This is a genomic window from Chryseobacterium jejuense, assembly GCF_900100075.1.
GTDB lineage: Bacteria > Bacteroidota > Bacteroidia > Flavobacteriales > Weeksellaceae > Chryseobacterium > Chryseobacterium jejuense.
This window is the reverse complement of sequence record NZ_FNEG01000002.1, coordinates 461,372-519,042: the sequence shown is the minus strand read 5'-3', so window position 1 is coordinate 519,042 and position 57,671 is coordinate 461,372. Positions and strand designations below refer to the sequence as shown.

Sequence of the window (57,671 nt, the reverse complement as noted above, 5' to 3'; positions counted from 1 at the left end):
ACCCTGAAAGAAGGACAACAATACTGGTGTACACATGAGTGTAGAAAAAGTAGAGATATTCCGGCCTGTGTTCCACTTCAGTCTGTTTAATCATCAGGAAACTGATGTTGGGGTTTAAGGGAATATACTCCAGCGTTATTTTCAACATCAGCCAAAAGAAATATACAAATCCTATAATGAGAAGGATTTTGAAAAATGTGATATTTCTTTTGGCTGATAGCATTTTGTTAATTAAAGTTGACAACCACAGGAACTCTATACCATGTTTCTACAGGAGTACCATTTTGTTCTCCGGGAATCCATTTGGTTTTCATAGATTTCAGTACTCTTTCCACTTCACTATTTAGATCTTGATTGTCACCAGTTACTTCCACCTTTGCTATTTTACCATCAAGGTCTACTATGAATTTAGCATTGGACCGTATTTGTCCACTTCTCGCTCCTCTTATACGGCCTGTTTTAATTTCTTTGGAAATATCTTTTATTAACGTTCCAATTCCTCCAGGATATTCTGCTGCTTTACGTTCTTTCTTTTCCTGGAAAATACCGTGGGTAGGGAGAGGATCTTTTATCTTTATCTGAGAAAAAGCATAGGAGGATCCTAAAAGTAAGACTAATAATGATAATTTTTTCATGGATTATAGTTTTTTATATTCTACAAGTTATTCAAATCCTGTGCAATCAGCCAGCCTTCACTCCAGCATGCCTGGAAGTTGAAACCTCCGGTTACTGCATCTATATTTAAGACCTCTCCGGCAATATAAAAATTAGGAAGAACTTTTGAGGACATGTTTTTGAAGTTAATTTCCTTTAAATCAATACCTCCTGCTGTTACAAATTCATCTTTAAATGTAGATTTTCCTGTAACCTGAAATTTCTTTTTGCAAAGATTTTCCAGGATTTTCTGCATCTCTTTGCCTGAAATATTGGCAACCTGTTTGTTGAGATCCACTTTTGAAATGTCCAGAATTTTCTGCCAGAATCTGTTCGTAATATCAAAGATTTTCGATTGGCCGATGGTCTTTTTGGGATTGCTTTGTTTGAAGTTGTTGAAAATTTCTTCTGCATCTTCCATGTCTATGGAAATAAAATTCACTTCAATTTCAAAATTATATTTAAGTTTTGCAAGACTGATGGCTTCCCATGCTGAAATTTTCAGAACAGCAGGTCCGGAAAGTCCCCAATGGGTAATCAAGAGTGGTCCGCTTTCCTCAGTTTTTAATTTAGGAATTGAAATCCCGGCATTTTCAAAACTGGTTCCCGGAAGATCTTTTAAAAGGTCATCTTTAATATTAAAAGTAAAAAGAGAAGGAACAAGGTCTATAATCTTATGTCCTAGATTTTCAACAATTTTCAACGATTTTGGAGAACTTCCGGTAGTATACACAATATAATCAGCCTCAAAGTCTCCGGAATTGGTTTTTACAAGATATTTTTCATCCTGTTTTTCAATCTCTTTTACACTGCATTTTGTTTGTACCACCACATTTTTCTTTTGAACTTCATTCAAAAAAGTATTGATGATGGTTTGTGAAGAATTACTTTCAGGGAAAGTCCTGTTGTCATTTTCTACTTTCAATGGAACATTTCGCTGATCGAACCATTCCATAGTATCTCCCGGTTGAAATTTGGTAAAGACACTCAGTAATTCCTTGTTTCCACGGGGATAGAATTGTACCAGCTCTCTTGGATCAAAGCAGGCGTGGGTAACATTACATCGTCCACCTCCGGAAATCTTAACTTTCTGAAGGACATCTGAGTTCTGTTCTAAAATCGTAATTTTGTATTTCTTTTCGTCAAGGTTGGATGCGCAGAAAAAGCCTGCAGCACCGCCTCCGATAATAATGATCTGTTTCATGTATGTGTAATCCTATGCTGAAGATTATTTTTTCAAAAGTACAATTTTTATAAACCATCTTATTTGAGTATTTTTGAAGATTATAATTTTAATTATACCAAAAACGATTTCAGTATGATTTTCTACCATAAATTTGAAGTGCGTTGGAGCGATCTTGATGCCAACAAACACTTAGCCAATTCATCATATGTACAATATTGTGCGCAAGCCAGAATGGCTTTTATGACCAAGGAAAAAATGGGGGTTACCCAATTAAGCAGATGGGGAATAGGCCCTGTTATTCTGCACGAAAGATATTCTTTCTTTAAAGAGATCTATGCGGATCAGATTGTGATTGTAAGTGTAGAAATAGACGGATGTTCTGATGATTCTTCCATCTACCGTTTCGTTCACAAGTTCTATACTCCGGATGGTGTGCATTGTGCTACTTCCGAAGCTACAGGAGTTTGGATCGATATGATGCTAAGAAAAATGACCACTCCACCAGATGATGTAGTGGAAGCTATGAATAAATACAAAAGCCCGGAAACAGTGGTGTTATCAAAAGAAGACTTTAAAAAACTTCCTTTCCACCCACACAATATTGATCCGGCAGAAATTAATCTATAAATGATGAATGATAATTGATACATGATGTTCCTAGAGGAGCTGAAAGTAAGATTATCAATTATCGCTTATCAGTTATCATTGATAAATAAAATTTTATGTTTGAAGATAAATCACAGGAGCTGACGCCCATTTCAAAATTAGGAGAGTTCGGTCTTATTAAGCATTTGACTGAGCATTTTCCATTATCCAATGAATCTTCGGAACTTGGGGTAGGAGATGATGCGGCAGTAATTAACCCTGGTAATAAAAAAGTAGTTCTTACCACAGATGTGTTGGCGGAAGGAGTACACTTTAATTTAGGTTACGTTCCGTTAAAACATTTAGGCTATAAAGCGGTAGTTGTAAACCTAAGTGATATTGCTGCTATGAACGCTATTCCTACACAGATTTTAGTTTCTTTGGCTGTTTCCAACCGTTTTCCGGTAGAAGCTTTAGAAGAAATTTATGCGGGAATTCAGGCGGCATGTACAAGATATAAAGTAGATTTGATTGGTGGTGATACTACAAGTTCCAACTCAGGATTAGTAATGAGTATTACGGCTGTAGGAATTGAAACTGACGAAAATATTGTTAAAAGAAGTGGGGCAAAATCAAATGATCTTCTTGTAGTAACAGGCGATTTAGGAGGTGCATACATGGGACTGCAGGTTCTTGAAAGAGAGCATGCCGTTTATCTTGCGGATCCGAATATGCAGCCGGAAATGGAAGGTTACGATTATATCCTGGAAAGACAGTTGAAACCTGAAGCAAGAACAGACGTTAAAAAGATTTTGGAGGAGCTGGATATTAAACCAACTTCCATGATTGATATTTCAGACGGCTTGGCTTCTGAGATTCTTCACCTTTCCGATCAATCTAAGGTAGGATTCAGATTGTATGAAGAAAAGGTACCTATGGACAGCCTTACCATCTCTACAGCAGATGAAATGAATCTAAACCCGGTAATGACAGCCTTAAGTGGTGGTGAAGATTATGAATTGCTGTTCACAATTTCACCAAATGATTTTGATAAAATTAAAAATCATCCTGACTTTACCATTATAGGTCATGCGGTTGAAAAAGAAGAAGGAAACTTTATGGTAGCAAGAGGTTCTAACCAGTTAGTGGCTCTTACTGCTCAGGGATGGGATGCCTTTTTAGGAAGCCAGAACGGATAAGATTTAATTTAATTTTAAATATTGTAGAAAACCGCAGCACTTTTTTTGCTGTGGTTTTTGTTTATTGATAACCTTTTTTAAAATACAGTGATGAATATACCAGAAAAAGAAATCCCGGTTCACCATCTTACTTCTGAAAAATTTCAGATGAGCACATTAAGTGCAGCTGGCCCGGAGAACTTCCATGATGTGCACCGGCACAATTTTTTTGAAATTATCTGGTTCAGAGAAGTGTACGAAAAAAGCCGTCTTGAACTGGATTTTGAAAGCTACAAACTAGAAAATAATCAAATCTGTATTATAGCACCAGGACAGGCTTTCAATATGAAAATAGAAGGCGAGGAGGGATATGCAATGGCGATAAGCCGGGAAATTTTCAACGAAGCCTGTGATATAGAATCAGTACTCACGGGAGGAGAGCTGCCGTTTTTTTTAGATCCTAAAAACGAAAAGACATGCAGTACCATCCTGTCATTGATTGAGCAGGAATATAAAGCAACAGCAAGAACTGAACTCTTAAAGGCATATCTGAAAGCATTTTGTATTATCATTGGAGAGCAAATAAAACCTCAGGAGCCTTTGTTGAATGACCGTCAACGTATTCATGAGCTGGTGGTACTTATTGAGAAGCATTATATAGTAGAGAAAGAAACAAGCTTCTACGCTGAAAAATTAAAGATAAGCACTCACCATCTTAATGATATTGTACGTCTTTTGAGAGGAACAACAGTAAAGAAAATGATTTCTCAACGTTTAATTCTGGAAGCGAAAAGAGAACTAAGTTTTGGTGCTCTTACGGTAAAGGAGATTGCTTTTAAGCTCGGTTTTAACGATGCTTCATATTTTTCAAGGTTTTTCAAGAAACATACAGGGCAAAACCCTGACAATTTTAAGAATAATGAAAAAAGGTAATCTTCAATATTTACAATTAAGGTAGATGTAAATTGGCTTTTTTTATTTGTTTTTTTATTTAAATCTTCACTTTGTCCTATACTTCCTTCAGTTCTTGTATTGTAATCTGCTGCTTTTTAAGGCAATTTTGCACACTGAAAAAAATCGCCTGTGAAGGCTTACAATTTATGAAGAAGTTAGGTATTGTAGTGTTTATTTTAGCGCTACTCAACACGTTGGAATCTCTAAGTATAGATCTTTATCTTCCTGCTTTCCCAAGCATGGCCGATATTTTTAAAACCGATATCGGGCACATCCAGATCTCTATCTCAGTTTTCTTTGCCGGATTTGCTTTCGGACAATTATTATGGGGACCTCTATCAGACAAAACAGGTCGTAAACCGATGCTGTATTGCGGGCTGCTCTTTTTTATCATAGGGACAACAGCTATCTATTTTACCTCAGATATTTATGTTTTATGGGCGATGCGTTTCTTACAGGCATTTGGAGGAAGTGCAGGAATTGTGATTGGAAGAGCCATTATTATTGATCTTTATGATAAGCAGAAATCCGTAACCATTTTCGCACAGCAATCACAGATCAGTGGTATTGCGCCTATTGTAGCGCCTTTGATGGGAAGCGTATTTCTGAAATATTGGGGCTGGAATAGTTCATTTGCTTTTTTGTGTATTATGGGACTGATTACATTCTTCATGGTATACAAATACGTTCCGGAAACAAACGTAAGAATCAGCCAGCCTGATAATGTAACAACAGAAGAAAAAGGCTTAAAAGAGCAACTGAAAATGATTATTTCCAACAAAGAATTCATCAACAGTACAATGGTTGGAAGTATTGCATTTGCCTCTTTGATTATTTACATTTCAAATGCTCCGTTCTTATTTATGGAAATTCATGGATTTTCCAGTGAGACTTTCAGTTTTATATTTGCATTCAATTCATTAGCTTTAATTACGGCGGCTTATCTTACGCCTAGATTAATCAAGAGAATCAGTAATTCAACGCTTTTATTTGCAGCAACTTTAATGTTATTGATAGTATGTACTCTTCACATTTTTATAGCAGCAGAAAACCTTTCTATGGTATTAGAAATAGGGATGTTGTATCTATCACTTCTGGCTATTGGAATTCTGTTTCCTCTTACTTCAGCGCATGCTCTATCTCCTTTTAAAGAGGGAAGAGGTACTGCTGCAGCACTATTAGGATTTATGCAATTAATGGTAACTTTTTTAATATCAGGATTACTAGGCTTTTTAGAAGCAGACTCTATTTTACCGATGGTGGTAACCCGCGCAGGTATGGCATTAGTTGCTGTATGGTTTGGATATCAGATCTTTAAGGATAAAAAAGCTGTAATGCAGGAATCTGTTGCTTAAGTGGTAGAGAAGTTAGAAGAGTAAATTTATTGAAAGCCGAAAAACTAATCCGGTATTTCTGATTTTTCTGGATTGTAGTACTCTATTTATGGTAACTTTAAGTAATCCAAAAGGCTAATAGTAACTTCCAGATTCCCTCTTCGGGCTTCCAGCTCGTTGAACTTTATCCTTCCATTATTTCTATTGGTCATACCATTCGGACACTTAATCAAGTAATTTTTGTAAAAAATAGTCAAAAGGTTCTCTTTGCATAAAATTTAGAATATGAAAAGAAACCTTTTGACGGCTTTTTGCTGTCTGCTGCCGTTAGGATATTGGGTAAATGCCCAGTCGGGAATCTCTGCTGAACTTAAAACAGAGTATATTCCGGCCTCCAATTATATCCGTCCGGAAGACAGCACAAAAACCAATTCCAAAAGTGATTTTAAAAGAGTAGACCTTACGCTGAGTATTCCATTATCTGTAAAAAAAGACAAAGAAGGTAAGGTAAAGGCTTGGTCTATGCTACTGAGTGGCTCCTATGCAAAAATGTCGCACAAGAATTATGAAACTCCGTTATTTCCGGATCAGATGCTGAACGCTCAGGTTGGATTGCAGCATGTAAGACCTTTAGGAAAGAAATGGAGTATGATGATGATGGCTTCAGTTGGAGTATATACTGATATGGAAAAAGTAAGCTTTGATGATGTTCTGGGGCAAGGTGGAGTCGTATTTATCAGACATTTTAATCCTAATCTTGCTTTGGGGGTCGGGCCGGTGCTTACCACTGCGTTTGGGGCTCCAATGGTTCTGCCATGGATCTATTTCGATTGGAAAACCAGCGGAAGAGTTAAGTTCAGAATTAATTTCCCGGAAGGAGCAGAAGCCGGATATCAAGTCTCAGATGCTTTTACTTTAAAAGCTGTGGTTAATCTTAGTGGAATGACTGTAGAAAGGAACAAGGACGGGAAATCTATTATGTTTGGTTATCAGCAGATCACAGCAGGTCTAAAACCGGAAATCAAGATCAATGATAAGTTGAGTATAGGAATAACGGGAGGTTCAACCCTGGTGAGAAGCTTCACGGAAAGTGAGCGAAAGATCAAAAGCATTTTTAAAGAGAAAAAAATTGCAGATCCTAAGTTTTCCAGTACATTCTATGCGGCTGTATCCCTACGCTGGAATCTACCTTAAAATATGAGAAAAGAGGCCGGAATGTATTTATTTGATCTATTTTTTAACTTGAATAATTCCCCCAACACCTTCTGGCCTCCTTCTTTTATTTACTAATTAACTTCTTGTAAACTACCTGATTAAGTAATTCCTCTTTTCGGGTACGGGAAATAGGAAGCTCTGTTTTATTGATAAACAAACGACCTCCGGAAATCATATCAATATGAATGATGTTGATTAAAAATGATTTATGAATCCTGAAAAAATGTTCTGAAGGCAAAGACTCTTCAATCGCTTTCATTGTCTGATGAATAACCAGCGATTTATCCTTAAAATGCAGCTTGGTGTAGTTCTGCATACTCTCAATATATAAAATATCCACCCAGGAAACCTTGATAAAGGTATCGGATTGTCTTACATACAGAAAAGGATCATCCAAAGGAGTGTTTTTCTTTAATTTTTCATTGATGATAAACTGTTGCTGTGCTTTATTTACAGCCTGATAAAAGCGGTTAAAGGCAATAGGCTTTACAATATAATCCACCACCTGAAGCCGGAATCCTTCCAGCGCATACTCAGAATAAGCGGTTGTAAAAATACATAATGGAGGGTTTTCAAGTTGTTCCAAAAAATCAATACCATTCAGGTAAGGCATATTAATATCAAGAAAGATAAGATCTATTTCGCTTTCCTTTACCTTGGCATCAGCTTCCAGAGCAGTAGCACAGGTTCCAACTACAGATACAAAATCGATCTGATCTGCCAGTTCTTTAAGATGGAATCTTGCCAGAGGTTCATCATCTACGATCAGGCATTTCATTTTGGGGATATTATTGCTCATTTTCAGATAGTTTTAAGGTTAAAGTTACTTTATAGACAAGATTATCAGACTCAATTTTAAGATCATAAGCATCAGGATACTGTAATTTCAGACGTTTCTGTACATTTTGCAGACCAATACCGCCATCTTTCTTTTTGTGAACAGCCATTTCCGAATATGAATTTTCAACATAAAAGGAAAGGATATTATTTTCCTCTTTACAAAAGATTTTCACATAGCCCGTTTGCCCGGGAAGTCTGCAGACATACTTAAAAGCGTTTTCTATAAAAGGAATCAATAGCAGAGGAGCAATGAAAGCCTTTGTATTATTGATTTTTAAATTAGCATCTACATTCAGTTCATTTCCCCATCTTAGTTTTTCTACTTCAACCAGATTTTGGAGATATTCAATTTCTTTGTCGAGAGGGACAAGGTTTTGATTGCAATGATAGAGCTGGTATCGTAAAATATCTGAAAATTTCATTAGTAAAAAATCAGCAAGTGCTGTATCTGTTTTCATGAGAATATGAATGTGGTTCAGAATATTAAATACCACATGTGGATTAATCTGATCCTGAAGCAGCTTAAGTTGATTTTCCAAATGAGCTTGCTGAAGGAGAATATGGTCCCGTTCTATTTTTTTGTGCTCAAGATAGAATTTAATACCACATGTAGCTACACTGATCATAAATGCAGCAGGAAGAGCCATATAAAAGCCCTGCCATAAAATGGGTAAATGATCATAGAAATTAGGAGGCAGGTTAACTGTAGGGGCCACCTGAAGATAAGTGAATGTGAAAGAATAAGCAATGCTCAGAATTAAAATGTTCACTACTGCCTGTATCAGGAAGACCTTCATCCTTTTTGCCCTTAAGGCTTTGGGAAGAAGGTTATAAGTTAGATGATAGGTGAATATAAAAGAACTTATTACAATGGCTATCGTTTGAAGCAGAGCAATAAATCGATCCGTATTTGCCTGAAAATTGATCCATATGGCAACAGCAAAAACACACCAGAAACAGAGAGAGAAAATATATTCTTTGAAAACAATGGGTTTAGTCATGGGTTGGTCTGAAGAGAGTTTACAAAAAATTAGAAACTGCAGATTTACAGTTTCTAATCAGTCAAAGATAATTCAAGTTTTTAGAATAAGAAATAACCGATTCCAAGACTAAAGCTGTGAGGTTTCGATTTATACTCCTTACTGATGTTGGATAACCCATGTTCATACCTAAGATCTACCGTGAAGTTTTTATAATCTAATCCTATTCCTCCGGTAATTCCGATATTGGATTTATCAAACTTATTAAAACCTTCCTGCAGGGATTCCGAAATCGATAACTTATTGTTAAAAGCATAGCTGTACACGCCACCAGCAAATGCTCTTATATTGAAATCATCGGTTTTAATGAATTTGTATCCTATCACTACAGGAATATCAATAGAATTCCATGTTAGTTTTGCAGCATTTCCTCCATTGGCTTCGTAGGAAGTTTTTCTTTTGTTGAATAATGTTTCGCCTTGTACATACAGGCTTCCGATATCCAGTCTTGCCATTACCCCTGCCTGATAGCCGAAGCCGTATTTCCCTTCCAAGGAAGAAGACTCCGTTGAGGTTTTTGTAAAATTTGCGCCACCCTTAATTCCAAAGTGTAAAGATGGCGTTTGCTGAGCCTGTGTCTCCATAGAGCATGTGATGCATAGTAATAATGAGCAGAATGCTAAAAATTGTTGTTTCATAAATTGATTACTGTTATAAATTTGATGCAAAACAACAGATCTGCAAGCTGAGCGGGAATTTTATTTGATGAATGGCAGAAATCCTTTGACGAGAATCCTGTTTTGAATGAAAAAAAATCGGAAGCCATTATAGCTTCCGATAGATTGTTGTTTGATTTAATTTTAATAAGGCTGTTCTGTGCAGTCGTTCGGGGGAATACATCCGCCTCCGCCGCCAGTACCTCCACCGCCTCCGCCAACAGAAATACATTGTCCCGGGGTTCCGTCTTCATACATTTCACAGGCTTTTCCCCAGGCACATTGGCAGTCGTTCTGGCAATTATAAGAATCTCCTCCCATATGGCAGCTGTCTATTCCGTTACCAAGAATCGTTGAAAGATCCTTTCTCAAAAGTTTTTTCATTTGTTTCATAGTTTAATTTGGTATTAAATGTTATCGTTTAGGATTGTGCATCCTTTGTAAATATAACGAAATAGTCTTAAACAATTGTAAATGAGTAGGGTCTGTGGGTTTTTATTAAGTACAAAAAGCCACTCATACAGTGGCTTTCTTACAATTATCATTTTTTCTTTAAAAAATAAAGTCCTTTTGATACAGCAAGTATTCTTTTTTTAATAAAGGAATAGTACCCTCATATCTGAATGGAGCAATTCCAAAACCATAAAACATATCCGCCTGTATTCTGCCTTTTACAGAAAAAATACCTTTTCTTTCAGGGATAACTGTTAATCCTAAAGAAGAAAGGGCAGATGCTCTTCCCCTTAATCCTGAATTGGCAATAGGTATAGTGACAAACATGAGCCCTACAGCTCCTTTTGCTTCCAGGCCTACCTCTGCAGACAGATTTCCTTCCAATCCGGTGATGGCAGGGTCAGATTTCTTCTGTAAATTGATATTCAGGGCCGGAGCTTTGCTCACTAGGAAGTTGGCATTTCCTTCAAGGTCCAGAAGCTTTCCCTGTACTTTTCCTGTTGCCTGTACTCCAACAAATGGACCCGCAGAAACGGTAGGGCTTAAAATGAGCCCAGTAGGTCCAAGTACAATGGGAACAATTGGAATATTCAGGTAATCTGTAGTGCTTGCCGTATATCCAAGACTTCCTACAATGCTTGCCGTACTCTGAAGTTTGATATCATCCATGATAAAGTTTACGTAATAATCAGATAAATGACCCCATGAAAAGGAAATATGATAATCAATTTTAGGGGTAAATCCTCCTTTTACATTCACACTGGATGTACCGGCCGAAGATAATGGAAATGAGAAAGTTTTGTCAAAATTGAAACGATTAAACTCAACTATTTTTTGATTTTGAAAGTTTTTAGCTTCTATAGAAAGGATTTTATTATTGATTTCTTTAGAAACCAATCCTTCTACGGGAATATAATTAACCATTTTTCCATTGATGCTAACCGGCGATTTATCTGAAGGGTCATAGACTCCGCTTAAAGTTCCGCTGTAGATAAATTCCTCAAGCTTAGCACTGGAGGTTTGTACAATAAATCCATTATTTATTTTAGAAACGGAAGTTACTTTTGATAGAATCGTATTCACCTGGTCACCATCTATTTTTGTACCTACAATAACAGTTCCCGTCGAAATACTGTCTGTTTGGGGAGTCGTACGGTTAAAAGTAATAGTTCTTTCATCCTGGGAAGAAATTGCGTTCACAGATTCATCATTCAGGATCATCACATTTTTTTGTAAAGTCAGATTTCCCAAGGTTTTCAGTGCAGTGGATTCTGTTGTTTTTTCAACAGGAGTATCCGCCGGATCATCCTGAGAACAAGACGTTAAAAGAAACACGCAGAAAATAGCAAAAAGAATAGAGAAATAAAACTTTCTGCTGATTTTGAATAAGTTAGATTTTATTTTCATAAACAGAAATTTGAAGGTTTCATCTAAATTAGGTGAATTATTTAAAGCCTACAAAACAATTAGGTTAAATTATTGTTTCTAACATAGTGATTTTCAGTACTGTTTATGTTGTATGTTTTTGACTTATCCTTGATATTAATGGAGCTATAAAAGAAAACCCGCTATGACAGCGGGTTGTTTGTATTATTTTTTAAAACTTAATGCTAACGGGATGGAAACTGTAGAAGATACCGGTTTTCCGTTGACTTCAGCGGGTTTCCATTTTCCTTTATCTTTTATGCGATAAAAAGCAGCCTCAATAAATGCATTTACATCTTCATTATTTCCTTTCACCTGAGCATCAAGAGCATTTCCCTTAGAGTCTACTACAAAGCTTAATGTCGCTTTATAAGTATCTGAAGCATAGTTTAAGAAAACAAGATCTACAGCATCATATAATGACTTTTGAAAAGCCGTTTTTCCAGCTTCATATTCCGCTTCTTTCGTCAATTTAGTCTTAACGGGTGGATCGTTGGCTAATACTTTCTTATCGTCTTCAGAAATTTTCTCAAGTGCATTTTTATAAGATGTTATTTTGTCTTCCGTAAGAAGCCACTCTAGCTTAGTTCTCAGATCATTAGGCTTAGGGTATTTGTTGTACAATGCGGCCTTTTTTCTTTCATATTTTGAGTCAGCCTTCTGAAATGCAGAGATCTGAGCATTTCCGAAAGCAAAAGATACGATGAAGGCTAATGCTAAGAGTTTTTTCATCTTATTAAGCTTTTACGATATTAATAATCACTCCTGTAGCTTTCTCCATACTTTCCAATGCTACATATTCATAGGGTCCGTGGAAGTTGATTCCTCCAGCGAAGATATTAGGACAAGGAAGTCCCATATAAGAAAGTTGAGCACCATCAGTACCTCCTCTGATCGCTTTGATCTTAGGTTCAATACCAGCTTCTGTCATTGCTTTTGCTGCAAGATCTACGATGTGCATTTTGCCTTCAAACTGCTGCTTCATGTTTCTGTATTGTTCCTTAATTTCCACTTCAGCGGTTCCTGCGCCATGTTTTTGGTTGAATTCAGCCACTTTTCCTTCCATGAATTTTTTTCTTGCTTCAAATTTATCAGCATCATGATCACGGATGATGTATTGAAGTTTCGCTTCAGAAATATCAGCTGTAATGTCCATTAAATGATAGAACCCATCAAAACCTTTAGTGGTTGCAGGGGTTTCATTAGCAGGCAGGGTTTGAGCGAACTCTGCAGCCAGTAAAGCTGCATTAATCATTTTACCATAAGCATATCCAGGGTGTACACTTAATCCGTGGATTTTTACAACAGCTCCGGCAGCGTTAAAGTTCTCATATTCAAGCTCTCCCACTTCTCCGCCGTCCATTGTATAGGCCCATTCAGCACCGAATTTAGCAACATCAAATTTGTGTGCACCTCTTCCGATTTCTTCATCAGGAGTAAACCCTACCGCAATTCTTCCATGCTTAATTTCAGGGTGAGCAATAAGATATTCAGCAGCCGTTACAATTTCTGCACAACCCGCTTTATCATCAGCTCCAAGAAGGGTAGTCCCGTCAGTAGTAATTAAAGTTTGCCCGATATATTTTTTTAAGCTTTCAAATCTTGAAGGAGATAAAGTGAATCCTGTAGCCTGGTTCAACAAAAGATCACTTCCGTCATAATTTTCCCAAACCTGAGGTTTTACATTCTCTCCGCTAAAATCAGGTGATGTATCATAATGTGAAATGAATCCGATCGTTGGTCTGTCATCATTTTCAAGGTTAGAAGGAACATAGCCCATAATATAACCGTGTTCATCAATTGAAACATTTTCTAAACCGATAGTCTTCAATTCTTCAGTAATGTAGTTGGCAATATCCCACTGGCGTTCAGTAGAAGGAGTTGCTTCACTCTCTGCATCACTTGTTGAATATATTTTTACATAACTAAGAAAACGGTTCAGTAATTTCTCTTTCCATAAAGGATTGAATTCTATTGTACTCATCAGATTTATCATAAATTTTAACAAAGTTAGCAAATTTGATGCTCAGAATACATTATTTGCGACTGAATATCAGTTATTGAAATTATAAATCGAATATAAAACTTTGAAAATCAAAATAATGTTAGATTTGTATGTACAGTATACTAAGTAGTTTAGTTTTATTATATTTGAGAAAATCAAAAAGTAAAAATGTTTCTTACCGAATGTCCTAGAGATGCAATGCAGGGATGGGGAGAGTTTATCCCTACTGATAAAAAGATAGATTATATCAACTCCTTAATGGATGTTGGCTTTGATGTGTTGGATTGTCTGAGCTTTGTTTCTCCAAAAGCAATTCCACAGATGGCTGACTCTGATGAGGTGGCTGAAAATATCGATAAATCCCGCTCCAAAACTAAGGTTTCTGCTATTATCGGAAATTATAGAGGTGCTGAAAAAGCATTAAAACATCAGGCTGTAGATATTTTAGGGTTTCCTTTCTCTATTTCTGAAACCTTTCAGCATAGGAATACCAATAAAAGCCAGGAAGAAGCTTTTGATGAGATCATTAAAATGCTTGAACTGGTAAAAAGTGAAGGGAAGCAGCTGAATATTTATTTTTCTATGGCTTTTGGAAATCCGTATGGTGAAATGTGGAAATGGGAAGATGTAGACCAATGGGCACAAAGATTCTCAGATATTGGGGTGAAAGATATTCTGCTTTCTGATACAACAGGAGTGGCAACACCGGAAAGTATTGCGCTTTTATTTGAGAAAATTCCATCAAAATATCCTGAAATTAATTTTGGAGGACACTTTCATAACCGTTATGAAGAGTCTTATTCAAAACTGAAAGCAGCTTATGATCAAGGTTGTAGAAGATTCGATAGTGCTATCAAAGGAATTGGTGGATGTCCTATGGCGAAAGATGATTTGGTAGGGAATATGCCTACAGAACAGGTTATCAACTTCATGAGTGTTGAAAAAGCAGAGCACAAGCTGAATCTTTTAAACTTTGAAAGCTCTTACAATAAAGCAAAGGATATTTTTCATTTTTAAAATGATTTAAAATGTCTCGCAGATTTAGCAAATTACGCAGATAAGAAACTGGAAATTAGGATTTACAAAATCTGTGTGAAATCAAAAATATATAAAGAAGAGCGGACTAAAGTCCGCTTTACTATATCCATCAATCCATTGACTTTAGTCAAAACCTAATTAGAATACCCTAAAATTCAACAATATGTCTCCAATAATTTCACCTTCCGAATTAAAGAATCTTCCAACGGAAAACCTCATCATTCTTGATGCAAGAACAGGGAAAGATGTAAAGCAAAACTACCGTGAAAAGCATATCATAGGAGCAGGATTCATTGATCTGGATAAAGATCTTGCTGAGATAAGTGAAAATGCAGCCTTTGGAGGAAGACATCCACTTCCAGGCCTGGAAAAATTTTCAGAAACACTGTCCAATTTAGGGATTACTGAAAATTCTCATATTGTTGTTTATGACGATAAAAACGGATCAAATGCAGCTGCCAGAGCATGGTGGATGCTGAGATCTTTTGGGTTTGATAACGTTCGGGTTCTTGATGGTGGGATACAGGCTGCGGAAAAGAATAATATAGAATTTTCATCAGGAGAAGAGACCTTTGAAAAAGCTCCATTAATTAAAAAAGAGAACTGGAATCTACCTGTTTCAAGTCTGGAAGAAGTTGAAAATGAATTAGAAAATAATTCGTCTACCGTAATTGATGTTAGAGATGCTTACCGATACAGAGGAGAATCTGAGCCGATTGATCTGGTTGCCGGACATATTCCAGGAGCAATCAATATTCCTTTTTCTGAAAACCTGGATGAAAACGGATTGTTCCTGAGTCCTGAAATTCTAAAAGAAAAATATACCCAATTATTACAAAATAAACCTGAAAACCTCATTATTCACTGTGGTTCAGGGGTTACGGCATGTCATACCATTTTAGCATTAGCCCATGCAGGGTTTAAGATCCCTGATCTTTATGTAGGATCGTGGAGTGAATGGAGCAGGAGAGAAGGAAAAGAAGTTGCAAAAGAACTGTAAAAGTAATTTTAGATTGAGGTTTCAACGATAGAAAAAAGGATGTCATACTGTGACATCCTTTTATATTTTCAATTCTATATTACTTTTTACTCAGTTGCAGCAATGAGATAATTATAAATCCTATTCCGGTTATAAAAGGAGGGTGAGCCTGCATTTTAGACCCTAAATAAAGCATATATACTCCTAAGAAAGCAAGTAGTATTGCTCCTATCTTTTTTATCATGATTACTAAGTAAAAGTGGTAATATTAATTTTATCTGTTTAGAAAATGCTTAAGATTTATAGCATTCCAAGTTCAAATTTTGCTTCTTCGCTCATCATGTCCTTATTCCAGCTCGGTTCAAAGGTAAGCTCTAAGTCAACACTATTTACATGTTCTACTTCTGCTACTTTATCCTTTACTTCCTGAGGTAGTGTTTCTGCTACCGGACAGTTGGGAGTGGTAAGGGTCATTATAATTTTTACGTCAGCATCATCGGAGATCTGTACATCATAAATTAGCCCTAATTCGTAAATATCTACCGGAATTTCGGGATCATATACGGTTTTTAGCACGCTGATGATTTCTTCACCAATGTCTGCAATTTGATCGTCTGTAAATTTCATTTTTTAATCTAAATTGATATTCCTTTTCAACAAATCTTCCTGACGCATACGTCGGAAAATATTTGCCAAAGTTAAGACATCTTTTTCACAATAGTCAACAATTCGCTGCAAGTCTTTTTCTATGTAGTAAATTGATGAAACCATTGAGCCATCGATATCATCCTTTGGAGTGGGAATACCAAAGACGTGAGCTAATAATTCCAATGATACAAAACTTTTATAATCCCCGAATTTCCACAGTTCCATTGTATCTATGTGAGGAATTTCCCAAGGCTTTTTTCCAAACATCTGGAATGGGGCAGGAGGCTGCATACCGTTGATGAGATATCTCCTTGCAATCCATGGGAAATCAAACTCTTTTCCGTTGTGGGCGCAGAGAATAACATTATACAACCTTGGACTGTTGAAAATTTCTCCAAATTCCTGAAGCATCTTCTTCTCATCATGTCCGGAGAAGCTTTTGATCTTTAAGGTTTCATTCTTTTCCACCATTCCGATCGTGATGCAGATAATCCTTCCGAACTCAGCCATAATTCCGGCTCTGTCATAAAACTCAGCCGCGGAAACATCTTCTTTTCTCTGGAATCTTGTTTTCTTATCCCAAAGATGTTGATCGGTTTCTGATAAATCGTCCCAGGATCCTGCCTGTGGAACGGTTTCAATATCAAGGAATAAGACCTTTTCTAGTGGTATGTTCTGTATCATCGTGTTTTTTATTTGCTATCCTACCTGCATTCCGTTTTTGGTGGGTAATGAAGGAGCTAAAAGAGTTACATCATTTTTGTCTTCTCCATATAATCCTAAGACTAAACATTCGCTGAAGAAGTTGGCAATCTGTTTTTTAGGAAAGTTAACTACGGCCAAAATCTGTTTTCCTACCAGTTCTTCTTTCTGATACAATGAAGTAATTTGTGCAGATGATTTTCTGATTCCTAAGTCACCAAAGTCAATTTCCAATTGATAAGATGGATTTCTGGCTTTTTCAAAATCATTTACTGAAATAATTGTTCCGCATCTGATGTCTATTTTTTCAAAATCTGCCCAAGTTATGTCTGGTTTTACGTTCATGGTAATGTGTTAATAAAATGTTCTACTTCTGTTTTCTGTTCTGCATATTTTTGTTGTAATTCTGAACCTTCACCCATTCTTTTATAATATTCTAAAGCTTTTCCGCCAAAGAATTTTTTATGAAAGTCTGAAACTTCGGGAACCTGTGGGAAAACCTTGTGAAAGAGCATTTCATAATAAGCCTGAAACTCTCTTTCATTTTTGTCTTCTATCACCTGTCCTGGAGCCTTTTGCCTTACATGAAGCATTTCGTGGGCTACCATATTTAAGACAAGGTTCAGGTCAAAATCAAATAAATTTCTGGGAATCATTACGGTTTGTGGTCCTCCCAATTCCCCTTCTGCGGTAAGAAGCATCGAAGTAGGAGAAAGCTCTTCCCTGAATCCAAAACCTGCAAAATTTTCATGTTCCAGATCAAAAGAATGAATCAGATATTTGGCAGCATCCAGGATCTGGTTATGTTCTTTATAGGCCTCAAGGTGTAGATTAACCTGCTCAAAATTCATTTGAAGTATGTTTTATAACAAATGTATTAAAATATTGAGAATTAGAATATATTTTGAAGAGTAACACTATCAAAAAAACTGAGATTTTGTATTGATTAAATTCTTTTCTTTAATTGTATCCCTCCAAATAAAAAAATCTGTGTCTAAGTTGATCCATCCATTCTTCGCAACTTTACTATAAGATAAAATCATAATAACAGAAGCATGAAAATCACTGTAGTAGGCTATAAAAAAGAAGCGAGACTTTCACAAGGAGTGGCGAATGATGAAGATACAGACCTCATCAGCTTTTTAAAAGATAAAAGGTTGGATGTAGTCTCAACCATTTGGAATGATGAAAAGGTAGATTGGAGCAGTTTTGACGTAGCCATTATCAAGTCTCCCTGGGATTATCATAATCACCTGAATGAATTCCTGAATTGGCTGGATCATCTTGAACAACTAAGTATCAAAGTTTTAAATCCTGTAGAAATTATCAAATGGAATTCCGATAAGCATTACCTGAAAGATATTGCAGATAAACAGCTTCCGGTTATTGCATCAGAATACCTGGAAAAAGGATCTTCCTTTAAAAAAGATGTATTTGATCTTTTGAATGCGGATAAGCTGGTAGTAAAACCATGTGTAAGTGCCGGGGCACAAAATACACTCACCATCAACAGAGATAATACTGAAGAGCGGTCTAAAGAAATAGATAAGCTTTTGAAAGAGCAGGACTATATTGTACAGCCTTTCGTAGAAGAAATTAAAAATGGGGAATGGTCATTCCTGTTTTTCAACGGAAAATATAGTCACTGTTCATTAAAAACACCTAAAGAAGGAGATTTCAGAGTACAGCATTATCATGGTGGAAGTATTAGTTATCCAACACCGGATCCTTTGCATATAGAACAGGCAGGAGCTTATCTGAAAAGCTTACCTCAATCCACATTATATGCAAGAGTAGACGGAGTGCTGATTGATAATACGTTCAATCTTATGGAATTAGAGCTGATAGAGCCTTATTTGTTCCTGAATGGAGACAAAGCTTTATTGGAGAATTATTATCAGGCTCTAGCGGCCTTAATCTCATAAAATAGACCAATCCACCTCAGCTCTGAGGTGGATTTTTACTTATAGCTTTTCAAACTTAGTAATCGGAATAATAGCTTTATCCTGAGGCGGATCAATTGTATTGGAGAAGAACAGACCTCGTTTTGTGGCTTCCAGAAGAAATTCGCCAGAGGAAAATGAACCATCCGGATTATTGCTTGCTACTGAATAAATGACTCTTCCGAAAGTAAAATTATCATTCACTGTACAATTCATATTTTTAATCTGATATATCCGTTCAGATGGAACCTTCTGACCAGGTTCCTGCAATATTGTTTTGATAGTAGAGCTTAGAGGATCAATAATAATATCCACTTTAACGGGTTTTTCCTGACGATTTTGTGTGAACATCATTTTATCAGATATCAATTTAAGCTTCTGCGTACATTGAGCAGGACTTCCTTCCTGATTTTGGGATAGCTGGGCAAAGGATTGTGTATATCCAAAAAATAATAAACACATCAAATACCATCGGGAATGAAAAAAAATAGACTTCATAATTATTTGTTTTTGGTGCTTAGATAAAAGTACAAATTATATAAAAACAAAAAAGAAAGTTTAAAAAAAACAGGACCGGAAATTGCTCTCCGGTCCTGTTAAACAAGATTAAGTGTAAAATTTAACCTTTAAAAAGGCAAAAAAGGATAATTCAAATGTGTGATTTTTATTGATTGAGCCTTAATCTATGTTTAGGGGGATTGATAGTAATGGAACTTTATTTTTATACGCCATAATAGCTGTTTTGCTTCTATGGAAAAGAGATTCCACGAGGTTATATTGGTAAGGAACCATTGTCAAAAGATCCACATTGGTCAGTTTTACTTCCTCTTCAATAGCTTTGATGATTTCAATAGACTGAATCATTTTAAAACTGTATTTAATATCATCAAGATCATAACCGGAGTTCAGATCAATATCATGAATAACTTCCGTAAAATCTTCTACGCTTTCACCTACATTAAATACCTCAATTTCTGCATTAAACTCATGAATGAAAGAATAAATGTCATTCATCGCAGACCAGGTGATAGATTTATGGGTATCATAGGCAAAGAGAACCTTTCGGATTCCTGTAAATTCTATATGCCCGGGAATAATTAATATCGGTTTTTTAATTCTGTGAATAGCCTTGATCACATTGTTTCCCAAAAGCCTCTGTTCAAGAGTCTTTTCTGCCATTCCCATCACAATAAGATCACTGTTTGTGGCTTGTATGCAGTGGTTCAGTTCCTCAATAAAACTTCCGGAAGCCAGATGAAACTCTGTTTTAACTGCATATAAGCTGCTTATTTCAATAGATTTATCAGTAAGCTTTTGTTGGTTTTTAAGCGTCTGCTCATAGAAAAAATCAGCAGAAGCCTGAGCATTCAGGGCATGGATAGAAACGCTTTGCAAGTTGAACAAAATGATATTATAATGGTTTTCCTTAGCCATAGAAGCTGTATAATGAATCGCATTTTCAGCTTCCTGGGAAAAATCTGTGCAGACAATTATTGTTTTCATTGTACCGATTTTGATACTGCAAAACTAGGATAGAGGAAGGGGCTATTGCATTAAAAATAGGGTGATGTTGCATAAAATGATGATGAAATGTATTTTTCAGGTGATGAAACGTTCGCCTTCATTTGAACTCGTCTATTTTACGTTTCAGATGCGCTTTTAGTCGTCTCGTTGAAAATAGCGGAGACTCTTCTAAAATCTATTTCTATATTTACATTCACAAAGTCCCGGATATGAATAGGATTTCTACCATTAGGAAAAATTTAATACGAAGTAAAAAGATCCTTTCCGCAATGAAAAGGAGGCTGGTAATCTGGGCGGTAGCAGTAATTACCTTCTGTGGGTTTTCTTATCTCATTGACCCTTTTGATCCGGTTTGGCAGAGCTATTGGGAGAGCCCATTGAAAATGTTCATCGAAGATGCTTTATGGATCTTCTTTTTTTCAATCATCATTTCAGAGGTGAGTATTTTTATTGATTCTACTCTCAATAAGTTACTTCCATGGAAAGACAGAACGGTTAAACGATTACTCATTCAGGGATTTCTTCAAATTGTAGGAAGTGTTTTGATTGTAATGATTATCAATGCCATTGTAGAATGCACTTCAGACAATTTGCCGGAAATGGATTCCCGAAAAGAATATACTTTATTAGGACAATGGGTGGCCACCAATATCGTGATATCACTTATTATAAGCGGTTTTAATACCGTAGATTATTTACTTCAAAACTGGAAAAGAACGGCTGTAGAAGCCGCTCAGCATAAAATCAGAGCTTCCAAGCATAAGCAGGCAGCTATGGTTGCCGAACTTCAGGCTCTCAAATTACAAATAGACCCTCATTTTATCTTTAATAACCTGAGTGTGCTTTCTGAACTTATTCTCGAAGATCAGCAACTAGGATATGAATACTCCGAAAAATTTGCAAGGGTATACCGGTATTTGCTGGTTAATTCTAAGAAGGACATTATTGCAGTAGAAGAAGAGCTGAAATTTTTAGACTCTTATATTTTCCTGATTGAAAACAGAATTGGGGAAGGAGTAGTATTTAAAATAGATATTCAGGAAGAATACAGGTCTATGTACACGCTTCCCTTATCACTGCAATTATTAGTGGAAAATGCCATCAAACATAATCAAACTTCAAAAGCAAACCCGCTGGAGATCCACGTCTATACAAATTCTGAAGGTGAATTGGTGGTTTCTAATACCTTTTTACCTTTGATTAATAAACCTGATTCCTCAGGAGTTGGCCTTACCAATATCATTGCCAGATATGAGATCCTGGGATACACAAAACCGATTATAGAAAAAACTGAAGATAAATTTATTGTAAAACTTCCATTGATATGAAGATTAATAAAATTTTAATAGTTGAGGATGAAAGACCCAATGCAGACAGGCTAAAAAGACTATTGCAAAAGCTCAGACCTCATATTGAAATCCTTTCCGTAGAAGATTCAATAACCTCCACAGTGAACTGGCTGGAAAATAATGTCGTTCCGGATATCATTATGATGGATGTTCGTCTGGCAGACGGATTAAGCTTTGAGATTTTTAATAAGCATGAAATTAAAAGTGCAGTAATTTTTACAACTGCGTACGACGAATATGCAGTACAGGCCTTTAAATACAACAGTATAGATTATCTTTTAAAACCAATAGAAGAAGATGAACTGGATGCTGCTCTGAAGCGCTATGAAACCTTTATGGAAGCCGTTCCGGTTGTTGGATCTGCTATTGAAGGGCTCCTGAACTATATTCAGCCTAAAGATTACAGAAAACGTTTCCTGATTGCACATCGTGATGGTTATAAAACAGTATTGGCAGAAGATATTTTATACTTTTATACAGAGCTTGGAATCAGTAAGGCTATGCTGAATACCGGTACTGTAGAAAATATTCCTCAAACTCTGGAAGAACTGGAAAAACAATTGGATCCGAAATTCTTCTTCCGTGCCAACAGACAATTTATTATTCATATTGATTCTGTAAAGCAGATCTTTAATCATTTTAATGGAAAACTGAAACTGGAACTGAGAAAACAGCCTGAAATGGAAGTGATTGTAAGCCGGGAAAAGGCATCTATCTTTAAATCCTGGATGGATTATTAATAGAAAGGAAGCTGGAGGCTGGAAGAGGGAAGTTATTGAGGTCCGAAAACAAATTAAAATTATTTTTAATGATCGGGTAGTTTCTATAATGATTAGAAGTTCTTCGAACAATAGTAATTTCCCTCTTCCAGCTCCCAACCCTATTACGCACACCAGAAAACCCCTCACGAATTACTCATGAAGGGATCCTATATAAAGAAAAAGCTATGATGTAAAGACTATAAAGGGATAGCGTACCCCAAAGAGATTGCAAAACCTCTGTTTTTCACATCTAGCCCTTTTTCATCAGAGATATTGTTCAATCCTAAATTATATCTCCCATCTACAATTACCTTTCCTGGCCCTGCAGGAATGGCTACTCCAGCTCCCATCTGTAATCCGAAATCTATTGATTTTGTTTTACCGTAGGCAGCCTTCATTTTATCATTTTTCCCCATTAGGAAACCGATAGAAGGGCCTGCATTTACGTATACTGGTCCAAAGCTGTATTTTGCCAATACCGGAACCTCTATATAATTGAAATTGTAGGTTTCACTTCCCAAGCTGTTTTTAAACTTTGTGCCTTTGCTGATGAAGTTAACCTCAGGCTGTATAGAAAAGTTTTTTATACCCGTCTGAATGTTTACCCCTAATCCAGCCTGAAAAGAAGTTTTTGATTTTTCCCCATTTATATTCTTAATAGACTGATTGGCGATGTTAATTCCAGCTTTTGGAATTAATTCTATCCCCGGCTCTTTTTTAGGTTCTGTTGTTTGAGCCTGTACTCCTAATCCTAATACGATCGCTGTGATTGCTAAAAACTTTTTCATTTGATAAAAATTTAAATTATTGACTTATTTTTTGATGTTTTGATACAGCGAAATTAGACCGCGAAATAACCTGAGCCGCGAGTTTTAAAAGTGAAACGTAGAAATTTAAACTTCAAACGTATTTTTGAAATACTAAAGTGAAAAAGCTCTTTTTTATCAACCTGAATGGTGAAAATATCCACATTTCCTTTCATTTTTAGTATCGTACGGTTCACCTGCAATTAATTACGTTTCACCTGATTTTTAGATGAACATCCTTATTATATGAACTTATTTTGCTCCTGTAAAATTTAAAAACAAATGTTATGAACTACAGAAAAGGATATCTGGCACTTTCACTTACGGCTGCAGCAATACTGTATTCCTGCGGTTCAGGAAACAGCCAGGAAAATGGCCAGCAAATGCAGGCTCTTCCTACAGACTTTATTCAGGTGATAACTGGGAATGAAGACGTTGCAACGGGTTACCCCGGAAGCATAGAAGGCCAGGATAATGTGGAAATAAAAGCTCAGGTAACAGGATATCTTGAAGCTGTATATATAAAAGAAGGCCAGTTTGTTAGCAAAGGGCAGACGCTGTTTAGAATTAACCCATCCGTATACAATGAGCAGGTGAATACCAATGAAGCAGCTTTGAAATCTGCGTTGGCAGCTCAGGAAACCGCGAGATTGGAAGTTGAAAAACTAAAACCTCTTGTAGAAGGAAAAGTAGTTTCTGATATGCAGCTGAAAACAGCTCAGGCCAATTTAAAGGCAGCATCAGCACAGGTAGCACAGGCACAGTCTTCATTAGGTTCCTCAAAGATCAATGCGAACTTTACCTACATCAAAGCACCGGTAAGCGGATATATTGGAAGAATCCCAAACAGGGTAGGAAACCTCATCAGTCCTTCAGATGCTTCACCATTAACAAGCTTATCAAACATTAGCAGTGTAAACGTGTACTTCTCAATGAATGAAGCAGACTTTATTGCGCATAGCAGAGCTGCCGCTTCAGGAGAAAACGCTGAAAATGTAGAACTTATTTTAGCAGATGGTTCTACCTATGGCTTTAAGGGAAGATTGGAAAATGCCAGTGGAAACTTCGACAGAAATACAGGAAGTATTCAGATGAAAGCGGTCTTCCAGAATCCTGATAAATTGTTAAGATCAGGTGGAACAGGAAGAGTAATGATTCATAATGCATTGAATGGTGTAGTGAAGCTTCCTAAAACGTCTGTAAAAGATATTCAGGATAAATTCTTCGTCTATAAACTGGAAGGTAAAGATAAAGTGAAAATGATGCAGATTGAAGTATCAGGAAGCACTTCTCAGGATTACTTTGTGAAGACAGGAGTGAATGCAGGAGACAAGATCGCCATCAACAGGATAGATGCTCTTACAGATGGAGCGCTGGTTGTGGCTAAGGTAACTCCTTCGAAATAATTTTATAATCATTCTTAGAAAATTCGAAAATGTTAAAAAAGATAATAGACCGTCCGGTACTGGCGACGGTAATATCCCTTATCATTGTCATTTTGGGGATCATTGGATTGAACCAGTTGGCAGTGACCAGATTCCCGGACATTTCTCCACCTACCATTACGGTTTCGGGTTCTTATCCGGGGGGAAACAGTGAAACGGTGATTCGTTCCGTGGTTACGCCACTGGAAGAGCAGATCAACGGAGTAGAAGACATGAGCTACATGAAATCTACGGCAAGTAATGACGGAACGTTTACGATTTCTGTTATATTCAAACAGGGCGTAAATGCAGATCAGGCTGCAGTAAACGTACAGAATAGGGTACAGCAGGCCACACCAATCCTGCCTCAGGAAGTGGTAAGAATGGGTCTTACTACCTCAAAACAGCAGAATAGTATGGTGTTGATTTTCAATATTTATACTGAAGATAATAAGCAATATGATGAAACCTTTCTTCAGAACTTTGCCAATATCAACCTTATCCCGCAGATTAAAAGGGTGAAAGGAGTAGGACAGGCACAGATCTTCGGGATTAAAGATTATTCCATGAGGATATGGCTTAACCCACAGAAGATGGCCTCTTATGGTTTAGAACCCTCAGATATTTCCAATGCCATTGCAGATCACAGTTTAGAATCTGCACCAGGTAAATTGGGTGAAGAATCCAATGCAGCTTTAGAATATGTAATTAGATATAAAGGAAAAAAGAATAAGCCGGAACAATATGAAAACATGGTCGTTAAAAATGACGGAACCAATGTGATCAGGCTTAAAGATGTAGCCAGAATAGAATTTGGATCCATCAACAACACTGGAGATAACCTTTCCAATGGTAAAAATGCAGTTACGGTTGCTATTATGCAGACAACAGGTTCAAATGCCAATGAAATTGAAATAGGAGTAAACAAAGCGATTGACCAGCTGTCGAAATCTTTCCCACCAGGGATTAAATACTCCAAAGTATTGAGTACTAAGGAAAGATTGGATGAAGCAACAGGACAGGTAAAATCTACATTGATAGAAGCATTTATCCTTGTATTTATTGTGGTATTTATCTTCTTACAGGATTTCAGGTCTACCATTATTCCAGCTATTGCTGTTCCGGTAGCCATTATCGGTACATTCTTCTTCCTTCTGGTATTAGGATTTACGATTAATGTATTGACATTATTTGCCTTAGTACTGGCGATCGGTATTGTCGTTGATGATGCAATTGTTGTAGTAGAAGCCGTTCACAGTAATATGGAAGGGACAAACCTTTCGGGAAGAGATGCTACACACAAAGCGATGAGTGAAATTACAGGAGCTGTTATTTCTATTACATTGGTTATGTCAGCCGTATTTATTCCGATTGGATTTATGTCTGGTTCTGCAGGATTATTCTATAAGCAGTTTGCCTATACATTAGCCATTGCGATTATTATTTCAGCAGTAAATGCCCTTACATTAACACCGGCTTTATGTGCGGTATTTTTGAAAAATCATCATGCAGAAGAAGGTGGAAAACCAAAAGGATTCGGACAGAGATTTGCGGTTGCCTTTAATGCAGGGTTCAATAATATGACAGAGCGTTATGCAAAAGGAGTAAGATTTTTAATTGGAAAAAAATGGATTGCAGCAGGATTGGTAGCCGGAATTATAGGACTTTCAGCATGGTTAATGTCAAGTACAACCAAGAGTTTCGTTCCGATGGAAGATGACGGATTTTTTATGTACTCATTGAGTATGCCGCCAGGAACCGGATTGACAAAAACCACAGAAGTTTCCAACAAGATCAATACGATCTTAAAAACAATAGATGCTGTTCAGGAAAATACATCCATTACAGGATATAACCTGTTAAGTAACAGTGCTGGTCCGGCATATGCGATGGGGTTTGTGAAATTAAAACCTAAAAAAGAAAGAGGAGCCATACAGGATATTGATGAGATCATGAATATTGTCAACGGAAAACTATCTGTCATCAAAGAAGGAAGTGTAATGAGCTTCAGAATGCCGCCGGTAGAAGGATATGGTGTAACCAATGATGCAGAAATTGTTCTTCAGGACCGTATGGGTAGAGATCCTCAGGTTCTTAAATCTAAAGCTGATGATGTGATAGGACAATTGATGAAGGTGCCGGAAGTCGCGTATGCTTATACAATGTTCAGAGCAGATTATCCTCAGCTGGAACTTGAAGTAAATGAAGATAAAGCGAAACAATTAGGAGTAAGTATTGCTAATTTATTAGGAACGGTACAGACCTACTTCTCAGGAGATCAGTCTCAGAATTTCTCCAGATTCGGGAAGTTCTATAGAGTAAATATTAAAGCTGATGGTGTTTTCAGAATGGATGAGCAGGCTTTCAATGATATTTTTGTGAAAAATAATAAAGAACAAATGGTTCCTGCCAATACCTTAATCACTTTGAAAAAAGTATATGGTCCCGAATCTGTGCAAAGATATAATCTTTATAATTCATTGAACATTAACGTGGTACCGAAACCAGGAATCAGTAATGGAGCCCTGATGGATAAAATTGAACCCACCCTGAATAAACTGCCTTCTGATTACAGTTATGAGTGGACCGGGTTAAGTTTGGAAGAAAAATCAGCAGGAAACCAGACCGCTGTCATCCTTGGATTATGTTTACTTTTCGTTTACCTGCTTCTTGCAGCACAATACGAGAGTTACATTCTTCCGTTAGCGGTAATGCTTTCTATCCCAACGGGAATTGTAGGAGCATTTCTGGGAATCAAAGCAATAGGATTAGATAACAACATCTATGTACAGGTAGGATTGATTATGCTTATTGGTCTACTGGCGAAAAACGCAATCCTTATCGTAGAATTTGCGGTCCAGAGACGAAAATCAGGACTTTCTATTCTGGATTCTGCATTGGAAGGTGCTAAAGCAAGGCTGCGTCCAATTATCATGACATCATTGGCCTTTATTGTAGGGATGATACCATTGATGATCTCTACAGGAGGAATGGCTTCAGGAAATAAATCCATCAGTGTGAGTGCTGCCATAGGAATGTTAAGTGGAGTAGTATTGGGAGTATTTGTAATTCCTATACTGTATATGTTCTTCCAATATCTGGATGAGAAATTTTCATCCAAAAAGAAGTTTCCTGTAATCCAAAATCAATTGACAAATGAGAATAATTAATATAAAGAATTTCCTTATTTCAGGCGCAATGGCATCAGTACTGGTGTCCTGCGCCGTGGGGAAACCTTATGAAAGAACAGATCTTCAGATGCCGGAAACTTATAAAGAGAATGTACAGGTAACAGGAGATACGGTGGTACTTCCATGGAAAACGTTCTTTAAGGATCCCAAACTCATCGGTTTAATAGATAAAGCTCTAACCAGAAATAATGAAGTAAATATTGCCCTGAAGAATATAGAACAGTTGGATCTTATCTACAAGCAAGCTAAATTATCTCTTCTTCCTACACTGGATTTCAGTGCAGGAGCCAACAGAAGCTGGGCATCCACGAATACCCTGAACGGATCACTTAATGAGCAGTTTGCAGGGACAACACATATGGATGACTTTAGTGCAAGTTTGAGGCTTTCGTGGGAAGTTGATATCTGGGGAAAAGCTAAGATGCAGAAAGAATCTGCTGCTGCAGAATATTTCGCACAAAAAGAAAATCTGAATGCTGTAAAAAGCAGAATCATTGTTCAGGTAGCACAAGCTTATTATAATCTGATAAGCTTAGATGAACAGATGAAAATTGCAGAACAGAATATTGAACTGAGTAACAATACTCTTAAAATGATGGATCTTCAGTTTAAAGCAGGGCAAATCAATTCATTGGCCGTGCAGCAATCAGAAGCACAGAAGAAGACTGCTGAACTTTTAATTCCGTTGGCTAAACAGAATATTTCCGTTCAGGAAAATGCTTTGAGTGTCCTTTGTGGAGAATATCCAACCAAAGTTGAAAGATCAGGAAGCCTGAAAACGATGATCCCTGGGAATAAACTTTCAGAAGGACTTCCGGCACAACTATTAAGCAGAAGACCGGATCTGAAGATGGCAGAATTCAATGTGATCAGCTTGAATTCAAAAACAGGTTTGGCTAAAGCTGCCATGTATCCTAGCATCAGCCTGAGCCCACAGATTGGAGTCAATTCCAATAAATTCAGCTCATGGTTTGATATTCCGGGATCTATTACCAAAGCGGTGGCGGCTAATTTAGCAGCTCCTATTTTTCAGAAAAAACAGTTGAAAACCGCCTATGAAACGGCATTAATTGAACAGGAAAAGGCGGCGATCAACTTTAAGCAGTCGGTAATGACAGCTGTTGGAGAAGTTTCTGATGCTATGGCAAAAACTCAGGGAACTTCAGAAAGATTACAGCTTTTGGAACAGAGAACAGCCATTTTAGACAAAGGAATTGGAGATGCTCTAAAATTGTATAAAAGCGGAATGGCAACCTACCTTGAGGTTATTACGGCTCAGAATAATAAACTTCAGAATGATCTGGAAGCTATTAATGTAACGCTGGAAAGATTAAATGCTGAGGTAGATCTTTACCGTGCATTGGGCGGTGGAGTACAGTAAAATGTAATTGAAAATAGTAAAAACGAAGGAGGCTGCATTACGCAGCTTCCTTTCTTATTGTAAGATATTGAAGGATCGAAAATTAAATCACTGAAATATGAAATTCAAAACAATTGTCTTTTTTTATTGAATAAATATTTATTTGGATTGAATTTTTTAATCCATAAAATCAATGAGTTATGAAAAGTTTTGATTTTTTTTGAAAAAAGCATGCAAGATTTCCGGAAAAGGAGGTTTATATCAATGAGTACTCAAAATAATTAATGTTTAATGAAAAAATAATGCAATGAAAAAGTTTACAGTATCTCAATTTTTAACAGCTATTTTAATGGTAATAACAGGGTTTACATTGTATTCATGCAGTGTTGACGGTCCGGAAATCAGACCGGTAAAACTGGAAGATGTGAATGGAGACTATAAAGGAAGACTCATTACCATACAGGGAGATAACCGAACAGAAAAGATAAAGAATTTTAAAGCAAAAAAAGATACGATTATGTTTTCAGAATTTCCAGTGGATGAAATTGTGAAAACAGTAGTAAAAGACCCGGTAAAAGCTGAAGAAGCTATTAAAGCAATAGGAAAGGTGAAGTATGAAATTAAATATACTGCTTCCGTAAATGCAGCCAACAATGTGGTTGAATTATCTTTCGCTCCTACACCATTGGTGATTCAGATTCCTGTGGATGGAGTAACCAAAAAGACAGAGGTAGGATTGATAGCTAAGCAGAAAGGGTTTTATGTAGGGATGGATGGCTCATTACGATTTGCCTTGACTGCAGAGAAAATTACCGTAGACGGTACAATACTTGCCCCTTATGAAGCAATTAGTTATAATTTTCCGTTCTGTGTAAAATATTAATTAATGGTTATTACTATAAATAGATTGTATTTATACGATGCAATCTATTTATGCTTTAAAATTTTAATCAAAATATCGTATACTGGAGCAGTACATGGGAGAAAGTAAAGAACAGATTTTGGTAAACCGCCTTCTGCGGAAGGAGGAAACCGCCTGGAAAGAGCTTTTTGGAGCTTATTCAGGGAATCTGTCCTATGTATGTTCCCGGTATATCGCTGAAAAGGAAGATGTGCATGATGTACTTCAGAATAGTTTTATCAAGATGTTTCGTTCCATAGAATCATTTGAATATAGAGGAGAGGGCTCTCTGAGAGCATGGATTACCCGTATTGCAGTGAATGAATCTCTGAAACATATCAGGCAGAAAGGAGACTTTAAATCTTCCGTTGAGGTAGATGACCTTCCCGACCTTCCCAATGAAGAAGAACCTGATTTTGAGGAAATCCCGAAAGAAGATATTATGAGATTGATACAGTCTCTTCCCGATGGATACAGAACTGTTTTCAACCTTTATGTATTTGAAGAGAAAAGTCATAAGGAAATTGCGTTGCTGCTGGGAATTGCAGAAAATTCTTCAGCGTCACAGTTTCACCGTGCAAAAGGGCTGCTGGTTCAGAAAATAAAGGAATTTAAAATGTCAAAAAAAGCACAGTATGAATAACGAATGGCTCAATAACCTGCGTAGCAGAATGGAGAACCATGAAGAAGAGGTTCCGGAAGGATTGTGGGCTGACATCAGTGACGAATTGTTCTCAGAAGAAGAGGGAAATAAATTGATGGCAGGCATTATTCCTACAATTGAGAGTGAAAATGAAGAAAAAAAGATAGAGAAAGCGGGTGGTGCTAAGTCTTGGCTGTATCGTATGGGTGGGATTGCTGCTGCGGCTGTTTTAATCTTTATCATAATGAAAATAGTGCCGGAAGAGAATCAAAATACACTTTCAAAGAATCCATCAGATTCTCATAAAAGTAATAAAAGAATAGATATAAATCTGCCTTTGAACAATGCAGAACAGGAAGAGAGTAGAAAGATTTGGAAAAACTCAAAGGCAGATATTTCTTTAGCTCAGAATGATTTTAATACAATATATCCTTCTGTTAGAAATATAAGACAGCAAAAGTCTGAAAAAGCAAAGGGGAAGGAGTCTGGGAATGACGGGAATGTTCAGAATGTTATACAGACAAATGAAATAGAGCAACCCATCTTGGTTCCAGAAGAAAATAAAACCAAAGAAATGCCTTTGGCCAATAATAATATTACGAATGAAGAGGGTGAAAAAGTAGTAAAAGAATTTGAAAAGGAATTGTCTGAAAAATACGCAGATAATGCCAAAACTAAGAATGTGAAATCCAAATCTGAAAAGAAATGGATGCTAAGTATGCTTACCGGAAATGCATCATCCAATTCTGCAGAGCAGCAGTTCAATGGTTATGCTTCCGTTAGTGGGGAACCTATGAATTTTGAACAGGTGTGGACCGCTTCTGCATATGGAAATGACCCTTTGACTCAAATATTATTGGCCAATCAGAGTAAATCGGTAGAAGCAAGGATAAGACATAAAGTTCCGGTAACATTCGGATTATCGGTATATTATAATTTGGGTAAAAAATGGGGAATAGGAACCGGGATCAATTATACCAAACTGGCCTCTGAACTCCATTCAGGAACTAATGATAATTATATTAAGGGTGAACAGAAAGTTCATTATATCGGAATTCCTATTCAGGTTAATTATAATGTAATTCAGAAAGGAAGGTTTACAGGGTATGTTACAGGAGGAGCTTTGGTAGAAAAGCCCATATCAGGAAGTATTACAACGAGTTATGTAGTAAACGATGAGGTAAAAGAAACGTCGAAGGAAAATCTGGATCATAAACCACTGTCGTTTTCAGTAAATACCGCAGTAGGGCTTCAGGTGAAGTTGGTCAATAGATTAGGAATTTATGCAGAGCCGGGGATTGGCTATCATTTTAAAGATGAGAACTCTCCCAATACCATTTATAAGGAAAAACCCTTGCATTTTAATGTGAAATTCGGGATCAGATTGTTGATTGATTAATGCTGATGACTTTTAAATAGAAATCAACTTAAATGTCAATATATGAAAACAAAACTGATTTTTTTAACATTTTTATTGTTCAACCTTCTGATTATAAAGGCGCAGTGTGATCCTACCATTACCAGTCCCAGATTAAGTGCTGTGTTTGCGGATAAGATCCTGTTCTGTGAAAATGAAGATGAAATATTGTCCACTACACAAACGTATTCTACTTATCAGTGGTACAGACAGGAATGGACGTGGCAGACTCCTAATAACAATCCATGGGAGGCAATTCCCGGAGCGACTTCACAGCAGCTAACCATTAATGGAGGTGACCAGCTTTATTATTTTAAGGTAGCAGTTACACAAGGAGATTGTACAGGGGAAAGTCCGGCAGTGATGGCGGATGGATATGTTTTTGCCCTCCCTGCAATGATGTCCACCTTTGTGCCGGGAACTTATGAGATTGTAGATGGTGGAATTGTTCATGTGTGCCAGGAAGCTCCTGTGAAATTTGATGATGTATTTCCTGTAGTGTATGGCCCACATACCTGGTTTAAATGTGTTCCGGGTACTACTGCACCTTTTACCGGGGATCCTTGTGTGATTCCTAATGTAACCGGGGATACCTATACAGCTACTGAACCTGGTAAGTACGGCTTTTATGCCTGTTCAGAATATTGTCCTGAGCTATGCAGGATGCTGGATCCGCTCACTTTTGTTGAGCTGCAGTATGGTGAGTGGGATTTTTGTGGAAACTTAGGAACAGGAGAAGTGGTAAAACCTAAAGAAAATAAATTGAATATATACCCGAACCCTACGGCACAATTTCTTTATATCGGAAAAGAATCAGAGGAATATAAAGAGGTTACCATTATAGATATGTCTGGAAAATTGGTTCTTAAGAAAAATGACCATCAATACAGACAAGGCATTGATGTAAGCCATTTGGTACCTGGAAATTATATTATTATTTCCAAAAGCGTAAAAGGAGAAGTTTATAAAAATAAATTTATAAAGAAATAAAGGATTAAAATAATCTTTTCGTTAGTTTTTAATAGTGGTTAAATCGGCACAATCTGTTTTGTGCCGATTTTATTTTGATATTATATTCTAACATTTTGGACTTGCACATTCTTAATGAAATACCATAGTAGTAGTGTGGCGAATGATGTATTCTGCGGGTATAGGTTTTTACAATTTTATATGTATCTGGTTCATATGTAGGGATAAATATCTTGTTATTTGAACCTGATTTTACATTAAAAAGCATTTCTGCCTGATTATCATTAATATTGAAAATAACCCTGATAAAATAGGGGGTAATATATTCTTTATGTTTCACATGAAACACTGAAGGTGTTTTTTTGTTTCGGTTGAGATCATTATGGCTAAATTTTATTGTAAAACATTTTCTTTTAATAGGTTATCCGAAGTATGCATTTATGATGTCTTTTATAGATAAACAACATAAAAGATCATCTCAGGACTCATGTCTATAGAAGGAACCAGCTTTGTAAGACTTAAGATAAGACCTGCTGGTAAAAGTAAAAGTGAAAGTGCCGGCTTTAGCCTTTCTTTTACTGAAATAATGACGATGAGAATAATAGAGATGTATACAATTTTTTCAAGTTCTGCCATAAGTTTCTTTATTGTGTTGCAAATTAGAGTGCTGGAAAAAGCAAAACTTTGATCTGAGTGAAAAAACGATTGAACGGGAAATCCTTTTTCATGTTAGGGACATTTTATATTTCTTTCCAACATTTTCACGATATTTATCAAAATATGTAATGATGAAATTGAATTTTAATAAAATAGTTTTCCTTTTAATAATATTTTGTACAGTGCTGATTCATGCTCAAAAAAACACCGATAATATTGATGGAGTGTATAAAGCAAAAGGAGCGGTTTTCATTATCAATAAAAATAAAACGTTTTTAGTTATAGCTTATGCAACTCTGATAAAAGGAACATGGAGTATTGAAAAAGATCTTCTCTATCTGAAACCCAAAAATCCGGAGGCTAAATTCTATGTATATGCTCACAAAAACCCTGATATTAAAACAGGAATGCGAATTAATTTTGCGGGTGATGGTATTGGAAACAGTAATATTATCATAGGTGAATTTCCTGATAAAATGCAGTCTCTTTTTAACGATGAAGCCAACTGCTTAAGTTATCCTAATGTACATGTTTTCAAAGAAAAATTCTCTGCCATAACTCTACTTGAAAATCTGAGTTATGAAAATGGAAGAGGGGTAGATATTCCGAAACTGATGTATACTTTTCCTACTGGTGATTATAATGATTTCATTGTTCAACATATGCAGGATAGTTTGTATCACAATGACTTTATTTTTAAAATTACAAAAAAAGGATTGTCAGATGCCAATAGTGGCTCAGGGGAAATCATTAAGAAATCTACTGTAAAAGAAGAGTTTTCCAATGAAAAGGAGCTGGAATTTATGAACCAATCTTTTGATATGGCTTTTGATGCAGATTATAAATTGGTGAACAACGCCTATAACATGAATGATGATATGAATGAGAAAATAGATCTGAATAACTACAAATACAACAAACAAAAGAATGTATACGTAAACCCTGCTGTTCCAGTTAAGGAGTTGAATTACAAAAGTAAAGACTACCATGATAATAATGTGCTGATGAAGTTTGACAGGATCACAGGAACTTCACAGGCACAAGTTGTTGTAAAAAAATTACCAAAACCTCTGTTTGTAGCTAATTGTGATAATTTGTAATACGACTAATAAAAAGAAACCACCGAATTTCCGGTGGTTTTTTGATTTTTAGTAAATTAATTCTGTGCGCTCTATAATAGGTGGAAAATTTGTATAAATGATTTTAATACGACGAGTTTTGGCGTTTACTTCCTCGATATTTGCATTAGGAAATTAAAGAAAAGGCCTAAGTATTAAAAATCCTGGTGGATATCTTTTATCTGAAACCACCTTAAAAAATAAAGTTACAATTGAAGTATTCTGCTAAAATAGGAATCTTCAAATCTTAACCTTTATAAAACCAACACAAAATTAAAATGTCAACTAATAACAATGCGTCACAGACGTTATTTAGATTTGTGAGCTTAAGAAACCCACAATTAACAGAAACAAAAAGAAGAAATTTAGGATTTATCCACAGACCACAAGGAGTAAAAGGAGTTTTTGATACTGCTATTACAGCAAGACTGAACGGAGTAAAAAAATCGGATGTACTTCCTATGGTAGCTGCTGAATTTGCACCATCAGCTTTTAAAACAGAGAAAGAAATTGAAACAGGTGAGTTTGGGCAGTTACTAATTATCGGAAGGCAGATTGCCAAGAAAGAAAAACTAGACAGTTTTGGCTTAACAACAACGCAATTTTTCTATAAAGAACTAATTGATGTTAATAAAGAACTGAATGCCAGAGGTCTTGAAGTATTTGGTCTGCTTTGGAATAATCTTATCTATCAGGTAGTTACTCAAAAAGACTTTTATGTTAAAGAAGCAATCAGCCATGTATTGAAGGCTCTTCACTTCGGATTTGCCCAAAATATGGATCTAAACAATGATGTCATTAAAGCTAATGGAGACAAAACACCTTTGGATAATGCTTTGGATGGAAGACTCGTTATGCCGAGAATCTTATTTGTAGAAGATGATGCTTCAAATCCAGGAATTTTAAATTCCCGCGGAATAGTTGCGCAGAGATCATTGGGCTTACCGATTAAAGATGTTGAGAGAATAAAAGCCAATGCAGAGAAAGATCTGCAACTCACTCAATCTTTATTGAGAAAACAAAAAATGGAAACCCTGAATGCTGAACTGAAGCCATTACAGGAAAGCCATTATGCATCCGTTAGCAAGGCTTATCAGTCTGCATATGAGGCTTATAAAAGAACATATCAGGAACAGTTTACTGCAATTGAAAAAATAATCAGTGATATTGAGATTATAAAAGAAAAAAAAGGATCTGAAGAAGAATTACAAAAATTATATGATCGTTTAAAAGACTTACAGGCTGGAATTGTGCCTTTTAATTTTGAAGGCGGAAATGGCCTTAATGTTTATGATCTTCAGGCAAAGCTGACTATAGATTCTTTTGATCTGTTTATGGAATTGTGTTCAGATAAGAGCGCTGGAGAGATCAGACTTCCTGAACTTCCAATGGATGGCACTTATAAAGTCATTTCTGAAACTGAATTAGAAGTAGGAAAACAGGTTCTTAGAGTTGACGACCGCTTCCAGTCCTATAGTGACGTAGTTTCCCATATTCAGAATCAAATTGCCAGTACAGAACAGACTGCCATGGAAAACGGAACTAATGAACAGGCACAGTATGCCAATATCGGTGGGGCTCTTGTCCCGGTAATAAATTCACTTCAAAGAACACACTTGGCCTATAGTTTATATGCTCAGTCTTACAGAAGTATGTTTACCAGCTCCCGAACATTTATAAATTTTGCCTTTGAAGTAGAAGATAATTCCTGGAACGTAGCCAATGCAAAAGTAACATTGGAATCAAATACAGGAATCTATGAAGAATCATTCAATAATATCAATGTTATTAACGGAATGGTAAGTTTTCCGGCAATGATGACAGGCAGATACAGCCTTATTTCAAAAATCAGGATTAATGTTTATTTTGAAAATGGAAGAGAAGGTTACCTTGAATTGTCAAATGTGCCTGCCAATCAATTTTTGACAGGAATGCTTACTCTGAAAAGAGCAATTAATGGAGCTGGAAATGAAGATCTGACAGGTGGAAATTCAAAAAGGAAAAATTTCGGAATCAAAAGATTAGGAGTTGCAGACTATCTTAAAGTGGTACAGAGTGTACATGCCTATGTGCCGGGTGAGGTTTCCAATATTGAAAACGTAATGGCCAGCGAGCTAAGGCATAAATCTTCTGTTTCCAGAGATTATTCCGAAGTTACGGATACTTCAAGTGCATCTCAGGAGATGGAAAAAACATCCGATACAGGTAAAACCTCAAGAACAGATATGCAGACTGAGGTTGCCAGAGAATTGGAAAGACAGCAGAATATCAACGCCCATGCAAGATATAGCTTTGATGGAATCACCAATAAATTTGAGATTGGAGCAGATTATGCCAATAATACCGCCAGACATGACAGTGCCAGACAGGCAGTGATGAAATCTCAGGAGATTACTGAAAAGGCAATGGAAAAAGTACTTACAAAAATCTCTGAAGAAAGGATTCAGAAAATTATCAAAGAATATACAGAAACCAATGTTCATGAATTTGATAACAGAGGGAGAATTATGAATCCTACAGGTACTGCAATTGATAATGTAAGTAGCGGGCCTCAGCATATTACGGGAGTATACAGATGGGTAGATAAAAAGATGAAAAATCAAATCTACAATTATGGTAAACGTACCATGTTTGAATTTATGGTTCCGGAGCCAGCAAAGCTGCACCGTTTGTCTCTGGCTGTTTCAAAAGGACAGTTACTTACAGCACCTATAGACCCAAGAAAAGCAGATAAACCTTATAATATGGGCAATGCAAAAGTTGCTACCAAAGAGCTTTTACAATATTGGGCAGATAAATATGGAGTACAGCTTACCGATCTTCCTAAAGAAGAAATTGAAGTATATCAGAATATTCAGGGAAGACCAGGTACCAGTGGTACTTTTGGAGCTATAGGAACTCAGATCAATATAACGCCGGATTATGTTGCCAAGAAAATGACACTGCAGTTTCATGCAACAAGGAGCTTTTTCGTTTATCCAAGCGCACTTATTGTAAGTAATGGTAAAGGTGGAGAAAGAGGCATTATTTCATTTGACAGCCCATATCAGAGAACCTGGGTTGAAGATGGATTAAACCTTGAAGGAACTTTCAACTTCCTTTATAGAGGTCAAAATATCAGAGAAGTAACTCTGAATGTCACTTTAGCTTGTAAGCTTTCCGATACCTTTATGGATAAATGGTATTTAGAGAATTTTAATGCAATTATTGCTGCTTACGAAGCTGCTTATCAGAAATTTGTTGAAGATCAGGCAAAATTAGATGCTGAGCAGAAAAAGAAAGAGGGTGAAGGTAAAGAAAAGACCAGCAACTTCTACAGATATATGGAGCATGATGTGTTGAAACACAACTGTGTAGCCTATTTGCTGCAGGACTATTTAGAGGTATTAGGACAGGATTTTACAAGCGGGGATAAAATGGAAAACTTCAAAGTAAATCTTGGAGAAAACCTTGACAAATATACTGCATTGGCTAAATTCATGGAACAGGCTTTTGAATGGGATATTATGGATTATACCTTCTACCCGTATTATTGGGCAAACCGTAAGATGTGGCAGGAAATGTACCTGAGTGAAAGTGTAGATCCTTTGTTCAGAAGCTTTTTACAGGCAGGTATGGCCAGAGTTATCGTAACCGTAAAACCAGGTTTTGAAGATGCTGTTCAGTTTTTCCTTACAACAGGTAAAATCTGGAATGGTGGAGAAGTTCCTGTTATTGGAGATCCAATGTATATGAGTATTGTAGACGAGATGCGTCAGCCAATCGGAAAACCACAAGGAAAATACTGGATTACAAGAGTTCCCACTACTTTAACAATTCTTCAGGACAAATCCACAGGATTGCCGGTAGAACAGCCACTTCCATTCTTTGTAGAAAACGATCCGGAAAACTGTGAAAACCCTTCAGAACTTGAAACCAAAACAAGCTTTGACCAAAGGGACATTCAATTATTCCGTTCGGATAAAACAGAAAGTACATTACCTAAAGATTAATAATAATTTAGAAATTAAGCGGATTTTTTCCGCTTAGTTTCTTTTAAAACCTAAAGAAATGAAGAATAAAGTGACTGCGTTAAGACTGCCAAAGAATACTTCAGGAGATAACAATATGAAGGTAAAAGCTTTGAGGCTGCATAAGACGGCTGTACCTTCGGCTGCTGAACTTGCTGAGATACGTAAAAAATATGAAGCGTTTCTATTTTATGAAACAGATGGACATTACAGTACAGTATATCTAGTCTGTTTAATGTTGGGAATGGATAAAAAATTAGCAAAAACCCTTGCCACAGCTACTGAAGCTCCTGATACAACGATACATGACGAAACAAGATTTGAATTAAATGATACATGGGGGCATTTATTTGGGCCACAACAGGATATTCACTCTCTTACAGGTGGCTTTCATGGTATTGAGGAGTTTTTTACTGCGGTTAAATTTTTATATACCCCAAACGAAGATATCAAAGAATTGGGGAAATTATTACATCGTTTTGGAGATACCTATGCTCATACCAAAATAAATAATTTAAAACCAGATGATATTAAGATAGACATTGATTTAAAGGATGCTGATGATGCCACCATTAAAAAATATATCGAAGCCTGGAAGGTTGGTTCTGAAGAAAATTTGAAAAGCAAAGTTGAACCTTGGGTAAAGTTTTTTACTTATTATATGGATAAGTATGGGGTTGAATTTTTAGAAAATGAATCTAAACAAAAACAGATATTTAAAGGAGAAACACTTAAAGAAGTATTAAAAGCATTATACTTGCCTGGAGGAACTTCTGATTTTATAATGTATGGTGAAGATGGATTTACAGTTGAACATGCTGACTCTGATGGTTCATATCCTGATCAGATTTATCTTCGCCCACAGTGGTATTTTATTTATGTACAAAACTTAGCATGGATTATTGCAACAAAGTATGGATTGAATTATAATGGATTAGATTTGTCCATATTTAATAAAATGCTTAATTTTCTAAAAAAGAATGAACACGAGAAACCTTCTATGAAAGGGATTATTGATTATGAAATTGCAAAATTCCTGGGAAAAAAAGAAATATATATTCCTGTTTTCTATGCAGAAATAGTTAGACCTTTAGCGGCAGGGGATGGCGTTTTCAAAACTGATTATTTACAAGTCGCAAAAGATGTTAGAGATCTTACAGTAAAATATATAAAAGAACAAGGATTTTCGGATTCACATATAAAAATAGAGGAAATAACGAATTGGATGAATCCAAAAATTAGTAGATTTGGATTCTTTATAACTGAAGCATACAAAATAACAATACAAAAATAAAAATGGGTCTTAATTTTTTTCAGATAGCTGTTTTATTAATCCTCATAGGAGTTATTATTGTTTTCTGGAAAAAATTACAGATTGTGTCCACTTTTTTATTAGGCGGATTACTTCTAATGGGGTTGTGCTCTCTTGATTTCTTAGGTTTTCAGGGAACTTCGAGTGCTTTAATTGGATTTATCTTAGCGGTGGCATATTGTATGATTAATATTACATATCTGATTCTTTATATAAAGAAAGACCACAGAATTTCTTTAATTTATGCAATAGCATTTTTTACATTATTTACATTATTTTGTTTGTTTTATATAGATTCCGGGAAATATTATGAACTTAAGTTTGGAATTATTGTAAGATTATTTTTATCTTTTTTTCCATTGTATTTTTTTAAGTATTATAAAACAAATAAGGAATAATCATTCTAATGAATTAAGCCTCTCACTATCAGTAGAGTTTTTTAATGTTACTTTCCAGAATAGAATATTCTATAGATGTTTTGTGATGTCATGCTTTATCTGAATACGGCTTTCCTTAAAATCATTTTCAAAATCATTTTTTCTGTAGAAAATTATCAGCATAACTGCCAGATTTTTAAAATAGTATATTAATTATATTTACTTCAAAAACACACCATGCTGATCAAAATTTATGGCAGTGCCATTCATGGCGTTGCTGCCCAAACGATAACTATTGAAGTAAATGTAGATACTGGTGGAGTAGGATACCATTTAGTAGGACTTCCTGATAATGCCATCAAAGAAAGCAGTTACAGAATTTCTGCTGCATTGAAAAATGTAGGATATAAAATTCCCGGAAAGAAAATCACCATCAATATGGCTCCTGCAGATCTGAGAAAAGAAGGCTCTGCTTACGACTTGAGTATAGCCATCGGAATCTTAGCTGCGTCAGATCAGATTCTTGCTGAAGAAATTCAGAACTATATCATTATGGGTGAGCTTTCATTGGACGGAAGTTTACAGCCCATCAAAGGCGTTTTACCCATCGCCATTCAGGCCCGTGAAGAAGGCTTTAAAGGAATTATTCTACCTATTCAAAATGCTCGGGAAGCAGCCATTGTAAGCGATCTTGATGTATACGGGGTAGAAAATATAAAACAGGTTATTGATTTTTTTAATGAAGGGCAGCCTATTGAGAAGGTTATTTTGGATACTAAAAAGGAATTCCATGAAAGAATCAATGATTTTCCTTTTGATTTCTCGGAGGTTAAAGGACAGGAAACCGCTAAAAGAGCTATGGAAGTTGCCGCTGCTGGCGGGCACAATATTATTCTGATAGGTCCTCCAGGAAGCGGAAAAACAATGTTGGCCAAAAGAGTTCCGAGTATTTTACCTCCATTAACGCTGAAAGAAGCATTGGAAACCACAAAAATACATTCAGTAGCAGGGAAAATAGGAACAGAAACCTCATTAATGACTGTTCGTCCCTTCAGAGCTCCACATCACACCATTTCAGACGTTGCACTTGTTGGTGGGGGAAGTTACCCTCAGCCGGGAGAAATTTCACTGGCCCATAATGGTGTTTTATTTCTGGATGAAATGCCGGAATTCAAACGAACAGTGCTTGAAGTGATGAGACAGCCTTTGGAAGATCGGGAAGTAACCATTTCAAGAGCCAGATTTACCGTTAATTATCCTGCAAGTTTTATGCTGGTCGCTTCTATGAATCCAAGCCCAAGTGGCTTTTTTCCTGACGACCCAAACAATACCTCTTCGGTGTATGAAATGCAAAGGTATATGAATAAACTCTCCGGACCGCTTCTAGACAGGATTGACATTCATATCGAGGTTCAGAAAGTAGAATTTGAACAGTTATCAGAAAAGAGAAAAGGAGAACAAAGCAAGGATATCCGGGAACGGGTCCTGAAAGCGAGAGAGATTCAGAATGAGCGCTATATAAATCTTAATATTAGCAGCAATGCCCAGATCGGACCCAAAGAAATTGAAGCATTTTGCGAACTGGATGAAACTTCTTTTAGTCTCATTAAACTGGCTATGGAAAAACTAAACCTTTCCGCAAGAGCATATGACAGAATCCTGAAGGTAGCCCGTACTATTGCAGATCTTGAAGGATCCGAAAAAATTCTTTCCCATCATATTTCTGAAGCCATACAGTACCGAAGTTTAGACCGGGAGTTTTGGAATGCTTAATTTATAAAATTTCAGTCATTTAAAAGAAATTCAACTCTCTACTATATAAATAATAAAACCCAGACAGATTACTGTCTGGGTCTTTAATTTCTATAACGAATTTAATTTACTGTTACTTTAATCACATTCTGTACAGAAGGAACAGGATATTGAGTTCCAACTTTTGAAATAACCATCGTTTCACTTTGTGGAGTTCCTCCAAATAGAGCCTGACGGTTTCCAGCTCCCGGATATTGATCTACTCCTGTACCGGAATCAAATAATGCTGTTTTTGAACTAAGGTCACCCTTTACAGTTGCATCAATACTTGTTTCATTTGCGTAGAACCAATCATTAGAAAAACCAAACATAGTAACATAAGCAATTTTATCGCCCGGATCTGCCTTGAAGCTGGTCATGATCTTATTTCCCGGAGGAACAGGAGCATTTCCTGCCACGTAAATTCCTTTAATGCCCGGAAAAGATTGTAAGCTGTTTTGAAGCTTACTTACATTTCCGAATTGTGCAATGTCCTTTAATCCCATTCCGGTATCCATTTTTCCTAGTTCATAGACTGGATTTTTGTCCCCGCGATAAACAACTACTAAAGCAGGAGAGAGGCCAGTCATAATCCCCGTATTAGCATTAAGTTTAACTTTCATCTTATCAATATTTCCCATCTGGGCTATATCTGTAATTTCAGGATTGGATAAAGAATTAGGAGTGAAGAATGGAACACTGTTTAGCAACTGAGCACCATTATAATTGGAAACGGCCCAAACTCCGGGAGAAAAAGGAGTTTCATTGGCTGTTCCGCCTGAAGTATTGGTAATGGTTAGGGTAAACTCTGAGGTCATCTCATTGTAATCAAGATTAAGTTTCATCAGTTGTGGGGCGTTTACATTAGGAACCTGAGCGATAGGTTTGCTTTCCGATTGTCCGGCATTGTCCTTTGTTCCGTTATCCCATAGCAATACACTTGACGAAACATCGCCTATAATAGCTGTTCCATTGTCGGTAAACAGTTTGATGCCTGGTTGTTTAGAAGCAAAGAACCAGTCTTTAGAGGCTCCGTACATTGTTGCAAACATCAATGATTGAGCTTTTCCTGCACTGAATTTGATGGCTACAGATTGTCCGGGTAAAATAACCGGAGCCGCTCCTGTTCCCTGAAAGCTTCCACTTTCCACAAAATCTTTAGGAATAACAACATTTTCAAAGGTGATGGTTCTTTGAGAAGATATCTCCATCATATTGTTGTCTGAGTCGTTGCATGATGAAAGCGTAAATACTGCCACAATTCCTGTTGCAGCTGTTGTCAATTTTAAAAAGGTCTTTTTCATAACAGTGATTTTTTTAGTTATCGTTAAAAGTATAGTCGGGTACTTTTTAAAATCCTGACAAGAAAAGATCAAATATTTTTTACAATGATGAAAATGAGTGAGGTTTGTGGAGATTTTTACTTTGTGAAATAATACGTCGAGTTCTGTCGCTACAGATAAAGATCTTTGTTTAGGATAAAGAAAAATTGATAACCAAAAGAACCGCAAATGAATAATTTTATGGTATTAGCTAAGGACTTTGTAGCCAATGAAAGTGCAGTGATAGATCTTAAATCATCAGGAGTTGAAGATAAGTTGAAGTCATTGGTTTTTCAGAATCAAAAAGGACAGTCTGCACAATTTCTATGGCAGTCTGATCATGTAGAAATGAAAGGATATTTTAAAGAGGTAATTAATGACCTTGGGGTAAAGGTTGCCCATTATGATGGATTCCTGACAGTCACCAATGGTGGAGGAAGACAATTTTTGGAAGCAAAAGTAAAAGGATGATGGGAAAATAAGTGGTTTATATTCCCTTTTTTCCTTCCAAAATCATCTGAATCATTTTAATCTTTCTGTTTTCTCTTGTTTCAGGTTTTTTAGCTTCTTCAATCCAACGGATATATTCCTTCTTATGAGTGTAGCTCATTTTATCAAATAGTCCTTTTGCATCCGGATTTTCATTAAAGACGGAGACTATATCCTCAGCAATGTCAACAATCCGCTCTTCATTATCTTCTATAAGAGAAACTGCAACCTCATCTCCAAAAGTTTTTCCAAGCTGATTTCTAACTTCTTGAGTCAGTCCTAATAGATGGCAGGCGGATTTCATTTTAGTCAGACTTCCGCGATATTCAACCTTGTCGTCAAACAAAGCTTTAATTTTTACCTGTCCTTTTTTGTTGAATAGTTCTTCTGTTGAAAAAGGAAATTCCACAAAAGCAGCATTCATTTCTCCGTTTTGCTTAATGATGGCTGTGAATAATATAGGCTTAGAATTCATGAGCATTATTTTAATATTCAAAAATAAAAAAACCGTGAAAATTACTTTCACGGTTTCAAAAATATATCAGATAAGATTATTTTTTCTTTATTTTCTTAGGTGTTGTTGTAGTACCTGAGTTTTTAGTTTTTGTATCAGCCGGAGTATTTGCATCTCTTACAAGCTTTAATTCATCAACTAATCTTCTTGCACCAGCAAACTTATCAATTGTCCAAAGAACGAAACGAACGTCTACGTTGATCGTTTTCTGCCATTCTTGTTCAAATACGATATCACCGCTTAAAGCCTCGCTGTTTCCGTCAAATGCAATACCAATAAGGTTTCCATCTCCATCAATTACCGGAGAACCAGAGTTTCCACCTGTAATGTCATTGTTAGAAAGGAAGTTTACAGGCATGAATCCTTTTGCATCAGCATACTGTCCAAAATCTTTTAGGTTGTAAAGATCAATTACTCTTTGAGGTAAATCGAACTCTTCATCACCTTTCTTGTATTTTCCAACAAGACCAGACATATCTGTATAGTAGTTATCAGTAACACCAAAGTAGTTTCTGTCTTCTCTGATAGGAAGTTTATCTACAGTACCATAAGTTAATCTCATTGTAGAGTTAGCATCTGGATAGAATTTCTTCTCAGGCATTGCTTTTACTAAACCAGCTAAGAATAAACGGCTGTTTTTTGCAAAATTGTCATCAATTTTAACAAATCTTTCAGTACTTATTTTCTGATCTGCAACAATACCGTTTGCTGCTTTCCAAAGTGGATCTGCATCAAGTTTTAATGCATCAGGGTTTAGTAAGAAGTTGGTAGCAGACGTTTTGTTTGCAAAAATAGAAGAATAGGCAAGGTTAGAAACTGTTTTAGCATCTAATCCTAGGATCGTAGCAGAAGCTACTTCTCTATTTTTTACTCTTGCCTGATAAAGACTAGTCATTGCAGCAAGCATTTCACCCTCTAAAGGAGTACTAAAGTTTTCATAAGCAGCTTTAATAGCAGCTTCAGTTTTAGCTTTCATTGCTAATCTTCCCTGCATATCCTGAGCAGCATAAGCTTTTAATGCAGAACCTACCTGTAAAGCAAGAGAGATATACTTAGCGTTTCTCGAGAACTGAGAAGCATAGTTTCTTTCAACATTTCTATCAGAAACCTGCTTGTAATAAGCATCAATGTCTAGTAAGATACCATCATAAGCATCGTTACCTGGCATTGCAGACCATTTAGTGTAAATGTCTTCAATTTTTTGTTTGTCAGAGATCGTTCCGTTTTTGTTAACAGCATCAATTGTTCCCTGTCTGTTTTTCCAGTAGTTCGCTACAGAAGCATATTGAGAAGCATAGTTAAGCTGAGTAGCTTTATCTTTATCCATGTACTTCTTCATTACATCCATTGCCGTTTTAGAAGCCTCAACCCAAGCCGGATAGTCTTTGTTTACCATCTGCTGAATCCCGTAAGAAGTCAAATAACGGTTTGTTCTACCTGGATATCCAAGAATCATTGAGAAGTCACCAGGCTTAACTCCTTTAAGAGAAACCGGTAAGAAATGCTTAGGCTTCATTGGAACGTTGCTTGGAGAATATTCAGCAGGATTTCCTGCAGCATCAGCATATACTCTGAAAACTGTGAAGTCTGCAGTGTGTCTTGGCCACTCCCAGTTATCAGTATCGCCACCGAATTTTCCTAATGATGAAGGAGGTGCTCCTACTAATCTTACATCTTTATAATCCTGGTATACGAAATAGTAGAATTCGTTTCCGTTAAAGAAATCTTTTACCACTACAGTATATTTTCCGTTTTCAGAGTTTTCTGTTTGGATAGCTTTTGTTTCAGCATCAATTACAGCTTTTCTCTCTGCTCCGGTCATATTGTTGTTTAGCTTGGATGTGATTCTTTGAGTAGCATCATCCATTCTTACTAAAAATCTTACATAAAGATCCTTTGCATTAAATTCGTCTTTCTGTTTCATGGCCCAGAAACCATTCTTCAGATAATCTTTTTCAGGAGTAGATGCCGCAGCAACAGCTCCGTAACCACAGTGGTGGTTAGTGAATAAAAGTCCCTTATCAGAAACAATCTCTCCAGTACAGAAACCACCAAAACTTACGATAGCATCTTTTAAACTGGAATTGTTAACTGAATAAATTTCTTCAGGCGTAAGATGTAGACCCTCTTTTTGCATATCAACACCGTTAAGTCTTTTGATGAGCATAAGCAGCCACATCCCCTCATCCGCCCTCATCTGAGCAAAGCCCAATAAGAAAGTGAATAGTAGAAATAGTCTTTTCATTTTATAAAATAATTTTTGTGTCGCTAATTTACTAATTTTTATGAGATTCTGTCCCGGATTGGTACGAAAATGGGATGATAATCAGCATGAAAAAAATACTATTCCCCCTTTTTGCGATTTTATTCTTAGGACTCCTTTTCAATTGCTCTGCAATGCCGGATAAAAATCCTAGCATTCAAAGGCAATGGATGTTGGTTTCTTTAGATGGATTTTCTAAGGATCAGTTAATTGCCCATAAAGCTGAAATTAATCTGACCGGAAAGATGGAAAAAGGTAAGATTCAAGGGAGTGCATACATGGGTTGTAATCAGATGTCTTTTACTTCCGAATTTAAAAATGATGGAAAAGTGAAGATTTCTCAGGGAGTAAGCACCATGAAAGGCTGTCAGGATATGAATCTGGAAACCTCTTTTCAGAAGAAATTTGAGACCATGACAAAATATGCTGTAGAAGGGCACTTTCTGACGTTGTCTGACAATCAGGGGAACATAATGAAATTTGTAGCTGCCGATTGGGATTAACCATCTCCATGATGAAATATAAAAGTCCGCTTATGAGCGGACTTCTTTTGTTTGAAAAATCTAGTGAGGCTATTAGCTTTTGAGGGTACTAGTTTTTTGAGGGCTATTAGTTTTTAGGAATTGTCTTTTTTATTTCTTCCAAAGTTGCCGTATTGGGAAGCCCGGTAATTGATTTTGTGTTCCTAGAATTTATTGTGTTATGATACGCCTGTCTGTTGGGAATTGTTCTTTTTATTTCTTCGAGTGTTGCTGTGTTGGGAAGAGGTACTCCTGCGTTGTTAGCAGCTTTAGGTTTTTGTTCTTGTTTTTTTACTTCCAATCCCTGGTCAGAGGTTAATCCTGTATGAGCTGTTTGTTTTTCAATATTTTCTTTGGCATCCTGCATCAGTTTTGCTTCATGCTCTTTAATCTGCTTCAAAGCCTGTGTCTGATCTTCCACAAGAGTGGCCTGTTTATTTTCCTGAGCATAAATAATAGTGCTTAAGAGTAATAATGGGATGATATATGCTGTTTTCATAATGGTTTATTTTATGTTGACTAATACTTGAATTTTTCCAACTCCTTTTTGGTCATAATCCTGAAGAGCTTTTCCAATGACCTGACCTATTTTTACCTTTTTAGGATTGGCTTTCATGGCAATACCTGCTTGGGACGAAGTAACCAGAAGGTCGCCTCTTTTTATTTTTCCGTTCTCAATACATACTTTGGTTGGAATAACGCCAATAACACCCATAGGGACTTTATTGGAAATGTCTGTGTCAATATGTTCCTCAGTCAAAAGTACTCCAGGTTTTGTTGCATATACACCAGCTACAAGAGGGGAATAAGGGACCGAAGATTTTTCTACAGTTCTGTCAGAATTTGTGGAAATAACCAATATATCACCAGCTTCATATTCGGAAATTGTTCCTTCTACATCAAATGCCTCTGCAACGTCTGCACCGCTATTTTGTGTTCCGCCGTTGAAGAACCCCATTCCGGATTTATTGATACGGGCAACATTAACTGATGCACTTTGGTAAACGGCAATGTTTCCAGATGGTCCCTGATGATTGACCAGCAGAGTAGAGCCTGTTCCGGTGGTAGTTACATGTACTACCGGCTGACCATTACTATTGTTGAAATTGGCAAATCTACCTGCTTTACCAGTACCAAAATTGGGAATAAAACCAGAGATGGCATTTCCGTTTCCATCGCACGAAGCTTCAATACCATCACCGCTTCCACCTGCATTGGCTGTAATTCCATTTCCATTTCCATCAGTTAGAGCTAATAATGAAGGCCCGTTTCCGGTAGCGTTACTTGCATAGAATAGTCCGGCATATCCTCCTGTACCAGAAGAAACACCATAAATACCAGCAGTTCCGAAATTAGCAAATTGTGAATTAACTTCTCCTTTTACGGCAGCGGAGGTTCCGGTTGTTCTGTCAACTTTGAAATTTCCTGCAATACCATTTCCTATAGTTTTTACGGTTACTACATCACTTGTGTTATTTTCATTGAAAATTTCAAATCTACCGGCTCTTCCCGTTGCAAAAGAAGGCACCCATGCATACAGTGCATTTCCTGCACCATCTATATTGGTTTCAACACCGTTTCCATCTTTTCCTGCATTGGCAGTGATAGCATTTCCGTTTCCATCGGTTAAAGCGATAAGTGAGGCTCCGTTTCCGGATGGATTACTTGCATAGAATAATCCGGCACGTCCTCCTGTACCTGAAGAAACTCCAAAGACAGCGGCAGCGCCAAAGTTTCCAAAAATAGTATTTACTTCTCCTCTTACAGCAGCTCCAACACTATTGTTATTATCGAGTAGGAAAGAAGCGGCATTTCCTTTGGTATTATCAGGAATGTTTCCATTTCCGTTAGATAATACTTCAAAAGTATTAGCCTCAGTATTTGTTTGATTAAAATTTTCAAATCTACCTGCTCGTCCTGTGCTGTTATTTAGACCCACTTGTCCATAAACCCCTATACCTGTACCTGCTGTATTGGTTGCTACAAATCCTCTTACTCCGTATCCACCACCATCATTTCTGCCGACTACAGCAGCTGCAATATCACTGGTTGTTCTACCAACAACAGCTTCACCGGCTCCGGTATTATCTCCTACAATACCAGCCGAAGATTGGGAGGAGGTACTTCCGTGTATTGCAAAACCACTTCCTGTAGAGCTGCTTACTCCAGTTCCATTTCCTGATGTTGTAACGTTTACAACCGTTCCGTTTCCTACAGTGGAAACACTAAGGGCACTGTTGTTATTAGCATTATTGAAGATGGAGATGCTTGCGGGGATTCCGCTATTACTAGTTGCTGTTAGTCCGGTACCTGTATTGCTATTAGCATATACTCCTGTTCCGTTAGCACTTGAGTTTCCATATACACCCAATCCATTAGGGGTTACTCCATAGACACCCCATCCGCTTCCTGCCTGGCTTCCCCAGACCCCAATTCCAAGTCCGCCGGTTCCGTTGTTGATTCCGCGAACCGCAGAGGAAAATCCTCCTGGTGCCGTATTGCTTACAATTCCTCTCATTGCTGCAATACTTGAGGTGGTTGTATTATTAACTCCTTCTAGTGAAGTTCCGTCTCCATCATTCGTTAATGAAAATAGAGTAGAAGGATTATTTACAATATTAGCATATGGAATGGTAAAGCTACCACCACCACCTCCGGCAGATTTTGCATACATGGCATAAGGAACACTTAATAGCTGACTGGTTCCTGCTATCGTATAGTTTGTTCCACCTGAAGGATCAGTTTCTGTTTTCAAATAATAGTTTCCCAAAGTCCAATCGATGGAAGAGAATACTCCTGAGAGAACTGTTCCTGTTCCTATTTCCATAGTGATAAGACCGTTGGCATTCGTATTTCCGGTAAGTCGTTCCGAGTAGGCAAGAGTACCTGCAGGAGAACCCTGCAACAAGCTTACCTTAATAGCAATTCCTTGATTGATCAACAGTTGTCCGGATCCATTTCTCACAACTGCCTGATAGCTCATTTTTTCAGGAGCCTGTGAAAGTCCCATAAAGAGGCCACACAGAATCCAGAACGTTAATAATATTTTTTTCATGGTGATTATTTTTTGATGATTTTAAAAGTTTTTAGATTTTCTCCATGCTGATTAATCTTGATGATATACATTGCAGAAGGGATATCGGAGAAATTGAGTTCAGATTTTGACTGTAAGATCACATCTTTTCGGATTAATTTACCTTGCGCATCAAATAGCTGGTATTCTGCTTCTTTAAAATTATGGGTAGTAAAATCCAGGTATAGATAATCCTTGAAAGGGTTAGGGTATAGTAAAATATCTTTCAGATCTGATGTTAATGTTTCACGAGTGGTAAGCGTAATGATTTCATAGGGCTGTTGAACACCTTCCAGAATTTCGTTTCCGGCTCCTTTATAAAGATAGGCCACTTGTCCTATACTGTAAGAAACAGAACCATTGCCTCCTGAAGCATCCATTCCGGTTGTGAGAACTGCAGATTGGGATTTCAGAGATGAAAAGGAAAAGGCAAACAAGATGAGAGAATAAATAGATGTTTTTTTCATGGATAACGGTTTTTAAGGTGATGAATTTGAGTTTTTCCATAAGAAAATTGGGAAGACTAAATTACTACCTATCATGACCTGATAACCGAAAAATAGACCAACGGCAGAAATAATCGACCAATGGCGTTTTGTGAATTATTGTTGAATTTGAATTGCTTTTTTAAGGCTCAAAGAAAGACAGATTATTTTTATACGTTCTGCCTATGGGAAGCTTTATATGATGGATTAGCTCTATCTCATGACAGTTTTTTCCACGGATGAGATGTTTGGGTACGGCATAGCTTCTGTGGATTCTTACAAAAGAATCAAAAAAGTTTTTGTGAAGAAGATTCCCCAGAGAATCAAGAATACAGTGTTTTTTTTCAAGGGTGATGATTCGGGTGTAATCTTTGAGTGCCTCCAGATAAAGAATATCTGCCTTTCTGATTTGAGAAATGTTTCCACTTTCTTTAATCTTAATACATTCTTGTCCCAATATGGCATCATAGCATTCACATTTTTCTTTTATTTTAAAAAAGTCGAGAAGCCTCTGCATCGAATAATGAAAACGTTCCGAAGTGAGAGGCTTTGTGATAAAATCTAACGTATTGATTTCAAAAACACAAGCTGCCAGCTCCGGATGGGAACTTGTAAAGATACAAGCAGGAATTTTATGGGCTAATTTTCGAAATTCCAGGCCGCTCATGCCTTTTAAGTTGGTTTCGGTGATAAGAAGATCAATGGGAAGTTCGAGATACGGAATTGCCTTTTCAGCCGAATCAAAAGAAGCGACAATTTCTATATTCTCATACTGTTTAATATAATGCTGAAGAACCAGCCTGTCCAGTTCATCATCATCAATAATCATACATCTAATATGGGTAATCATGATCTTCTGGAGATTGTTTTAAGTTAAATATTTAAAAATCAGAAAATTATTACATAAAGTTATTGATTTTTCACAAAACAATCTAGGATAATCTTAAATTTATATTAAAAAATATTATTAACTAAAATTTGATTTTGTTTTTTTTCTGAAAAATATTAACTTGTAAAAATCATAAACATAGACAGAACTTAATGTTAGAAAAAAAAGAACATAATTATGAGAAGGCAGTCTTGGTAGGGATTATTACTCAAAATCAAGATGAAGAAAAACTGGTGGAGTACATGGATGAACTTGAGTTTTTAGCTTTCACGGCTGGCGCAACCGTACAAAAACGCTTTACCCAAAAATTAACACAACCTGATTCCAAAACCTTTATCGGGAGTGGAAAAGCACTCGAAATAAAAGAATATGTAAAAGAAAATGAAATTGGAACCGTAATTTTTGATGATGAACTTTCTCCTTCACAGCTTAAAAACCTGGAAAGAGAAATGGAAGTTAAAATTTTGGACCGTACCAATCTTATTCTCGATATTTTTGCACAGCGAGCACAAACTTCCTATGCAAGAACTCAGGTAGAATTAGCTCAATATCAATATCTTTTACCTCGATTGACGAGAATGTGGACTCACTTGGAGCGTCAGAAAGGTGGTATCGGGATGAGAGGTCCCGGAGAAACGGAAATTGAGACTGACCGTCGTATTATTCGTGACAGAATTACTTTGTTGAAAGACAAATTGAAGACTATTGATAAGCAAATGGCAACTCAACGTAATAATCGTGGAAAAGTTGTTCGTGCTGCTTTAGTGGGATATACCAATGTAGGAAAGTCTACTTTGATGAATTCTCTTTCAAAATCTGAGGTTTTTGCTGAAAATAAACTGTTTGCAACACTTGATACCACTGTAAGAAAAGTAGTGATTGGAAACTTACCATTTCTGCTTACAGATACGGTAGGATTTATCAGAAAGCTGCCAACTCAATTGGTGGAGTCGTTTAAATCTACACTAGATGAGGTTCGTGAAGCAGATCTTTTGATTCATGTAGTGGATATTTCTCACGAAAGTTTTGAAGATCACATTGCTTCTGTTAATCAGATTTTAATGGATATCAATGCTCATCAGAAACCAATGATCATGGTTTTCAATAAAATTGATGATTTCAGCTATGAAAAGAAGGATGAAGATGATTTAACACCTAGTTCAAAGAAAAATATTTCCTTGGATGAATGGAAGAGAACCTGGATGGCTAAATCAAAGTATCCAACTGTTTTCATTTCTGCTTTAACGAAGGAAAACTTCCCGGAAATGAAAAAGATGATCTACGATGAGGTAATGAATATCCATATTTCAAGATTTCCATACAACGATTTCCTTTTCGAGTACTTTGATGACGAGGAGGAAGAAAACAACAATTAATGAAATATCATTTTTTCCTTTTATTCACTCTATTTTCGGTTTTTGGGTTCAGCCAGAAATCGAAAGTGGATTTTAAAGCCATTGAAAAGAGTCTCAAAAGTTCTGATTCTCCATACAATTATGAGAAACTTCTTTTCAAATACAAAGGATATCCGAAGTCTCTGGATAGTATAGAATCACAGTATCTTTACTATGGAAGAATTTTTAAAGAAGGTAAAATAAGTACCTCAGATGAGGGGTTCAAAAGTTTAGCAGAAGCTTTTAAGCAAAATAATTCTGAAGAGTGTATCAAGCAGGGAAAGGTTTTGTATGATAAAGACCCTACGAATCTGGACATTCTGCTCATTCTGCTCAGAGCTTATGATTCTTTAAAAGATGGAAATAATTTTATGCATCACCTGAGCCAGTTTCGTGCTTTGGCAGATGGAATCAAGAGTTCTGGAGACGGAAAGTCTGAGAAAACGGCGTACCTCGTCAATTCGGTGGGGGATGAATACATTCTGTTGAATATTCTGAATATAGGAAATGATTATACCAGAGGATCGAAGTCTTCTAAGGACGGCATGCTCGATATCTGGGAAAAAGGAGGTCAGAAAATATACATCAAGGTCCTTTACTTAGACGTATAAATTAATTTAAAAAAAGAACACTTAGTGGAATTATATTATTCATTTTCAGCATTAATCGTATTAGCATCCATATTTGCCTATCTTAATTATAGATTTTTAAAACTTCCGAGTACTATTGGAATTATGGTGATTGCCATTGTGGTTTCCATTTTCCTGGTAATGTTTGGGGAAACGGTACTTCCAAGAACATTTGGACATCTTCATAACCTAATGAATAGTATAGATTTTACAGAGGTTTTGATGGGAGCGATGCTTAATTTCCTTCTTTTTGCAGGAGGAATTCATATTAATATTAATGATCTTAAAGAACAATTCCGGCCTGTACTGATATTTTCCACAGTAGGAGTTGTGATTTCCACTTTTGTAGTAGGTTTTGGAATGTTTTATCTCCTTCCTTATTTAGGAGTTAAGCTCCCATTTATCTACTGTCTTGTTTTTGGGGCATTGATTTCTCCTACCGATCCGGTGGCGGTTCTGAGTGTACTGAAACAGGCAAACGTTTCTAAATCATTAGAAACAAAAGTAGCCGGAGAATCTCTTTTTAATGATGGTATGGCGGTTGTGGTCTTTACTGTAGTATTGCAGCTTGCCGTTGGAAAAGAAGTGGATCTTGGAGTAGAAAATATTGGATTACTATTGCTTCATGAAGCTGGAGGCGGCCTTTTACTGGGTGTTTTACTTGGTTGGGTAACTTCCAGATTAATGCGTGAAGTGGATGATTATATTATTTCTGTATTGGTAACACTTTCTGTGGTAATGGGTGGTTATCTTATTGCAAGACAGATGCATATTTCGGGACCATTAACGATGGTGGCCGCAGGATTATTTATGGGGAACTTTAACATGAACTTCAAAATGAAATCTGTTACCCAGGACTATTTGATTAAATTCTGGGAGCTGATTGACGAAATTCTGAATGCCGTATTATTCCTGTTCATAGGATTTGAACTTTTAATGATTAAGGACCTGAAACACTTCATGATTCCTGGCCTACTGGCTATTTTTGTAGTACTTTTTGCGAGATTTATTTCCATCTGGGGACCTACGAAGTTTACCTCTCTGAGACGTAGTTTCAGTCCGCAAACCGTAAAAGTATTGGTTTGGGGAGGAATCCGTGGTGGTGTTTCCATTGCATTGGCGATGTCTATTCCTAAAAGTGAATACAGTGAGACTATTTTGAGTATTACCTATTGCGTAGTGGTGTTCTCCATTATCGTTCAGGGGCTTACCATAGCGAAAGTTGCTAATCCTAAACAGATTGTAAAAGAAGAAGAGGAGCAGGAAAATAGTGTTTTAGAGCATAAAGCTTAGTTTTAAAATCAGATGATTCATGAGTATTGTTAAAGAAATACAGGAAGCTCTTGCGGTGTTATCCATTCCTGAAAAGGCAAAATTTTTTCCAAGGTTTTTCAAAACAGGAAAAGGAGAATATGGTGAAGGAGATCTGTTTCTGGGCGTAAAAGTACCTGATCAGAGGTCTGTTGCTAAGGAATACTACTCAAGAATCAATGTAAAAGAATTAAGCGAAATCCTTTCTTCAAAATACCATGAACATCGGCTTACGGCTCTTTTTATGTTGATTTCAAAGTTTGAAAAAACAAAAGATATAGCGGTAAAAGATGAAATCGTGGAGTTTTATCTTAGCCATCTTCAATATGTTAACAATTGGGATCTTGTAGATTCCAGTTGTTATAAAATTCTTGGCAGATATGCGTATGAAAATAAGAAAGAAAACCTCTTGAGAGATCTTGCTGAGTCAGAGGAGATGTGGCATAAGAGAATTGCTGTTGTAGGAACCATGCACTACATCAAAAAAGGTTCTTTTGATCTTACCAAAGAATTTGTAACCAGAAACCTTAAACACTCTCATGATCTGATGCATAAAGCGAATGGCTGGCTGCTGCGTGAAATGGGAAATAAAAATGAAAAGGAGCTTATTGGCTATTTGAATAAATATTATAAAGAAATGCCGAGGACCTGTTTGCGGTATGCTATTGAAAAACTGGATGAAGATCTTCGTCAGGATTATCTGAAAGGGCGTATTTAAAATAAAACAAGAAGCGGTAATCTTCCGGCTTGAAAAATTACCGGAAAACAGCTATTTATGCTCGAAATATCAAAGATTGTAAGGATTTAAGCCTGAAATTGAGTAATTTTGTGGTTTTAAGCCCAATCATGAAAAATTTTCTCAAAATATTTCTTCTATTTCTCCCTTTACTATTCCTGACAAGTTGTTTTGATATTCTTGATAAAGTGAATATAAAAGCTGACGGAACCGGAGAATATACTATTATTCTTAACGCCAGCAAGAGCAAAACAAGACTGGCATCAATCTCCAAGATGGAAACCATCAACGGAAAAAAAGTCCCAAAGAAGGCTGAAATTGAAAACAAAATCAATGAAGCTGCCAAAATTTTTAAAGGAACTCCCGGAATCAGCAATGTGAAAACATCCATAGATTTGGATAATTATATCATTAAACTGAGCTGTAATTTCAAAAAAATTGAAAACATCAATGCAGGCCTGGAAAAGCTGAAAACTCAGAAAATATTGGGTAAAATGGTTCCAACGCAGGTCTACAGTCAAAATCTTGAGAAAAAAACATTGACGAGAAATAAAGTCAATACCTTCAAAGAAGATTATGATAAGATGAGTAAAGCAGACAAGGAAGTTTTTAATGATGCAAAATATACTTCCATCATGCAATTCGAAAGTGCTGTAAAATCACAAACCAATAGTTCTTACATCCTTTCTCCCAACAAAAAAGCACTTAAGCTGGAGGCGGATATTCTGGACCTTGTCCTTCAGAAAAAACAAATACAAAACACTATTCTTTTTCAATAAATTTCTAAACTATAGTCATGAAATCTATCTTAATAAAAACACAGAAAATTATTTTCGTACTCTTTGGCTTTACCTTGGTTTTTGCCCAAAACAGTATGAAAATTCCGTCTGATGCCGTATTTTATATGGAAGTGAACGGAAAACAGCTTAATAATAAAATCAACTGGAATAAACTGAATCCTTTGCTGCATGAACTCAGCAAAAAAGATAAAGAAAAGGCTTCATGGACAGATTACTCCAAAACAGGAATTAAATATGATGCCGTTCAGTATCACTATGCAAGTTTTAATGACTCTATTAAGACCTACAATACCCATTTTATCATTGATAATAAAGAAAAATTTCAGGAGTTTGTTAATTCTATGAAGAAAAAAGGACAGGAAGTTTTCAACAGAAAAAACTATTCTTACGTAGATATTGATGATGATATTTTTGTAGCCTGGAATGGAGGCCGTGCGGTTCTCAGCATGATTAGCTATACAAGACCTTATAAAGGAGATCTTTGGGCAGAAGAGGCCGTTACAGATAGTACGGCTGTTGCTGTGGCTGCTGCTGATTCTGCTGTTGCAGTAGATGTTTATGCGAATGAACCGGAAAAACCCTTTGATTATAAAGAGGAAATCAAAAGTCTGAAAGACGATATTAAGTATCTGAAAGAAAGTATCAAAGATAATAATAACGAGATCGCAAGAATTCAGAAAGATATCAAATACCTGCAAAAACATCACAAATATCCAAAGGAAAAGGAGAGTGCAGAAATTCCTGAAGAGGAAGGAGAAATGCCAAATGAATCTTATGATGAGGAAGCTGAAAAAGCTTTC

The 57,671-nt window shown here is 36.5% G+C and carries 54 protein-coding genes (2 of these 54 running past the window's edge); 29 read left to right on the top strand and 25 right to left on the bottom strand.

Annotated features, from left to right (window positions below):
* The 3 genes in view from BLS98_RS07905 to BLS98_RS07895 are tightly spaced (at most 20 nt apart) and all read right to left on the bottom strand, a layout consistent with a single transcriptional unit that may run on beyond the window.
* Nucleotides 1-223: the 5' portion of a DUF2306 domain-containing protein gene (locus BLS98_RS07905; RefSeq protein WP_089735267.1), read on the bottom strand. The gene continues 413 nt to the left of window position 1, outside the view; the window shows 223 of its 636 coding nt (coding positions 1-223); the start codon lies at nt 221-223; its stop codon lies off the left edge, out of view.
* Between the two features lie 4 nt (nt 224-227).
* Nucleotides 228-635 (bottom strand): energy transducer TonB, encoded by a 408-nt coding sequence (locus tag BLS98_RS07900; protein ID WP_089735266.1) that lies wholly within the window; start codon nt 633-635, stop codon nt 228-230.
* 20 nt (nt 636-655) lie between these two features.
* The gene (locus tag BLS98_RS07895; protein WP_089735263.1) at nt 656-1,858 is read right to left on the bottom strand and encodes a BaiN/RdsA family NAD(P)/FAD-dependent oxidoreductase; all 1,203 of its coding nucleotides are present in this window, start codon (nt 1,856-1,858) and stop codon (nt 656-658) included.
* 114 nt (nt 1,859-1,972) lie between these two features.
* On the opposite strand from BLS98_RS07895, the gene BLS98_RS07890 reads away from it, so the two are divergent.
* The 5 genes from BLS98_RS07890 to BLS98_RS07870 all read left to right on the top strand — a co-directional run bounded on the left by BLS98_RS07890 (nt 1,973) and on the right by BLS98_RS07870 (nt 7,085).
* On the top strand, nt 1,973-2,467 hold the full coding sequence (locus BLS98_RS07890) for an acyl-CoA thioesterase (protein ID WP_045491999.1): 495 nt from the start codon (nt 1,973-1,975) through the stop codon (nt 2,465-2,467).
* 95 nt (nt 2,468-2,562) lie between these two features.
* Nucleotides 2,563-3,624, top strand: a complete 1,062-nt coding sequence (gene thiL, locus BLS98_RS07885) for a thiamine-phosphate kinase (RefSeq protein WP_089735261.1) — start codon at nt 2,563-2,565, stop codon at nt 3,622-3,624.
* A 90-nt stretch (nt 3,625-3,714) separates the two neighbouring features.
* The gene (locus BLS98_RS07880; protein WP_089735259.1) at nt 3,715-4,536 is read left to right on the top strand and encodes a helix-turn-helix domain-containing protein; all 822 of its coding nucleotides are present in this window, start codon (nt 3,715-3,717) and stop codon (nt 4,534-4,536) included.
* 167 nt (nt 4,537-4,703) lie between these two features.
* Nucleotides 4,704-5,912, top strand: coding sequence for a multidrug effflux MFS transporter (locus BLS98_RS07875; protein ID WP_089735257.1), 1,209 nt, complete (start codon nt 4,704-4,706; stop codon nt 5,910-5,912).
* Nucleotides 5,913-6,176: 264 nt separating this feature from the next.
* Nucleotides 6,177-7,085, top strand: a complete 909-nt coding sequence (locus tag BLS98_RS07870; protein ID WP_089735255.1) for a DUF6268 family outer membrane beta-barrel protein — start codon at nt 6,177-6,179, stop codon at nt 7,083-7,085.
* Nucleotides 7,086-7,170: 85 nt separating this feature from the next.
* Here the strand turns inward: BLS98_RS07870 and BLS98_RS07865 are convergent, their stop codons facing one another.
* From BLS98_RS07865 to pepT, 7 genes are all read right to left on the bottom strand, one after another.
* Nucleotides 7,171-7,905: a LytR/AlgR family response regulator transcription factor gene (locus BLS98_RS07865; protein ID WP_089735254.1), complete on the bottom strand. Its 735-nt coding sequence runs from the start codon at nt 7,903-7,905 to the stop codon at nt 7,171-7,173.
* Nucleotides 7,895-8,947 carry a sensor histidine kinase gene (locus BLS98_RS07860; RefSeq protein WP_089735252.1) on the bottom strand — a complete coding sequence of 351 codons (1,053 nt, stop codon included), beginning with the start codon at nt 8,945-8,947 and terminating at the stop codon, nt 7,895-7,897. The genes BLS98_RS07865 and BLS98_RS07860 overlap by 11 nt, the downstream gene beginning before the upstream one ends.
* An 80-nt stretch (nt 8,948-9,027) precedes the next feature.
* Nucleotides 9,028-9,624, bottom strand: a complete 597-nt coding sequence (locus tag BLS98_RS07855) for a porin family protein (RefSeq protein ID WP_089735251.1) — start codon at nt 9,622-9,624, stop codon at nt 9,028-9,030.
* Between the two features lie 162 nt (nt 9,625-9,786).
* Nucleotides 9,787-10,026: a hypothetical protein gene (locus BLS98_RS07850; RefSeq protein ID WP_139166088.1), complete on the bottom strand. Its 240-nt coding sequence runs from the start codon at nt 10,024-10,026 to the stop codon at nt 9,787-9,789.
* A 168-nt stretch (nt 10,027-10,194) separates the two neighbouring features.
* Nucleotides 10,195-11,502 (bottom strand): hypothetical protein, encoded by a 1,308-nt coding sequence (locus tag BLS98_RS07845; RefSeq protein WP_089735247.1) that lies wholly within the window; start codon nt 11,500-11,502, stop codon nt 10,195-10,197.
* Between the two features lie 183 nt (nt 11,503-11,685).
* Entirely contained in the window at nt 11,686-12,252 is a 567-nt protein-coding gene (locus BLS98_RS07840; protein ID WP_089735245.1) for an energy transducer TonB, read from the bottom strand.
* 4 nt (nt 12,253-12,256) lie between these two features.
* Nucleotides 12,257-13,504 carry a peptidase T gene (gene pepT, locus BLS98_RS07835; RefSeq protein ID WP_089735723.1) on the bottom strand — a complete coding sequence of 416 codons (1,248 nt, stop codon included), beginning with the start codon at nt 13,502-13,504 and terminating at the stop codon, nt 12,257-12,259.
* 189 nt (nt 13,505-13,693) lie between these two features.
* Between pepT and BLS98_RS07830 the strand changes: the two genes are divergently transcribed.
* Nucleotides 13,694-14,542: a hydroxymethylglutaryl-CoA lyase gene (locus BLS98_RS07830; RefSeq protein ID WP_089735243.1), complete on the top strand. Its 849-nt coding sequence runs from the start codon at nt 13,694-13,696 to the stop codon at nt 14,540-14,542.
* A 184-nt stretch (nt 14,543-14,726) separates the two neighbouring features.
* Nucleotides 14,727-15,563: a sulfurtransferase gene (locus BLS98_RS07825; RefSeq protein ID WP_089735241.1), complete on the top strand. Its 837-nt coding sequence runs from the start codon at nt 14,727-14,729 to the stop codon at nt 15,561-15,563.
* 279 nt (nt 15,564-15,842) lie between these two features.
* Here BLS98_RS07825 and BLS98_RS07820 read toward each other — a convergent pair whose 3' ends face one another.
* Genes BLS98_RS07820 through BLS98_RS07805 form a run of 4 tightly spaced genes read right to left on the bottom strand, consistent with a single transcriptional unit; the run spans nt 15,843 to nt 17,743 of the window.
* Nucleotides 15,843-16,169, bottom strand: a complete 327-nt coding sequence (locus BLS98_RS07820; RefSeq protein WP_045491968.1) for an SUF system Fe-S cluster assembly protein — start codon at nt 16,167-16,169, stop codon at nt 15,843-15,845.
* Between the two features lie 3 nt (nt 16,170-16,172).
* Nucleotides 16,173-16,874 carry a 3'-5' exonuclease gene (locus tag BLS98_RS07815; RefSeq protein ID WP_089735239.1) on the bottom strand — a complete coding sequence of 234 codons (702 nt, stop codon included), beginning with the start codon at nt 16,872-16,874 and terminating at the stop codon, nt 16,173-16,175.
* Nucleotides 16,875-16,889: 15 nt separating this feature from the next.
* The gene (locus BLS98_RS07810; protein WP_045491964.1) at nt 16,890-17,237 is read right to left on the bottom strand and encodes a tRNA-binding protein; all 348 of its coding nucleotides are present in this window, start codon (nt 17,235-17,237) and stop codon (nt 16,890-16,892) included.
* Complete coding sequence (locus BLS98_RS07805; RefSeq protein WP_089735238.1) at nt 17,234-17,743, bottom strand: hypothetical protein; 510 nt, start codon at nt 17,741-17,743, stop codon at nt 17,234-17,236. The genes BLS98_RS07810 and BLS98_RS07805 overlap by 4 nt, the downstream gene beginning before the upstream one ends.
* A 204-nt stretch (nt 17,744-17,947) precedes the next feature.
* Between BLS98_RS07805 and BLS98_RS07800 the strand changes: the two genes are divergently transcribed.
* Entirely contained in the window at nt 17,948-18,817 is an 870-nt protein-coding gene (locus BLS98_RS07800; protein WP_089735236.1) for an ATP-grasp domain-containing protein, read from the top strand.
* A 39-nt stretch (nt 18,818-18,856) separates the two neighbouring features.
* Here the strand turns inward: BLS98_RS07800 and BLS98_RS07795 are convergent, their stop codons facing one another.
* The gene (locus tag BLS98_RS07795; protein ID WP_139166087.1) at nt 18,857-19,333 is read right to left on the bottom strand and encodes a hypothetical protein; all 477 of its coding nucleotides are present in this window, start codon (nt 19,331-19,333) and stop codon (nt 18,857-18,859) included.
* A 180-nt stretch (nt 19,334-19,513) separates the two neighbouring features.
* The gene (locus tag BLS98_RS07790; RefSeq protein ID WP_089735232.1) at nt 19,514-20,338 is read right to left on the bottom strand and encodes a universal stress protein; all 825 of its coding nucleotides are present in this window, start codon (nt 20,336-20,338) and stop codon (nt 19,514-19,516) included.
* Between the two features lie 230 nt (nt 20,339-20,568).
* On the opposite strand from BLS98_RS07790, the gene BLS98_RS07785 reads away from it, so the two are divergent.
* Nucleotides 20,569-21,687, top strand: a complete 1,119-nt coding sequence (locus tag BLS98_RS07785; RefSeq protein ID WP_089735230.1) for a sensor histidine kinase — start codon at nt 20,569-20,571, stop codon at nt 21,685-21,687.
* Nucleotides 21,684-22,448 carry a LytR/AlgR family response regulator transcription factor gene (locus BLS98_RS07780; protein ID WP_089735228.1) on the top strand — a complete coding sequence of 255 codons (765 nt, stop codon included), beginning with the start codon at nt 21,684-21,686 and terminating at the stop codon, nt 22,446-22,448. The genes BLS98_RS07785 and BLS98_RS07780 overlap by 4 nt, the downstream gene beginning before the upstream one ends.
* A 218-nt stretch (nt 22,449-22,666) precedes the next feature.
* Here the strand turns inward: BLS98_RS07780 and BLS98_RS07775 are convergent, their stop codons facing one another.
* Nucleotides 22,667-23,257, bottom strand: a complete 591-nt coding sequence (locus tag BLS98_RS07775; RefSeq protein WP_089735227.1) for a porin family protein — start codon at nt 23,255-23,257, stop codon at nt 22,667-22,669.
* A 305-nt stretch (nt 23,258-23,562) separates the two neighbouring features.
* Between BLS98_RS07775 and BLS98_RS07770 the strand changes: the two genes are divergently transcribed.
* The 7 genes from BLS98_RS07770 (at nt 23,563) to BLS98_RS07740 (ending at nt 33,201) form a co-directional block, all read left to right on the top strand.
* Nucleotides 23,563-24,681 (top strand): efflux RND transporter periplasmic adaptor subunit, encoded by a 1,119-nt coding sequence (locus tag BLS98_RS07770; protein ID WP_089735225.1) that lies wholly within the window; start codon nt 23,563-23,565, stop codon nt 24,679-24,681.
* A 29-nt stretch (nt 24,682-24,710) separates the two neighbouring features.
* Complete coding sequence (locus BLS98_RS07765; RefSeq protein WP_089735223.1) at nt 24,711-27,869, top strand: efflux RND transporter permease subunit; 3,159 nt, start codon at nt 24,711-24,713, stop codon at nt 27,867-27,869.
* Nucleotides 27,856-29,271, top strand: coding sequence for an efflux transporter outer membrane subunit (locus BLS98_RS07760; RefSeq protein WP_089735221.1), 1,416 nt, complete (start codon nt 27,856-27,858; stop codon nt 29,269-29,271). The genes BLS98_RS07765 and BLS98_RS07760 overlap by 14 nt, the downstream gene beginning before the upstream one ends.
* A 286-nt stretch (nt 29,272-29,557) precedes the next feature.
* Nucleotides 29,558-30,133, top strand: a complete 576-nt coding sequence (locus tag BLS98_RS07755; RefSeq protein WP_089735219.1) for a DUF4840 domain-containing protein — start codon at nt 29,558-29,560, stop codon at nt 30,131-30,133.
* Between the two features lie 94 nt (nt 30,134-30,227).
* Nucleotides 30,228-30,794 carry an RNA polymerase sigma factor gene (locus BLS98_RS07750; RefSeq protein ID WP_089735217.1) on the top strand — a complete coding sequence of 189 codons (567 nt, stop codon included), beginning with the start codon at nt 30,228-30,230 and terminating at the stop codon, nt 30,792-30,794.
* Entirely contained in the window at nt 30,787-32,193 is a 1,407-nt protein-coding gene (locus BLS98_RS07745; RefSeq protein ID WP_089735215.1) for an outer membrane beta-barrel protein, read from the top strand. The genes BLS98_RS07750 and BLS98_RS07745 overlap by 8 nt, the downstream gene beginning before the upstream one ends.
* 42 nt (nt 32,194-32,235) lie before the next feature.
* The gene (locus tag BLS98_RS07740; protein ID WP_089735213.1) at nt 32,236-33,201 is read left to right on the top strand and encodes a T9SS type A sorting domain-containing protein; all 966 of its coding nucleotides are present in this window, start codon (nt 32,236-32,238) and stop codon (nt 33,199-33,201) included.
* Nucleotides 33,202-33,630: 429 nt separating this feature from the next.
* On the opposite strand, the gene BLS98_RS07735 is transcribed toward BLS98_RS07740, so the two are convergent.
* On the bottom strand, nt 33,631-33,816 hold the full coding sequence (locus BLS98_RS07735; RefSeq protein WP_089735211.1) for a hypothetical protein: 186 nt from the start codon (nt 33,814-33,816) through the stop codon (nt 33,631-33,633).
* Nucleotides 33,817-33,965: 149 nt separating this feature from the next.
* Between BLS98_RS07735 and BLS98_RS07730 the strand changes: the two genes are divergently transcribed.
* From BLS98_RS07730 to BLS98_RS07710, 4 genes are all read left to right on the top strand, one after another.
* The gene (locus tag BLS98_RS07730) at nt 33,966-34,937 is read left to right on the top strand and encodes a hypothetical protein (RefSeq protein ID WP_181575132.1); all 972 of its coding nucleotides are present in this window, start codon (nt 33,966-33,968) and stop codon (nt 34,935-34,937) included.
* A 296-nt stretch (nt 34,938-35,233) separates the two neighbouring features.
* Complete coding sequence (locus tag BLS98_RS07725; RefSeq protein ID WP_089735209.1) at nt 35,234-38,947, top strand: hypothetical protein; 3,714 nt, start codon at nt 35,234-35,236, stop codon at nt 38,945-38,947.
* A 58-nt stretch (nt 38,948-39,005) separates the two neighbouring features.
* Entirely contained in the window at nt 39,006-40,259 is a 1,254-nt protein-coding gene (locus BLS98_RS07720) for a hypothetical protein (protein ID WP_089735208.1), read from the top strand.
* Between the two features lie 632 nt (nt 40,260-40,891).
* Nucleotides 40,892-42,427: a YifB family Mg chelatase-like AAA ATPase gene (locus tag BLS98_RS07710; protein ID WP_089735204.1), complete on the top strand. Its 1,536-nt coding sequence runs from the start codon at nt 40,892-40,894 to the stop codon at nt 42,425-42,427.
* A gap of 101 nt (nt 42,428-42,528) precedes the next feature.
* On the opposite strand, the gene BLS98_RS07705 is transcribed toward BLS98_RS07710, so the two are convergent.
* Nucleotides 42,529-43,749, bottom strand: a complete 1,221-nt coding sequence (locus BLS98_RS07705) for a spondin domain-containing protein (protein WP_089735202.1) — start codon at nt 43,747-43,749, stop codon at nt 42,529-42,531.
* Nucleotides 43,750-43,956: 207 nt separating this feature from the next.
* On the opposite strand from BLS98_RS07705, the gene BLS98_RS07700 reads away from it, so the two are divergent.
* On the top strand, nt 43,957-44,238 hold the full coding sequence (locus BLS98_RS07700) for a hypothetical protein (RefSeq protein ID WP_089735200.1): 282 nt from the start codon (nt 43,957-43,959) through the stop codon (nt 44,236-44,238).
* Between the two features lie 16 nt (nt 44,239-44,254).
* Here the strand turns inward: BLS98_RS07700 and BLS98_RS07695 are convergent, their stop codons facing one another.
* Both BLS98_RS07695 and BLS98_RS07690 read right to left on the bottom strand, forming a co-directional pair.
* Nucleotides 44,255-44,731 carry a YdeI/OmpD-associated family protein gene (locus BLS98_RS07695; protein ID WP_181575131.1) on the bottom strand — a complete coding sequence of 159 codons (477 nt, stop codon included), beginning with the start codon at nt 44,729-44,731 and terminating at the stop codon, nt 44,255-44,257.
* A 76-nt stretch (nt 44,732-44,807) separates the two neighbouring features.
* The gene (locus BLS98_RS07690; protein ID WP_089735196.1) at nt 44,808-47,015 is read right to left on the bottom strand and encodes a S46 family peptidase; all 2,208 of its coding nucleotides are present in this window, start codon (nt 47,013-47,015) and stop codon (nt 44,808-44,810) included.
* Between the two features lie 86 nt (nt 47,016-47,101).
* On the opposite strand from BLS98_RS07690, the gene BLS98_RS07685 reads away from it, so the two are divergent.
* The gene (locus BLS98_RS07685) at nt 47,102-47,536 is read left to right on the top strand and encodes an META domain-containing protein (RefSeq protein WP_089735721.1); all 435 of its coding nucleotides are present in this window, start codon (nt 47,102-47,104) and stop codon (nt 47,534-47,536) included.
* A 106-nt stretch (nt 47,537-47,642) separates the two neighbouring features.
* On the opposite strand, the gene BLS98_RS07680 is transcribed toward BLS98_RS07685, so the two are convergent.
* The 4 genes from BLS98_RS07680 to BLS98_RS07665 all read right to left on the bottom strand — a co-directional run bounded on the left by BLS98_RS07680 (nt 47,643) and on the right by BLS98_RS07665 (nt 51,962).
* Nucleotides 47,643-48,053, bottom strand: coding sequence for a hypothetical protein (locus BLS98_RS07680; protein WP_089735194.1), 411 nt, complete (start codon nt 48,051-48,053; stop codon nt 47,643-47,645).
* A gap of 6 nt (nt 48,054-48,059) precedes the next feature.
* On the bottom strand, nt 48,060-50,609 hold the full coding sequence (locus BLS98_RS07675) for a beta strand repeat-containing protein (protein ID WP_089735192.1): 2,550 nt from the start codon (nt 50,607-50,609) through the stop codon (nt 48,060-48,062).
* 5 nt (nt 50,610-50,614) lie between these two features.
* The gene (locus BLS98_RS07670; protein ID WP_089735190.1) at nt 50,615-51,094 is read right to left on the bottom strand and encodes a T9SS type A sorting domain-containing protein; all 480 of its coding nucleotides are present in this window, start codon (nt 51,092-51,094) and stop codon (nt 50,615-50,617) included.
* 160 nt (nt 51,095-51,254) lie between these two features.
* Complete coding sequence (locus BLS98_RS07665; RefSeq protein WP_228425479.1) at nt 51,255-51,962, bottom strand: LytR/AlgR family response regulator transcription factor; 708 nt, start codon at nt 51,960-51,962, stop codon at nt 51,255-51,257.
* 191 nt (nt 51,963-52,153) lie between these two features.
* Here BLS98_RS07665 and hflX point away from each other — a divergent pair, with 191 nt between their 5' ends.
* The 6 genes from hflX to BLS98_RS07635 form a co-directional block, all read left to right on the top strand.
* Nucleotides 52,154-53,377 carry a GTPase HflX gene (gene hflX, locus BLS98_RS07660; RefSeq protein ID WP_089735188.1) on the top strand — a complete coding sequence of 408 codons (1,224 nt, stop codon included), beginning with the start codon at nt 52,154-52,156 and terminating at the stop codon, nt 53,375-53,377.
* Complete coding sequence (locus tag BLS98_RS07655) at nt 53,377-54,006, top strand: DUF4919 domain-containing protein (protein WP_089735186.1); 630 nt, start codon at nt 53,377-53,379, stop codon at nt 54,004-54,006. Before hflX ends, BLS98_RS07655 begins: the two co-directional genes overlap by 1 nt.
* Nucleotides 54,007-54,030: 24 nt before the next feature.
* Nucleotides 54,031-55,317 carry a cation:proton antiporter gene (locus BLS98_RS07650; protein ID WP_089735184.1) on the top strand — a complete coding sequence of 429 codons (1,287 nt, stop codon included), beginning with the start codon at nt 54,031-54,033 and terminating at the stop codon, nt 55,315-55,317.
* Nucleotides 55,318-55,336: 19 nt separating this feature from the next.
* Entirely contained in the window at nt 55,337-56,053 is a 717-nt protein-coding gene (locus BLS98_RS07645) for a DNA alkylation repair protein (RefSeq protein ID WP_089735182.1), read from the top strand.
* Between the two features lie 128 nt (nt 56,054-56,181).
* Nucleotides 56,182-56,850 carry a hypothetical protein gene (locus tag BLS98_RS07640; protein ID WP_089735180.1) on the top strand — a complete coding sequence of 223 codons (669 nt, stop codon included), beginning with the start codon at nt 56,182-56,184 and terminating at the stop codon, nt 56,848-56,850.
* 17 nt (nt 56,851-56,867) lie between these two features.
* Nucleotides 56,868-57,671, top strand: partial view of a hypothetical protein gene (locus tag BLS98_RS07635; RefSeq protein ID WP_089735179.1) — the start only. 1,215 nt of this gene lie beyond the right edge of the window; the window shows 804 of its 2,019 coding nt (coding positions 1-804); its start codon is at nt 56,868-56,870; its stop codon lies off the right edge, out of view.

What these genes read in the sequence shown, in the direction of transcription:
- BLS98_RS07690 (WP_089735196.1), bottom strand. Translation starts at nt 47,015, where the DNA reads ATGAAAAGACTATTTCTACTATTCACTTTCTTATTGGGCTTTGCTCAG.
- BLS98_RS07840 (WP_089735245.1), bottom strand. Translation starts at nt 12,252, where the DNA reads ATGAAAAAACTCTTAGCATTAGCCTTCATCGTATCTTTTGCTTTCGGA.
- BLS98_RS07730 (WP_181575132.1), top strand. Translation starts at nt 33,966, where the DNA reads ATGATGAAATTGAATTTTAATAAAATAGTTTTCCTTTTAATAATATTT.
- BLS98_RS07845 (WP_089735247.1), bottom strand. Translation starts at nt 11,502, where the DNA reads ATGAAAATAAAATCTAACTTATTCAAAATCAGCAGAAAGTTTTATTTC.
- hflX (WP_089735188.1), top strand. Translation starts at nt 52,154, where the DNA reads ATGTTAGAAAAAAAAGAACATAATTATGAGAAGGCAGTCTTGGTAGGG.
- BLS98_RS07850 (WP_139166088.1), bottom strand. Translation starts at nt 10,026, where the DNA reads ATGAAAAAACTTTTGAGAAAGGATCTTTCAACGATTCTTGGTAACGGA.
- BLS98_RS07735 (WP_089735211.1), bottom strand. Translation starts at nt 33,816, where the DNA reads ATGGCAGAACTTGAAAAAATTGTATACATCTCTATTATTCTCATCGTC.
- BLS98_RS07755 (WP_089735219.1), top strand. Translation starts at nt 29,558, where the DNA reads ATGAAAAAGTTTACAGTATCTCAATTTTTAACAGCTATTTTAATGGTA.
- BLS98_RS07825 (WP_089735241.1), top strand. Translation starts at nt 14,727, where the DNA reads ATGTCTCCAATAATTTCACCTTCCGAATTAAAGAATCTTCCAACGGAA.
- BLS98_RS07760 (WP_089735221.1), top strand. Translation starts at nt 27,856, where the DNA reads ATGAGAATAATTAATATAAAGAATTTCCTTATTTCAGGCGCAATGGCA.
- pepT (WP_089735723.1), bottom strand. Translation starts at nt 13,504, where the DNA reads ATGAGTACAATAGAATTCAATCCTTTATGGAAAGAGAAATTACTGAAC.
- BLS98_RS07805 (WP_089735238.1), bottom strand. Translation starts at nt 17,743, where the DNA reads ATGAATTTTGAGCAGGTTAATCTACACCTTGAGGCCTATAAAGAACAT.
- BLS98_RS07775 (WP_089735227.1), bottom strand. Translation starts at nt 23,257, where the DNA reads ATGAAAAAGTTTTTAGCAATCACAGCGATCGTATTAGGATTAGGAGTA.
- BLS98_RS07790 (WP_089735232.1), bottom strand. Translation starts at nt 20,338, where the DNA reads ATGAAAACAATAATTGTCTGCACAGATTTTTCCCAGGAAGCTGAAAAT.
- BLS98_RS07870 (WP_089735255.1), top strand. Translation starts at nt 6,177, where the DNA reads ATGAAAAGAAACCTTTTGACGGCTTTTTGCTGTCTGCTGCCGTTAGGA.
- BLS98_RS07795 (WP_139166087.1), bottom strand. Translation starts at nt 19,333, where the DNA reads ATGAAGTCTATTTTTTTTCATTCCCGATGGTATTTGATGTGTTTATTA.
- BLS98_RS07695 (WP_181575131.1), bottom strand. Translation starts at nt 44,731, where the DNA reads ATGAATTCTAAGCCTATATTATTCACAGCCATCATTAAGCAAAACGGA.
- BLS98_RS07900 (WP_089735266.1), bottom strand. Translation starts at nt 635, where the DNA reads ATGAAAAAATTATCATTATTAGTCTTACTTTTAGGATCCTCCTATGCT.
- BLS98_RS07865 (WP_089735254.1), bottom strand. Translation starts at nt 7,905, where the DNA reads ATGAGCAATAATATCCCCAAAATGAAATGCCTGATCGTAGATGATGAA.
- BLS98_RS07890 (WP_045491999.1), top strand. Translation starts at nt 1,973, where the DNA reads ATGATTTTCTACCATAAATTTGAAGTGCGTTGGAGCGATCTTGATGCC.
- BLS98_RS07880 (WP_089735259.1), top strand. Translation starts at nt 3,715, where the DNA reads ATGAATATACCAGAAAAAGAAATCCCGGTTCACCATCTTACTTCTGAA.
- BLS98_RS07720 (WP_089735208.1), top strand. Translation starts at nt 39,006, where the DNA reads ATGAAGAATAAAGTGACTGCGTTAAGACTGCCAAAGAATACTTCAGGA.
- BLS98_RS07785 (WP_089735230.1), top strand. Translation starts at nt 20,569, where the DNA reads ATGAATAGGATTTCTACCATTAGGAAAAATTTAATACGAAGTAAAAAG.
- BLS98_RS07705 (WP_089735202.1), bottom strand. Translation starts at nt 43,749, where the DNA reads ATGAAAAAGACCTTTTTAAAATTGACAACAGCTGCAACAGGAATTGTG.
- BLS98_RS07860 (WP_089735252.1), bottom strand. Translation starts at nt 8,947, where the DNA reads ATGACTAAACCCATTGTTTTCAAAGAATATATTTTCTCTCTCTGTTTC.
- BLS98_RS07770 (WP_089735225.1), top strand. Translation starts at nt 23,563, where the DNA reads ATGAACTACAGAAAAGGATATCTGGCACTTTCACTTACGGCTGCAGCA.
- BLS98_RS07710 (WP_089735204.1), top strand. Translation starts at nt 40,892, where the DNA reads ATGCTGATCAAAATTTATGGCAGTGCCATTCATGGCGTTGCTGCCCAA.
- BLS98_RS07875 (WP_089735257.1), top strand. Translation starts at nt 4,704, where the DNA reads ATGAAGAAGTTAGGTATTGTAGTGTTTATTTTAGCGCTACTCAACACG.
- BLS98_RS07855 (WP_089735251.1), bottom strand. Translation starts at nt 9,624, where the DNA reads ATGAAACAACAATTTTTAGCATTCTGCTCATTATTACTATGCATCACA.
- BLS98_RS07780 (WP_089735228.1), top strand. Translation starts at nt 21,684, where the DNA reads ATGAAGATTAATAAAATTTTAATAGTTGAGGATGAAAGACCCAATGCA.
- BLS98_RS07815 (WP_089735239.1), bottom strand. Translation starts at nt 16,874, where the DNA reads ATGATACAGAACATACCACTAGAAAAGGTCTTATTCCTTGATATTGAA.
- BLS98_RS07665 (WP_228425479.1), bottom strand. Translation starts at nt 51,962, where the DNA reads ATGATTACCCATATTAGATGTATGATTATTGATGATGATGAACTGGAC.
- BLS98_RS07740 (WP_089735213.1), top strand. Translation starts at nt 32,236, where the DNA reads ATGAAAACAAAACTGATTTTTTTAACATTTTTATTGTTCAACCTTCTG.
- BLS98_RS07895 (WP_089735263.1), bottom strand. Translation starts at nt 1,858, where the DNA reads ATGAAACAGATCATTATTATCGGAGGCGGTGCTGCAGGCTTTTTCTGC.
- BLS98_RS07675 (WP_089735192.1), bottom strand. Translation starts at nt 50,609, where the DNA reads ATGAAAAAAATATTATTAACGTTCTGGATTCTGTGTGGCCTCTTTATG.
- BLS98_RS07820 (WP_045491968.1), bottom strand. Translation starts at nt 16,169, where the DNA reads ATGAAATTTACAGACGATCAAATTGCAGACATTGGTGAAGAAATCATC.
- BLS98_RS07810 (WP_045491964.1), bottom strand. Translation starts at nt 17,237, where the DNA reads ATGAACGTAAAACCAGACATAACTTGGGCAGATTTTGAAAAAATAGAC.
- BLS98_RS07745 (WP_089735215.1), top strand. Translation starts at nt 30,787, where the DNA reads ATGAATAACGAATGGCTCAATAACCTGCGTAGCAGAATGGAGAACCAT.
- BLS98_RS07830 (WP_089735243.1), top strand. Translation starts at nt 13,694, where the DNA reads ATGTTTCTTACCGAATGTCCTAGAGATGCAATGCAGGGATGGGGAGAG.
- BLS98_RS07685 (WP_089735721.1), top strand. Translation starts at nt 47,102, where the DNA reads ATGAAAAAAATACTATTCCCCCTTTTTGCGATTTTATTCTTAGGACTC.
- BLS98_RS07800 (WP_089735236.1), top strand. Translation starts at nt 17,948, where the DNA reads ATGAAAATCACTGTAGTAGGCTATAAAAAAGAAGCGAGACTTTCACAA.
- thiL (WP_089735261.1), top strand. Translation starts at nt 2,563, where the DNA reads ATGTTTGAAGATAAATCACAGGAGCTGACGCCCATTTCAAAATTAGGA.
- BLS98_RS07765 (WP_089735223.1), top strand. Translation starts at nt 24,711, where the DNA reads ATGTTAAAAAAGATAATAGACCGTCCGGTACTGGCGACGGTAATATCC.
- BLS98_RS07640 (WP_089735180.1), top strand. Translation starts at nt 56,182, where the DNA reads ATGAAAAATTTTCTCAAAATATTTCTTCTATTTCTCCCTTTACTATTC.
- BLS98_RS07680 (WP_089735194.1), bottom strand. Translation starts at nt 48,053, where the DNA reads ATGAAAACAGCATATATCATCCCATTATTACTCTTAAGCACTATTATT.
- BLS98_RS07645 (WP_089735182.1), top strand. Translation starts at nt 55,337, where the DNA reads ATGAGTATTGTTAAAGAAATACAGGAAGCTCTTGCGGTGTTATCCATT.
- BLS98_RS07700 (WP_089735200.1), top strand. Translation starts at nt 43,957, where the DNA reads ATGAATAATTTTATGGTATTAGCTAAGGACTTTGTAGCCAATGAAAGT.
- BLS98_RS07750 (WP_089735217.1), top strand. Translation starts at nt 30,228, where the DNA reads ATGGGAGAAAGTAAAGAACAGATTTTGGTAAACCGCCTTCTGCGGAAG.
- BLS98_RS07670 (WP_089735190.1), bottom strand. Translation starts at nt 51,094, where the DNA reads ATGAAAAAAACATCTATTTATTCTCTCATCTTGTTTGCCTTTTCCTTT.
- BLS98_RS07725 (WP_089735209.1), top strand. Translation starts at nt 35,234, where the DNA reads ATGTCAACTAATAACAATGCGTCACAGACGTTATTTAGATTTGTGAGC.
- BLS98_RS07655 (WP_089735186.1), top strand. Translation starts at nt 53,377, where the DNA reads ATGAAATATCATTTTTTCCTTTTATTCACTCTATTTTCGGTTTTTGGG.